Here is a 57,671-nt window from a genome sequence, read left to right on the forward strand (position 1 = left end):
GGGGTTGTGGATCGTGAATCCCACACAGCCGACCGTGACGCCGATGAGCATGATGACGACTCCGGTCCATCCCGCCACCGAGTTGCCGTGACCGGGATCGGCGATCGCTGCGTAGTCGATCGTGGATTTGTCGAGATCTGCGGCTCCGTTGCGGGCGAGGGACTGCGACATGGCGCTCCTTTGTGTGAGTGCGTGACACGCGTGTGGAAACTTTCCTCCATTGTGTCACGCTTCTTCGGCTGACCGGACACCGACCCGGTCACAAGGTCATTTCGAATCCGGGTCGGTGTCCGGGTCGGTCGACGTTTCGTCGTCGGGTGCGTCTTCGACGTCTTCTCCGCGGGACAGTGCGTCCCAGGTCGCGGCGGAATCGAATTCCCCGGAAGCGGATTCGGCGGTGCGGGCGTAGCGGTTGGAGTTCGTCCACCCGTTCGAGGCGACGGCGACCCAGACGATGCCGATGACGCCGATGCCTGCGGCCACTGCGGCGATGATCGCCCAGGAAGTGGCTCCCGGCGCCGAGGCGGCGCTCAGTGCAGTGATCCCGTAGCCGATTCCGGCGATGCCGGCCAGTCCCAGGACGACGAAGCGGCCGATCCGTCCGAGCATTGCGGCGAGCAGTCCCGAGACCGCGATGATCGCCACACACGCGGTGGCCACGGGTGAGGTCTGGGAGCTCGGATCCTCGGTGACCTTCGCCACTCCGCTGGGTCCGAGCGTGTCGCCTCCGGCACCGGCCTGCCAGGCGGAGATTGTCAGCGCCCACAGGGCAGCGGCGATGACGAGGATGATGAGGACTCCGCGTGATTTCGTCATGGCCTCACCTCTGACTTCCCTCCGCCGCATCCAATGCGTCGGCTGCGGCGGCGGCACGCAGCACCGCTGCGGCCTTGTTCTCGGATTCCTGGTACTCGGTCTCGGGCACGGAGTCGGCGACGAGTCCGCCTCCGGCGTAGACGCTCATCGTGCCGTTCCGGAGCACCCCGGTGCGGATGGCGATGGCGAGGTCGAGGTCGCCGGTGAAGGACATATAGCCGACCACTCCCCCGTAGATTCCGCGTCCGACGGGTTCGAGTTCGTCGATGATCTGCAGCGCCCGGGGTTTGGGCGCACCCGACAGCGTGCCGGCGGGGAACGTCGCCCGCAGCACATCGATGGCGGTGGTTCCGGGTTCGAGTTCGCCGCGCACGGTCGAGCTGATGTGCATGATGTGGCTGTAGCGGACGATGTCCATGAACTCGCTGACGTCGATGGTTCCGGCCGCGCAGACCTTCGCCAGGTCGTTGCGGGCGAGGTCGACGAGCATGAGGTGCTCGGCTCTCTCCTTCTCATCGGCCAGCAGTTCGCGGGCCAGTGAGTCATCGGCCTCCGGGGTCGCCCCGCGGGGACGGGACCCGGCGATCGGGTGGGTGACGACGTCGCCGGAGCGGACGGTGACGAGGGCTTCGGGTGAGGAGCCGATGATGCTCACCGGTTCCCCTCCGTCGTCATGGAGGTTGAGCAGGTACATGAAGGGGCTCGGGTTCGCATGCCGCAGCATCCGGTACACGCTCAGCGCATCGGCCTCGCACGGTGTGTCGAAGCGCTGGCCGATGACGACCTGGAAGATCTCACCGTCGACGATCTTCTGCTTCGCCGTCTCCACACCGTCGAGGTACACCTGTGGCTGGGTGCGGGTGGACACCTCGGGGTCGGCCTTCCGGGGGCGCAGGACATCTGCCGGGCTGGGCTGCTGCAGACGCTCGCACATCGCGGCGATGCGGGCGACTCCCGAGGCGTGGGCGTCGTCGATGCCGGTATCGGCGCCGTTGACGTTGAATACGTTGGCCACGAGGGTGACCATTCCCGAATAGTGGTCGAAGACGGCGATGTCGCCGGGGATCATCAGCTGCACGGTCGGCAGGTGGTGTTCGTTGGGCCGCGGCGGCCCTAGCCTCTCGAAGCGACGGACGATGTCCCATCCGAAGTAGCCGACGAAGCTCGAGACCATGGGCGGCAGTTCCGATTCCGCTTCGGCCACGGCGAGGAGGTCGAGGGTGGCGGTGACCGCGTCGAGGACGTCGCCGTCGGTGGGGACGCCGACCGGAGGGGTGCCGGTCCAGTGGAATCCGTCTGCGGTCGAGATGAGGGTGGCCACGGGCGCCGAGCCGATGAAGGAGTACCTGGCCCAGGATCCGGCGACGGCGGATTCGAAGAGGAAGCTGCCCGGTCCGCCGTCGGTGAGTTTGCGGTAGAGGCTCAGCGGGGTCTCCGAGTCCGCGAGCACCTGGGTGTGGACCGGCACCAGGCGATGGTCGGCGCCGAGGGCGCGGAACTCGTCGAGGCTGGGTCGGATCGGCAGGTCGGTGGGGTTCGCCGCTGGGTCAGTCGACACTGATGGTCCTTCCGGTGAAGCAGGTCGGGGTGTTCGTATGGCAGGCGGGTCCGGTCTGGTCGACGAGCATGAGCAGGGCGTCGGCATCACAGTCGAGGCTGAGCGAGCGGACGTGCTGGACATGACCCGAGGTCTCCCCTTTCACCCAGTATTCCTGCCGGGATCGGGACCAGTAGGTGGCCCGCTTCGTCTCCAGTGTGCGGGAGACGGCTTCGACGTCCATCCACGCGAGCATGAGCACCTCTGCGCTCGTGGCCTCTTGGACGATGACAGGGATGAGCCCGTCATCGTTCGTTCGGATGATCTCCCGCCAGTTCTCCGGAGTCGCGTCGATGTCGCTGCTCATCGGACGTCGATTCCCTCCGCGCGCAGGGCGTCCTTGACCTCGGCGATGCTCAGGGTGCCGAAGTGGAAGACGCTGGCAGCCAACAGGGCGTCGGCTCCGGCTTCCACTGCCGGAGCGAAGTGTTCGACCTTTCCGGCGCCGCCTGAGGCGATGAGCGGTACGTCGACGGCGGCGCGGGCGGCGCGGATGAGTTCGAGGTCGAACCCCTCACGTGTGCCATCGGCGTCGATGGAGTTGAGCAGGATCTCGCCGACCCCGCGGTCGGCGGCTTCCCGGATCCAGTCGATGGCGCAGCGGCCGGTGCCTTCGCGGCCGCCGCGAGTGGTGACCTCGAAGCCGGATTCCGTGCTCGCGCCCTGTGCGCGCCGTGCGTCGAGGGAGAGGACGAGGACCTGGTTGCCGAAGTGTCGGGAGATCTCGCTGATGAGTTCCGGGTTCTTCACCGCCGAGGTGTTGACCGAGACCTTGTCGGCTCCGTCGCGCAGCAGCCGGTCGACGTCGGCGACGCTGCGGATCCCTCCGCCGACGGTGAGCGGGATGAAGACCTCTTCGGCGCAGGCGCGGACGACGTCGTGGACGGTCTCCCGGTCACCGCTGCTGGCCGTGACGTCGAGGAAAGTGAGTTCGTCGGCTCCGGACTCGCCGTAGCGGCGGGCGAGCTCGACGGGGTCGCCGGCGTCCCTGAGGTCGGCGAACTTCACTCCCTTGACGACGCGTCCGCCGTCCACGTCCAGACAGGGGATGACTCTGACAGCTACCACGCAGTCCTCCTAGATTCCCAGGCCCCGGTAGCGATCCATTCGGCGGGCCAGCCGCCTGGCCGAAGGTTCGCGCATGAGCGAGATGAGTTCGTATTCGAGTGTCTCACCGACCCTGGCGACGAAGTCGAGCGGTTCGTCGCTGGCGTCGGAATGTTCGGCGATGATTCGGTCGACGACTCCGTTGGCCTGCAGCATGGGAGCGTGCACGCCCTGGCTCTGAGCCATCTCGGCGGCTCTCTCGGTCGTGCGGTGCACGATCGCCGAGGCGCCTTCGGGCGGCAGAGGCGAGAGCCAGCCGTGTTCGGCGCTGAGCACCCGATCGGTCGGGATGAGGGCCAGTGCTCCGCCCCCGGACCCTTCACCGAGGATGAGCGAGACGGACGGAGCGTCGAGGTTGGCGAGGTCGGCGAGGCTGCGGGCGATCTCGCCGGCGATGCCGCCTTCTTCGGCTTCCTTCGACAGAGCGGCGCCGGGGGTGTCGATGACGGTCACGAGCGGCAGGTGCAGCTCCGCGGCCAATCGCATTCCGCGTCTGGCCTCACGCAGGGCCGCCGGGCCCATCGGTTCGCGGGAGTCCTGCCGGAATCGGTCCTGGCCGAGGACGATGCACGGTGCGGAACCGAACTTCGCCAGGGCCAGCAGCAGTCCGGGGTCCTTCTCCCCTTCGCCGGTGCCGTTGAGCGGCAGCACGGTGTTCGCTGCGGTGCGCAGCAGATCACGGACCCCGGGACGTTCGGGGCGACGCGAGCTGGTGATCGCGGCCCAGGCATCGGAGTTCGGGTCGACGCTGTCCGGGGCCGTGTCCGGGTCCGGCACCGAGCTGGGAACCTCCTTGGCGCCCATGAGCACGTCGAGGACGCGGGAGACCGTACCGGCGATGCGTTCGGGTCCGATGACGGCGTCGACGATGCCCATCTTGTGCAGGTTCTCCCCGGTCTGCACGTTCTCCGGAAACTTCTCTCCGTAGATGGCCTCGAATACTCGAGGGCCCAGGAATCCGATGAGGGATCCGGGTTCGGCCACGGTGACGTGCCCCAGCGATCCCCAGGAGGCGAAGACTCCTCCGGTGGTGGGATGGCGCAGGTAGACGAGGTAGGGCAGTCCGGCCTTGCGATGGGCGATGACGGCGTTCGTGATCTTCACCATCGACAGGAAGGCGATGGTGCCCTCCTGCATGCGGGTGCCGCCCGAGGCGGGACCGGCCAGCAGGGGCAGCCCTTCGAGGGTCGCACGTTCGATGGCATCGACGAGGCGTTCGGCCGCGGCCACGCCGATCGACCCGGCGAGGAAGCGGAATTCGCCGGCGATCACGGCCACGCGACGGCCGGCGATGGTGCCTTCGCCGGTGATGATGGATTCGTCGACTCCGGACTTCTGCGCCGCGGCTTCGAGTTCAGCAGCGTAGGCGTCAGAGATCCCGCCGGCGGGCTGGACGGGAGTGGTGTCCCAGGACAGATAGGATCCTTCGTCGAGGACGATGTCGACGAGCTCGAGTGCGTTGAGACGCGTCATGGCGATTCCGTTCAGTTTCCGTCGGCGAGCCACGCCACGATGGATTCCGCGTCTTCGTCGAGCAGCGGCGGGGCATCGTGAGCGGTGCGGGTGGTTTCGACCTCACCGGAGGAATCGGCGTCGAAGAAGCGCAGCGGCGGTCCGGGCAGGTCGATGTCGCCGAGCACGGGGTGGTCGACGGAGACCTTGAGTCCCTGGCTGAGTGCCTGCTCCCACTGGTAGACCTCGGGCAGGGTGCGCACCGTGCCGGACGGGATTCCCGCCTCGGTGAGCCTGTTCAGCAGATCGGCTGCGTCGTAGGCAGAGAAGCGGTCTTCGATGAGTTCGATGACGGCGGCGCGGTTGTCCACGCGCTCGGAGTTGACGGCCATGCCCTCGGTGGCGGGATCGATGTCGAAGGCAGTGCAGAACTTCTGCCACAGGTTCTCGTTGCCCACGGAGATCTGCACGGCGCCGTCGCGGCAGTTGAAGAGTCCGTAGGGCGACAGCGAAGGGTGGTGGTTGCCGCCGGGCTGCGGTTCCTGACCGGCGACCGTGGCCCGGGTGCCCTGGAAGGCGTGGACGCCGACCATTCCCGCGATGAGCGAGGTGCGCACGACCTTGCCCTTGCCGGTGCGTTCGCGTTCGAGCAGGGCCGCCAGCACGCCGTATGAGCCGTAGATTCCGGCCAGCAGGTCAGCGATCGGCACGCCCACGCGCTGCATATCATCGGGTCCCGAGCCGGTCAGCGACATCAGCCCGGCTTCGCCCTGGGCGATCTGGTCATAGCCGGCGCGGGAGGCTTCCGGACCGTCGTGGCCGAATCCGGTGATGGACAGGATGACCAGGCGCGGGTTGATCTCCATGCAGCGGGCGGTGGAGAAGCCGAGTCGGTCGAGGACACCGGAGCGGAAGTTCTCGATGAGAACATCGGCGCGTGCGATGAGTCCGGTCAGGGTGTCCTTGCCCGTGTCGGATTTGAGATCGAGGGCGATGGATTCCTTGTTGCGGTTGCACGAGAAGAAGTAGGTGGCCTGAGGATTGTCCGCAGGCCCGACGAAGGGAGGTCCCCACGACCGCGAATCATCGCCCTTGCCGGGGTTCTCGACCTTGATCACCCGCGCGCCGAGATCGCCGAACATCATTCCCGCATGAGGGCCGGCCAGGGCACGAGAGAGATCGACGACGGTGTATCCGGTCAGGGGGCCTGCCTCGGGTGTCTCGTTCGCCATTCCTAATCCTCCTTGAAGTGGGTGCGTCTCTTGATGAGCATACGCAATCGTGCGACCTCCGCATGGGCGCGGCGACCGTCTGCATGCTGGATCGCCATCACCGCGCAGGTGGTGCCGTCCGTGAGGTCCAACAGGGGCCACGGATCATCGCCCTCGGGTGAGAACGTCACACCGAGGATCTGTCCCCAGTCGAGCCGACGGGTGCGCACCATGTTCTTGACCACCAGACCGTCCTCGGTGGGCCGGGCCTGGATATCGGAGATGCGCAGCAGGGCGGCTCCGAAGAGAATGCCCAGCAGGTTCATCCATATCATGTCGAGCACTGTCCACGGTTCCCAGTCCACGACGAACAGCGCCACGGACAGGACCGCGAACCCAGCGGTCACGGCAACGGCACCGACGATGCTGACGACGCGCACCTGTCGGGGCCGGAACACGGCCAGATCAGATTCGGCAGGCGCCAATGTTCGTCACCAGAATCGCACGCGCCCCGACTCCGTAGAGCCGGTCCATGACGTTGTTGACTTCCTTCGCTTCGACCATGACGCGCACAGCGACCCACCCGGTCTCCTGCAGCGGGGACACGGTCGGGGATTCGAGCCCCGGGGTCAGCGAGATCGCCTCGGGAACCAGGCGCTGTTCGATGTTGTAGTCGACGAGCACATACTGGCGGGCGACCATGACCGATTCGAGGCGGCGTTTGAGCACGCCGATGCGGGATTCGGCTCCGGCGCGCTGGATGAGCACACCTTCTGATTCGAGCAGCGGCTCGCCGAAGGTTTCGAGTCCCGCGGCGCGCAGCGTGGAGCCGGTCTCGACGACATCGGCGATGGCGTCGGCGACTCCGAGCTGGATGGAGACCTCGATCGCCCCGTCGAGCTGCACCGTGGTTGCCGCGATTCCGCGTCGCTGCAGGTCGGCATCCACGAGGTTCGGGAAGCTCGTGGCGATGCGGGCACCGGCCAGCTGCTCGGCCGAGGTGAACGAGCCGGCGGTGCCGGCGTAGAAGAAGCGCGAGGCACCGAATCCGAGTCCGAGCACCTCTTCGGCTTCGGCCTGTGACTCCAGCAGCAGGTCACGGCCGGTGATTCCGGCGTCGAGGATTCCGGAGCCGACGTAGATGGCGATGTCGCGGGGACGCAGGTAGAAGAATTCGACTCCGTTGACCTCGTCCTGATGGACCAGGGTCTTGGTTCCGCGTCGAGTGGAGTATCCGGCCTCGCTGAGCATGTCGGAGGCGGCTTCGGACAGTGCGCCCTTGTTGGGCACGGCTACACGCAGCATGGGGTCCCTTTGGAGTTCGATGGCGTCGGGTCGGTCAGGTTCGTGGGAGGGTCTTACAGGTGGGTGTTGACGTCGTCGAGGGTCAGTCCCTTGGCGATCATCATCACCTGTACGTGGTAGAGCAGCTGCGAGATCTCCTCGGCGAGCTCTTCCTTGGTTTCGTATTCGGCGGCCATCCATACTTCGGCGGCCTCTTCCACGACCTTCTTGCCGATCGCATGGACTCCGGCGTCGAGTTCGGCCACGGTCTTCGAACCGGTGGGGCGATCGAGGGATTTCTGCTGGAGTTCGGCGTAGAGAGTCTCAAAGGTCTTCACTTCTCCAGCCTAATGCATCTGCATCGGCCGCAGCATTCGGGGTCTCATGTTCTAGAACGCGGCGGGCCGGGTCTCACTGGTGCTGCCGGCGGCTGACCTCAGTCCTCGGGGTCGCGGCCGATGTCGGTGGCCGGACGGTGAGGCGCAGAGATCGTCTGGCGTGACCGTTTCGACCAGTCGATGAGTCCGAGGATGACCATGACGAGGAAGAACAGGTACACGGCTCCGGAGAAGACGAGTCCGCCGGAGATCGCCAGCGGGATGCCGACGAGGTCGACGGCGAGCCAGACGAACCAGAATTCGACGATGGCTCGGCCCTGGGCGTACATGGCCACGATCGAACCGATGAAGATATAGGCGTCGGGGCAGGGGTTCCAGGACCATCCGCCCAGGGCGAGGACCCAGCCGAAGACTCCGGTGCCGATGACGAGAGCTGCGAGCAGGATCGCCCGTTCCTTCCAGCTCGCCCAGCGGACGAGGACTTCACCGGCGGCGGCCTTGGACTTCTTCCATTGCGTCCATCCCCAGACCGCGGCGACGATGATGACGACCTGCCGAGAGGCATTGCCGCCGAGGCCGGCGGAGAGGCTTGCGGAGAAGAGGAGGATGGAGCCGAGGATCTGCACCGGCCAGGACAGGATGTTCCGGCGCAGCGCCAGGACGACCGTGGCCAGCGCACAGATGTTGCCGAACAGGTCGGAGTACGGCACAGGCTTTCCCAGCAGTTCGAATGCCGGGGTGTTCAACCAGTCGAACAGGTCCATCGCAGGCTCTCTTCAGGTGTGGGCCGTAAGCATAGTTCGGCCCGGTTCGGTCAGTGGGTGTGTGCGGCGGCGAGGGTGCGCAGTTCGCTGATGGCGGCTGCCGCATCGTCGGCTCCGTAGACGGCGGAGCCGGCGACGAGGACGTCGGCGCCGGCGTCGACGACACGGTCGATCGTCGCCGCGGAGACTCCCCCGTCGACCTGCAGCTTGATCTCGAGTCCGGAAGCAGAGATCGCTTCGCGGGTCCGCGTGATCTTCGGCAGGCACACGTCGAGGAACTTCTGACCGCCGAATCCGGGTTCGACAGTCATGATGAGGATCTGGTCGAATTCGCCGAGGAGGTCGATGAAGGGTTCGATCGGGGTGGCCGGTTTGAGGGCGAGGCTGGCCTTGGCCCCGAGACGGCGCAGTTCCCGGGCGAGACGGACGGGGGCGGCAGCCGCCTCGGCGTGGAAGGTCACCGAGGCGCAGCCGATCTCCGCGTACACGGGAGCGTTGCGGTCGGCGTCGGCGATCATGAGGTGGGCGTCGAGCGGGATCGGTGAGATCGCCTGGATGCGTTCGACGACGGGCGGGCCGAAGGTGAGGTTCGGCACGAAATGGTTGTCCATGACGTCGATATGGGCCATATCGGCGGTGCTGATCTTCGTAAGCTCACCGCGCAGATCGGAGAAGTCCGAGGACAGGATGGAGGGGTTGATGTCGATCGACATGGGTCATTTCGCCTTTCGCAGGAGAGCCAGGAACATTCCGTCGCTGTTGTGGACATGGGGCCAGAGCTGGGCGTATCGCCCGCCTTCCCGGGTCACCGACGCGAACGACTCCGCCTCGGTGCCGGTGATCGCCGACAGCGCGGCCGGGGTGTCGAGGACCTCGATGTCCGCGCTTCCCGACTTGGCTCGCAGGCGCAGAACCTCGTCGACGATGAGCACGGTTTCGGCGTAGTGCGGTGAGCACGTCGAGTAGGCGACCACTCCCCCGGGCGCGCAGGCATCGAGGGCAGCGGCGAGCAGTTCGCGCTGCAGTCCGGTCAGGGAGGTGATGTCTTCGGGCCGTCTGCGGTAGCGGGCTTCGGGGCGGCGGCGCAGGGCACCGAGTCCGGAGCAGGGTACGTCGACGAGGATCTTCGAGTAGGGTCCGCGGGCGTCGCGTCCGTCGCGGACGGCGGCGATGACGTTGGTCAGCGCCTTGGTGGAGTCGCGGACGAGGTCGACACGGTGCTCGCTGGAGTCGAAGGCCTCCAATGTCGTCGATTCGCCGGCGGCTCTGGCTGCGAGGACGGCGGCCTTGCCGCCGGGTCCGGCGCACAGGTCGGCCCAGGTTCCGGTGGGTGCGTCGATATCGGCCAAAGCGAGGGCCACAAGCGCGGAACCTTCGTCCTGGACGCGGGCACGTCCGTCGGCCACAGCTGCCACGTCCCGGGGAACCGCGGTCTCCAGGGTGACGCCGATCGGTGACAGCGGGGTGGGTTCCCCCGGCAGTTCGGTGCGGTCGATGAGTCCGGGCAGGGCGGTCACTCCGACCTTTGCGGGTGCGTTGTCGGCTTCGAGGAGAGCTTCGAGCTCGGCGGCGTCGCGGCCATGTCCCTTGAGCGCCTGGTTCAATGCCCGGACGACCCATTCGGGATGGGAGTGTTCGATCGCCAGTCGGGTGGTCTCGTCGGCCTCGGCGGTGACGCGGTCGAGCCACTCAGTGGGTTCGGCTTCCGAGATACGGCGGAGCACGGCATTGACGAATCCGACGGTCTTCGCCGCCGATCGTTTGACCACGGCCACGGTTTCGGACAGTGCAGCATGGTTGGGCACCCGCATCGACAGCAGCTGGTGGGCGCCGAGCCGCATTGCGGCCAGGGGTTCGGGATCGATCTTGTCGACGGCTCGGGACGAGGCGATTTCGATGACCGCATCGTAGAACTTCTGCCGACGCAGGGTTCCGTAGGTGAGCTCGGTGGTGAAGGCAGCGTCCTGAGCGCCCATATGGGTGCGGGAGAGTTTGGCCGGCAGCAGCAGGTTCGCGTAGGCGTCTTTCGTCGCCACGTCGAGGAGGACTTCCCAGGCGATGCGCCGCGGCAGGTTCTTACCCACTCGTTCGCCCTGCGATGCTCCGCGGTCCTGACGTGGGCGGTCGCGACCCTGACGTCCGTGATCGCTGCGTCCGCGGCCGTGGCCGGCGCGTCGGTCGGTGTCTCGGGGGCCGCCTCGGCGGTCTCTGCCTGCTGACTCAGCCATGGCTCTTATGCTTGCCTCTCGGTATAGGGGTCGAAGGTCACGTCTCCGCGGCCGCGCAGGAAGTCGGCCGTGGCCATCCGGGCCTTGCCGAAGGGCTGGATCTGCTCGACCCGGACCCAGCCGTCACCGCAGCGCAGCACCGGTTGCTGCTGCCAGGTGGTCAATTCGCCGACGGCCCCAGGTGTTGTCACTTCGGATGCGGGTGAGAGTCCGAAGAGCTTCGTCCTCTTTCCGTCGAGTTCCACCCATGGTCCCGGTGCGGGACTGGTTCCGCGGGCCCTGTCGATGACCCGGGCGGCCGGAGCGGACAGGTCGAGGTGGGCGTCGGTGACGGTGATCTTCTCCGCATGGCTGGACTCGCCGGTCTGCGGGGTCGGGGCGGCGGTGCCGGCGGCGAGATCGTCGAAGGCGGCGACGAGTTCGGGTGCCCCGCGGCGTGCATAGTCCTCAAGAGCCTCGGCGACGTCCGCGTGGTCGAGCGGCAGTTCGAGTCGGCGCAGCACGGGGCCGGTGTCCATGCCCTCGTCGATGCGGAACACACTGATCCCACTCGTGGTCTCACCGCCGATGAGTGCGCGTTGGACGGGGGCGGCTCCGCGGTAGGCCGGCAGCAGTGAGAAATGGAGGTTGAACCAGCCGAGTCGGGCGGTGGCCAGTGCGGCGGGTCCGGCGATGGCGCCGAAGGCGACGACGGCGACGGCGTCGACATCGAGTGCCTGCAGCTGTGAGATGACATCGCCGCGCAGACGACCGGCTTCGATGACGGGCAGTCCGAGTTCGAGAGCGCGGGTCTTCACCGGTGACGGGGTGAGGACTCTCTTCCGTCCGACGGGCGCATCAGGTCGGGTGAGCACCGCACGGATGCGGTGGCTAGATTCGGCAAAGGCCTCGAGGGCGGGAACTGCGACATCAGGGGTGCCGGCGAAGACGATATCCACGACTTGGATTCTACTGGTTCGCCGCGCCGTCACAGCGACCGGGGATCGTCGATGCGCACACGCACCTGCCGTTGCTTCTTGGCGGACCGGGAGGCAATGATCTCGGCCGCTCTCGTTCCGACGCGGTCTCCGGCGGAGAACGGGTAGGCGCTGACGCTGCGCTGTCCGTCCTCGGCGTCCTCACGCAGGAGTTCCTCGACCTCGCCGATCTGTTCGAGCACCTCGTCGATGTCGGCGCCTGCTCCCGTGAGTTCGAGGATCCGTCGGTAGGGCGGGAAGCCGAGTGCCTTCCGGTCGCTCAGCTGTCGTGACATGAAGGTCGTGGGGTCGAAGGCGGTCAGGGTCTGCCGGATGAGTTCGTCTTCGTCGCCGAGGTAGACGGCTCCTCCGTCATCGCGGGAACGCACGAGTGAGGCGGCTCGCAGTCGACGTGCCACACTTTCGTCGATCGAGCGCATCCAGGGCCCCGGCCATAGCGAGTCCAAGAGGATCGCCGCGGCGTAACCGCCGAGCACATAGGGTTCGGCTCCGGTGGTGGCGACCACGAGTCGCGGGGTCTCGTCGAGGGCAGTGGAGATGTGGTCGCCTCCGGATTCGACGATCTCGATATCGGGCAGCGCCCGGGCAAGTTCTTCGACGGTGCGGGCCCGGCCGCGCACGATCGATCGCACACGGTTCGACCGGCAGCGCAGGCAGCTGAACGTCTCCGAGTGGAAGCCGCAGGACCGGCAGGCGAAGGGACCGACTTCCGACTGTGTGGTCAGCGTCGCCTGACATTGCGGGCAGCGGGCGACTTCCTGGCAGCGGGCACAGGCGAAGACAGGATAGTAGCCGGAGCGCGGCACCTGCACGAGCACCGGACCGGGCACTCCGCCGTCCCGGGGACGCGGACGCAGCGCCGTTCGCATGATCTGCCAGGCGCGGCTGGGAATGCGCTGCCAGGCGAAGGGGTCCCGGTCCTCATCGGGGACGAAGACGACGGGGGCGGCATGCCGCCTGGCGGGTCCGACCGGTGTGACGTCGGCCAGCCAGCCGATCTCGACGAGGCGCTGCACTTCGGCGCTGCGGTCGGTGGAGACGAAGAGCAGCTCGGTGTCCTCGATCGTCGACCGCAGCAGGCAGACCTCTCGGGCGTGCGGGTACGGGGCGTGCTGATCGAGGTAGTTGAGGTTCGCGTCATCGGTGCAGATGATGAGTCCGAGGTCCGCGACGGGGGCGAAGGCCGCCGCCCGCGTGCCGATCGTGATCCGCGTGTGTCCGAGCAGCCCGCGCAGCCAGGCCTGCCACCGCAGCTCCGGTGACTGGTCGGCACTGAGCACCGAGACCTCCGCGATCCCAGCGTGGGTGAGAGTCGAATGGAGCACGGCGAGTTCACGATGATCGGGCACAAGCCAGAGCACGGACCGGCCGGCTTCGAGACTCGCCCGTGCGGCATCGAGGCCGGCACGGATCCAGCTGAGACCCGGCGTCGGCCCGGGTGTGCACGCCACGGCTCTGCGCCGAGGCGGGCCCGAGACGTTGTCGACCGTGGGTTCCGTCCCCGCTGCGAGAACCCATTCGCCGAGGCGGCCGAGCAGCTGCGGATCATCCGCCGGCCCGTCGTTCGGTCCGGTCGCTGGGTCCGCGGCGTCCGCATCGGCCTGTGCGGCCGACTGACCCGCCTTCTCCGCCTTGAGCACTGCTTTCTCGCCACGGGCATGACGCGGTGGGATGGCCAGGCGCAGCACATCGGCGAGGGTGCCGCCGTAGCGACGGGCGACGGCTTCGCTCAAGGCGAGCAGATCCGCACTCAGCACCTGAATGGGACCGCTGATGCGTTGGATCGTCGCCAGCGGACCGAAGTGGTCCGAGCTCTCGACACGTTCGAGCAGATAGCCGTCGCGCAGCTTTCCGGCGAACTTCACCCGCACCCGCACTCCGGGCAGGGCAGCCTCGGCGAGCTTCTCCGGCACCGCGTAGTCGAAGGTCCGCGCCAGGTGCGGGACGGGATGGTCGATGAGCACTCGGGCGACCGGTTCGATCGGGGCCAGGGGAACCTGGCCCTCGGCCGAGGTACCGGTGTCGATCGGGAGGGGTTCGTCCACGCCGACGGCAGACTAGCTGGAGGACACGGCGCGCAGCAGATCCTCGGCGCGGTCCGTGACCTCCCAGGTGAAATCGGGCAGCTCACGGCCGAAGTGGCCGTAGGTCGAGGTCTGCGAGTAGATCGGGCGCAGCAGGTCGAGTTCCTGGATGATCATCGCAGGGCGGAGGTCGAAGACCTCGCGGATGGCAGCCGAGATGGCCGCCGGGTCCGCCTTCTCCGTACCGAAGGTCTCGACGTAGAGCCCCATCGGATCGACTCGGCCGATCGCATAGGACACCTGCACCTCGGCACGGTCTGCCAGACCGGCGGCGACGACGTTCTTCGCCACCCAGCGCATAGCGTAGGCCGCCGAACGGTCGACCTTCGATGGGTCCTTGCCGGAGAACGCACCGCCACCGTGACGGGAGAACCCGCCGTAGGTGTCGACGATGATCTTCCGTCCGGTCAGACCGGCATCGCCCATCGGCCCGCCCGTCACGAAGGGGCCGGCAGGGTTGATGTGGATGTTCGCGCCCGAGGTGTCGAGACCGGAATCGGCGATCACCGGATCGATGACGAGTTCCTTGATCTCCGTGTGCAGCTGAGACTGGCTGGTCTCCGCCGAGTGCTGGGTGGAGACGACGACGTTCTCGATCGACACTGCCTCATCGCCGTCATAGCCCAGCGTCAGCTGGGTCTTCCCATCGGGGCGCAGGTAGTCGAGCCGACCGGACTTGCGCACCGCGGAGAGCTGCTCGGCCATCCGGGAGGCCAAGTGGATGGGCAGCGGCATGAGCACATCGGTGGAGTTGTCGGCATAGCCGAACATCAGTCCCTGATCTCCGGCGCCGAGGCTGGTGCCGTGGTCGGAGGATTCGACGGCCTCGCGGAAGTCCAGCGGATTCGTCACACCGGAGTGGATGTCCGTGGACTGGCTTCCGATGGACACTGAGACTCCGCAGGAGTGTCCGTCGAAGCCGGTGTCCGAGGAGTCGTAGCCGATGCCCGTGATGAGGCTGCGCACGATTCCGGCGACGTCGGCGTAGGCGGCCGTATTCACCTCACCGGCGACGTGGACGAGGCCGGTGGTGACCATGGTCTCCACGGCCACTTTGGCGTTGGGGTCCTGCCGGAGCAGGTCGTCGAGCACCGCATCGCTGATCTGGTCGCAGATCTTGTCGGGATGTCCCTCGGTGACGGACTCGGATGAGAAGAAACGCAGATTTGTGTGTGTCACGTTGTCGATTCTACGTGGGTGATTTGGTCGGAGACGGCCGCGATGACCTTTTGTGAAACATGGTCCTTCGACCCGTGGAATTCCTCACCGACGACGATCTCGCCGCGGTCGGCGGAGATGATCTGGACCATGGTCTTATCGTGGCCGAAGGCGCGGTCGTCGGAGACGTCGTTGAATACGAGAAGGTCGACGCCCTTGCGCTGGAACTTGGCTCGAGCGTAGTCGAGGGCTGCGGTGGCGGCGTCCCCGGTCTCGGCGGCGAATCCGACGATGATCTGATGGCGGAGGCTGGACTGACGGCTGCGCTCGTCGACGAGTCCGCGGAGGATGTCCGGGTTCTGCACGAGACGCAGAGTCAGACCGTCGTCTCCGGACTTCTTCATCTTCGAGTCCGTCGTCTCGGCCGGCCGGTAGTCGGCGACGGCAGCGGCCATGATGATGGCATCAGCCCACACCTGGGCCGAATGCATCGCCGACTGCAGCTCAAGAGTGGATTCGACCGGAGTGATCGTGATGCCCGCAGGCAGTCCCGTCAGCAGACCGGTGTCGATGTTCGCGGCGACGAGTTCGACTGATGCGCCCGCGGCATGGGCGGCCTTGGCCAGCGCGATGCCCTGTTTGCCTGAGGAGCGGTTGCCGAGGAAGCGCACGGGGTCGAGTGCTTCCCGCGTGCCGCCGGCGCTGATCACGATGCGACGACCGGACAGAGCACCGCTGGGGTAAGTGGACGCATCTGCCGAGTCGCCGGCGGTGCCGTCCTTGACCGAGAGCGCGAAGTCGACGATCGCTTCGGGTTCGGGCAGTCGTCCGGGACCGGAATCGGGGCCGGTGAGGCGTCCGACAGCAGGGTCGAGGACATGGACGCCGCGGGAGCGCAGGGTCGCGATGTTGGCGACTGTGGCGGGGTTGAGCCACATCTCCGTGTGCATGGCCGGGGCCACGACCACCTCGGCGGTGGTGGTGAGCACGGAGGCGGTGAGCAGATCATCGGCTCGTCCGGCGGCGATCTTCGCGATCAGATCGGCGGTCGCCGGGGCGATGATGACGAGTTCGGCTTCCTGTCCGATGCGCACGTGATTGACGGTGTCGATCTCGTCGAAGACATCGGTGGTCACGGTCTGGCCGGACAGTGCCTCGAGAGTGGGGGCACCGATGAATTTCAGTGCGTTGGCCGTCGGAACGACCTTGACGCTGTGGTCGAGTTCCCGGAGTCGCCGGATGATGTGTGCCGCTTTGTAGGCGGCGATCCCACCGGCGACGCCGAGTACGATTCTCACTGGTCGCTGAAGTCGATCGCGCCGTCGTTGCTCACAGGAGCGGTGGCTTCGGCCTCGGGTGCGGCCTGGATGAAGTCGGCTTCGGAGACCTCGCGGGCGACGATCTTCGACTCGTTGACCTCACGCAGAGCGATCGACAGAGGCTTCTCGTTGGTGCCCGGCGTGACGAGCGGACCGACGTTCTCGAGCAGTCCCTCCTGCAGCTGGGCGTAGTACGAGTTGATCTGACGGGCGCGCTTTGCCGCGATCGAGACCAGTTCGTACTTCGAACCGGTGACGTTGAGCAGATCGTCGATCGGAGGGTTGGTGATGCCTTCAGGCTGTGCGGGCAAGGAGATTCCCATCTAATCGGAAGTGGATATACCCATCAATGATAGGAGTTCTTCGGCCGCAGTGCGAACGTGGTCGTTCACAATGGTCACGTCGAACTCCGATTCGGCGGCCAATTCGCGTTTCGCGGTGGCCAGTCGTCGTTCCTGCTCCTCCTCCGTTTCGGTGCCTCGACCGGTCAGTCGGGAGACGAGTTCGTCCCAGCTGGGCGGGGCGAGGAAGACGAAGCGGGCATCGGGCATCTTCTCTTTGACTTGGCGGGCTCCCTGCAGATCGATCTCCAGCAGCGCGGGAATCCCCTGGTCGAGCTTCTCCTCCACCGGGGCCGAAGGCGTGCCGTAGCGGTGGCGTCCGTGGACGACGGCGTATTCGAGCAGGCGATCCTCGGCGATGAGGGTGTCGAAGGCGTCGTCGGTGAGGAAGTGATAATGGACACCATCGATCTCACCGGGGCGTCTGGGTCGGGTCGTGGCCGACACGGAGAACCAGACCTCGGGGTGGTTCTGCCGAATATAGGTGCTGATGGTGCCTTTTCCGACGGCGGTCGGACCCGCGAGGACGGTGAGTCGATTATTCACAGATCTGAGGTTGTCACACTCAGGAATATTTCTCCAACAGGGCGGACTTCTGGTGGACGCCCAGACCTTTGATCCGACGGGAGGTGGCGATGCCGACCTCTTCCATGGCGGCTTCGGCGCGCCGGTCGCCGACTCCGGGCAGAGCTCTGAGCAGATCGAGCACACGCATCTTCGCCAGTGCTTCGTCGTCTGCTGCCTTCTTGAGCACGGCCGCGAGATCGGTATCGCCGGTCTTCAGCGCCGACTTCACTTCGGCTCGTGCCTGACGTGCCTTGAACGCTTTGTCCAACGCAGCGGAACGCTGTTGCGGGGTCAACGGTTCGAGTGCCACTTTGTCTCCTCTGTCACCATGAACGGGCAGGTAGGGAAGTTGTCTCAGTCTAAGACAAAATCCCTGCCGAGAGGCGATATGAGCAGAAATTTGTGTCGTGGCGAGCCGGAATCCGCCCGTCGACGGAACACCGAAACCGGTGTTCGGACCGCCCCCGCGATCCGAACACCGCTGTTCAGTCGGTGACCGTCAGCGCACGATTGAGCGCGGCGGCGGTTTCGGCCAGACCGTCGGGTCCGGCACCGAGCACCGCCCGGGAGGCGGTGGCGAGCACCTGTCCCGATTCCAGCGCCCGGCCGCCGAAGACCGCCCGCAGCTCGGTCAGGCCCGCACCCTGTGCACCGACGCCCGGAGCGAGGATCGGTCCCCCGCAGTCACTGGGATCGAAACCCAGATCGCGCGCTGCGGTGCCGATGGTCGCGCCGACGACGAGTCCGAAGGGACCGAGCTCGTCGGGTGTCCCCAGTGCCTGAGCATTGCGCTGCCGGACTCGGGACACGATCGATCCGGCCACCGATTCGCGGTCTCTCACGGCATGCTGGACTTCTGCCCCTTCCGGATTCGAGGTCAGTGCCAGGACGAACACGCCCTTGCCGTGAGCGGCAGCGAGTTCGAAGGCCGGCTCCAGAGCGCCGAATCCGAGGTAGGGCGAGACCGTGATCGAGTCCGCGGCCAGCGCCGAGGCGGGGTCGAGGTAGGCCTTCGCGTAGGCACCCATGGTCGACCCGATGTCACCGCGTTTGATGTCGAGGACGGTGAGCAGTCCGGCGTCCCTGGCCGCGGCCAGTGTCTCTTCGAGAGCAGCGACTCCGGCGGAGCCGTACTGTTCGAAGAACGCGGACTGCGGTTTGACGGCGGCCACCGAGCCCTTGAGCTCGGAGACCGTGCGGAGGGCGAACTCCCGTACGCCTGCGGCGCTGGCGGGCAGCCCCCAGGAGGCGAGAAGATGCTCGTGCGGGTCGATGCCCACACACAGCGGCCCGTGCTCGTCCATGGCGGCTGCCAGTCGGGCGCCGAACATCAGGCGTTCCAATCCTGCAGGCTGCGCACGTCGAACTTCGAGTCGCGGATGACCTCGAGGGAGGTCACGGCGGCGGCGAATTCGGCCAGCGTCGTGATCAGCGGCACGGAGTTCGCGGTCGCCGCGGCTCGGATCTCATAGCCGTCGGCGCGTTCCTGCCGACCCGACGGCACGTTGATGACCATGTCGATGGTGCCCGCGGTGAGGTAGTCGATGACCGTGCGGTCTTCGGCATCGGCCTCGAAGTGCTTGTGCACCTGTGTGGTCTTGATTCCGTAGCGGGAGAGCACGGCCGCGGTGCCGGTGGTCGCGACGACGTCGAAGCCCATATCGACGAGCTCCTTGACCGGCAGCACCATGGCGCGCTTGTCCCGATCGGCCACCGACACGAACACGGTGCCCGAGGTCGGCAGCTTCACAGATGCCCCGAGCAGTCCCTTCGCGAAGGCGGTCGGGAAGTTGTGGTCGATGCCCATGACCTCACCGGTCGAGCGCATCTCGGGGCCAAGGATCGAGTCGATGATCTTGCCTTCGACGGTGGTGAACCGTCGGAACGGCAGGACTGCCTCCTTGACGGCGATCGGATGGTCGAGCGGCAGGGTCGAGCCGTCGCCGGCCGCTGCCAGCAGATCTCCGCGCAGATCCTCGATCTTGCGGCCCACGGCGATGAGAGCCGCGGCCTTGGCCAGCTGGGTTGACGTCGCCTTCGAGACGAAGGGCACGGTCCGCGAGGCACGGGGGTTGGCTTCGATGACGTGGAGGACATCCGCGGCGATGGCGAACTGGATGTTGAGCAGTCCGCGTACGCCCACACCTTCGGCGATGGCCTTCGTGCCCTGGCGGACGCGCTCGAGCACGTCCTCACCCAGAGTCAGCGAGGGCAGTACGCAGGCGGAGTCACCGGAGTGGATTCCGGCCTCCTCGATGTGCTCCATGATTCCGCCGATGTAGACCTCGTTGCCGTCGTAGAGGGCGTCGACGTCGATCTCGATGGCGTCTTCGAGGAACCGGTCGACGAGGACCGGACGGTCGGTCGAGATCTCCGTGGCGCTGGCCATATAGTCGAGCAGCTGGGTGCGATCGTAGACGATCTGCATTCCGCGTCCGCCGAGGACATAGGAGGGCCGCACGAGCACCGGGTAGCCGATGTTCTCCGCGATCGCTGCGGCTTCCGCTGCGGTCACTGCGGTGCCGTGCTTGGGGGCAGTGAGACCGGCCCTCTCCAGCACGGCTCCGAACTCTCCGCGGTCCTCGGCCAGATCGATGGCTTCGGGCTGGGTGCCGAGCACCGGCACACCCGCGGCCTTGAGCTTGTCGGCCAGGCCCAGCGGGGTCTGTCCACCGAGAGTGCACACGACGCCGAGGACCTCGCCGGCGGCGAGTTCGGCGTGGTAGACCTCCATGACGTCTTCGAACGTCAGGGGTTCGAAGTACAGGCGATCGGCGGTGTCGTAGTCCGTCGACACGGTCTCCGGGTTGCAGTTGACCATGATCGTCTCGTAGTCGGCCGACCCGATCGCCATGGTCGCGTGCACGCACGAGTAGTCGAACTCGATGCCCTGGCCGATGCGGTTCGGTCCCGAGCCGAGGATGATCACTGCCGGGCGTTCGCGCGGCATGACCTCGGTCTCGGAGTCGTAGCTCGAGTAGTGGTAGGGAGTCTTCGCTTCGAATTCTCCGGCGCAGGTGTCGACCGTCTTGAACACCGGGCGCACGCGCAGTGCATGGCGGATGCCGGTGACGACGCTCGTGTCGAGGCTGCGCAGTCCCGCGATCTGCTCGTCGGAGAAACCGTGGTTCTTCGCGACCCGCAGGACCTGCTCGTCCAGTTCGTCGGCGTCGCGGACATAGGCGGCCACCTCGTTGATGAGCTGGATCTGGTCGAGGTACCAGGGATCGATCTCGCAGGCGTCGAAGACCTCTTCGGCGCTCAGGCCGGCGGCGAGTCCGCGCTGGACCGAGTGGATGCGGTCGGCAGTGGCGTGCGAGATCGCTTCGAGGACGGATTCGCGGACGTCGTCGTCGGAGACGTCGGGCAGGTCGGTCCAGCTGAACGCGGAGTCCTTCTGCTCGAGTGAACGCATCGCCTTCTGCAGCGCGGTGGTGAAATTGCGGCCCAGGGCCATGACCTCACCGACGGATTTCATCGTCGTCGTCAGGGTCGGATCCGCGGCCGGGAACTTCTCGAAGGTGAAGCGCGGGATCTTCACGACCACATAGTCCAGGGTCGGTTCGAAGCTGGCCGGAGTGACCTTCGTGATGTCGTTGGGGATCTCGTCGAGCGAGTAGCCGACGGCGAGCTTCGCGGCCATCTTCGCGATCGGGAAGCCGGTGGCCTTCGATGCCAGCGCCGAAGACCGGGAGACGCGTGGGTTCATCTCGATGGTGATGATGCGTCCGGTCCTGGGGTCGACGGCGAACTGGATGTTGCAGCCGCCGGTGTCCACGCCGACGGCCCGGATGATGGCGATGCCGATATCGCGCATCGACTGGTATTCCCGGTCGGTCAGCGTCAGGGCCGGGGCCACTGTGATCGAGTCACCGGTGTGCACGCCGACGGGGTCGACGTTTTCGATCGAGCACACGACGACGACGTTGTCCTTGTTGTCGCGCATGAGCTCGAGCTCGTATTCCTTCCACCCGAGGATCGATTCCTCGAGCAGCACCTCGTGGGTGATGGAATCGGACAGGCCGGCGCCGGCGATGCGGCGCAGATCGGCTTCGTCATAGGCCATACCCGAGCCGAGGCCGCCCATGGTGAACGAGGGGCGGACGACGACCGGGTAGTTGAGCTCCTCGGCGGCGGCAAGGGCTTCGTCGAGGGTGTGGCAGATGGCGGATCTGGCCACTTCGGCGCCGCAGGCCTCGGCGATGTCTTTGAACTTCTGGCGGTCCTCGCCGCGCTGGATGGCGTCGACGTCGGCACCGATGAGTTCGACGCCGTACTTCTCGAGCACTCCGGCGTCGTGGAGGGCGATGGCCGCGTTGAGTGCGGTCTGTCCGCCCAGGGTGGGCAGGAGCGCGTCGGGGCGTTCCTTCTCGATGATCGTCTCGATGACGTCCGGATCGATCGGTTCGACGTAGGTGGCGTCGGCGATGTCCGGGTCGGTCATGATCGTCGCCGGGTTCGAATTGATGAGGATGACGCGCAGGCCCTCGGAGCGCAGCACGCGGCAGGCCTGGGTGCCGGAGTAGTCGAATTCGCAGGCCTGGCCGATGACGATGGGGCCGGAGCCGATGACAAGGACGGATTTGAGGTCGTGTCTCAATGGCATTGGGGGTTCTCTCCTTAGGCCTGGGCAGCCGAATCGGCCTGGGAAGCGGACATGAGGTCGACGAAGCGATCGAACAGGTAGCTCGAATCGTGCGGGCCGGCCGCAGCCTCGGGGTGGAATTGGACGGAGAAGGCGGGAATGTCGAGGCAGGCGAGTCCCTCGACGACGTCGTCGTTGAGGCACACATGGGAGACGGTCACCCGGCCGTAGTCGGCCTTGTGCGGGGCGGTGGTCTCGCCTGTCAGCGGAGCGTCGACGGCGAAGCCGTGGTTCTGCGAGGTGATCTCGACCTTCTCCGTGGTCCGGTCCATCACGGGCACGTTGATCCCGCGGTGGCCGAAGGGCAGCTTATAGGTGCCGAAGCCCAGGGCCCGACCGAGCAGCTGGTTGCCGAAGCAGATGCCGAAGAACGGGATTCGGGCGTCGAGCACGGCGCGCAGCAGTTCGACCTGGTCGTCTGCGGTGGCGGGGTCGCCGGGGCCGTTCGAGAAGAAGACTCCGTCGACGCCCAGGGCCCGGATCTCGTCGAAGCTGATCGTCGACGGCAGCAGGTGCACGTCGATTCCGCGTTCGCTCAGTCGTTCGGGGGTCATCGATTTGATGCCGAGGTCGACGGCGGCGACGCTGAAGCGCTTCTCCCCGCGGGCGGGGATGAGTCGGGGTTCGGTGATCGAGACCTCGTCGACGAGGTTGGCTCCGGCCATCTGCGGAGACGCCTGGACACGGGCGAGGAGTTCGGATTCGGGCGCCTCGGCGGCGGGTCCGGAGAAGATGCCCACGCGCATGGCTCCCTTGTCGCGCAGGTGGCGGGTCAGGGCTCGGGTGTCGACGTCGGAGATGCCGACGATCCCGGACTCGGTCAGCCAGTCGGCCAGGTCGCCTTCGGAGCGCCAGTTCGATGAGATCCGGGAGGCATCGCGGACGACGTAGCCGGCGGCCCAGATCTGGGCGGATTCGTCATCGGTGCGGTTGACTCCGGTGTTGCCGATGTGCGGAGCGGCCTGGATGATGATCTGTCGGTGGTAGGACGGGTCTGTCAGCGTCTCCTGGTAGCCGGACATGGCGGTGACGAACACGGCTTCACCGGTGGTTTCGCCGATGTGTCCGTAGGCGGATCCGTGGAAGGTCCGGCCGTCTTCGAGGACGAGGACGGCGGGGGTGGTGGAAAAGCTCATTGTGCCTCTTCGATCATTTCGCGGATGCGGTCGACGGTGGGGGTGGTGGATGCGGCGTAGCGGGCGCGGAAGCCCGTGTCGACGAGGGTGTCGCCCAGGTGCCAGGTGATGCGGATGATGCCTCCGCGTTCGACGAATTTCCCGATCATCCCGTTCGTGGTGTCCACGGAGACGATGTCGCGGCGCGGGATGAGGAAGTCCTCGCGTCCGGCAAGGTCCATGATCACTCCCCCGTCGGTGACGACGAGTTCCCCGGTGGTGCGGATGCCCAGGCCGTGGACGGCGACGCGTTCGAGCGGATGGCCGGCCTTCGTCGTCGACACATAGGAGCCTTCGACCGGCTCGCCCACGGCCTTGATGCCCATATGGGGCTTCGGCGGGGTGATGACCTCTGACTGGGCCCGTTTGCGTCGGCTCCATCCCCAGGCGATCGCGACGATCACGAGGAGGATGACTGCCGCGACGATGAGTGTGCCTATTGTTGTGTCCATGTTGCTCCTGCCGGGTGGGGTGTGGTGAGTGCCCCTGCGGCCAAGACCCGGTGGCCGTAGAAGAAGGTGTCGGTGACCTGCGCGGTGACTTCGACGCCGGCGAAGGGGTTGTTGCGTCCCTTTGTGGCGTGGTCGGCGGGTTCGATGCGGTGCGGTGCTGCCGGATCGACGAGGACGATGTTCGCACTCGCTCCGAGCTCGAGGCTGCCGTGCCCGGAGGCTCCGGTGATCCGGGCCGGAGCCGAGGACATCACGCGCGCCACATCGCCGAAGTCGAAGTCGTGGTCGGCCATGGCGGCGACGACGATCGACAGGGCGGATTCCATGCCGACCATGCCCATGGCCGCTGCGGTCCATTCGCTGCACTTGTGTTCGGCGGTGTGCGGGGCGTGGTCGGTGCCGACGACGTCGATCGTGCCGTCTGCCAGTGCAGCTCGGAGTGCCTGCACGTCGCGGTCGGTGCGCAGCGGCGGGTTGACCTTGTAGACGGGGTCGAACGTGCGCACGAGTTCGTCGGTGAGCATGAGATGGTGCGGTGTGACCTCGGCGGTGACGGCGATCCCCCGTGCCTTGGCCCAGCGGATGAGGTCGACGCTGCCGGCCGTGGAGACGTGGCAGATGTGGAGTCGGGACCCGACGTGTTCGGCCAGGAGCACATCGCGGGCGATGATCGACTCCTCGGCGACGGCTGGCCAGCCGGGCAGTCCGAGTTCGGCCGAGACCGTTCCCTCGTTCATCTGTGCGCCTTCGGTCAGGCGTGGTTCCTGTGCGTGCTGGGCGATGATCCCGTCGAAGGTCTTGACGTATTCGAGGGCGCGGCGCATGAGCAGCGGATCGGAGACGCAGATTCCGTCATCGGAGAACATCCGCACGCGAGCTCCGGAGCGCGCCATGGCTCCCAGCTCGGCGAGCTGCTTTCCCTCGAGTCCGGTGGTCACGGCGCCGACGGGTACGACTTCGGTGAATCCGGCGGCGCGGCCGAGGCGGTGAACCTGTTCGACGACGCCGGCGGTGTCGGCCACGGGCGCGGTGTTCGCCATGGCGTGAACGCAGGTGAACCCTCCCGAGGCGGCTGAGCGTGATCCGGTGAGCACGGTCTCGGCGTCTTCCTTGCCGGGTTCGCGCAGGTGGGTGTGCATGTCGACGAGTCCCGGCAGGGCCACGAGTCCTGCGGCGTCGACTGTTTCATAGTCGCTTGTGCTCAGCAGTTCGGGGTCGACGATGCGACCGTCCTGGATCGCGATATCGGCGACTCCGCGTCCGAGCACATCGGCACCGCGGATGAGGTAATCAGTCATTGGTCTCCTCCTGACCGGTCAGCAGACGGTAGAGGACCGCCATGCGCACGCTCACTCCGTTCTCGACTTGGTCGAGGACGAGGGCGCGGGGTGAGTCCGCTGCGGCAGCGGAGATTTCGAAGCCGCGGTTCATGGGCCCTGGGTGCATGATGAAGCTCGTCTCCGGCAGTTTGGCCAGACGAGCCGCGCTCAGTCCCCACAGGCGGGCGTATTCGCGTTCGTTGGGGAAGAAGGATTCGTGCATCCGCTCGTGTTGGACGCGCAGCATCATCACGGCTGCAAAGTCCTCGGCGCTCAGCGCCGAATCGAAGTCGTAGTGGATGGTCACCGGCCAGTTCGACACTCCCCAGGGCAGCAGGGTGGGTGGTGCGATGAGGTGGACGTCCGCGCCGAGGCGGGCGAGCAGGTGGACGTTCGACCGAGCCACTCGGGAGTGCAGGATGTCTCCGACGATGGCAACCTTCGCTCCGTCGAGTCCCTGACCGCGGGGTCCCCCTTGCACCGGCCCCGAGGCGGGGACTCCGGCGAGTGCCCGACGCAGGGTGAAAGCGTCGAGGAGCGCCTGGGTGGGGTGTTCGTGGGTGCCGTCGCCGGCGTTGACGACGGGGACGTCGATCCACCCGGTATGGGCGAGGCGGTGGGCGGTGCCCGCTCCGGAATGGCGGACGACGATGGCATCGGCGCCCATCGCCGAGATCGTCTGGATCGTGTCCTGGAGGCTCTCACCCTTCGACACGGAGGAGCCCTTGGCGGAGAAGTTGAGCACATCGGCCGAGAGCCGTTTGGCTGCGGCCTCGAAGGACAGTCGGGTGCGTGTGGAGTCCTCGAAGAACAGGTTGACCACTGTGCGTCCCCGCAGCACGGGGAGCTTCTTGACCTCGCGTTCGGAGACGAGAGTCATCTCCTCGGCGATATCGAGGATGCCGATGGCGTCGTCTCGGCTCAGCGATGCGGTGTCGAGCAGATGTTTCATTCGCGGCCTCCCGAGATGCTCACGGAGTCGTCTCCGTCGATTTCGGTCAGGGAGACGTTGACGCGTTCGCTGCTAGAGGTCGGAAGGTTCTTGCCGACATGGTCGGCACGGATCGGAAGGTCCCGGTGGCCGCGGTCGACGAGGACGGCGAGGCGGACCTTGGCGGGCCGACCGACATCGGCAAGGGCGTCGAGGGCGGCGCGGATGGTGCGTCCGGAGAAGAGCACATCGTCGACGAGGACGACGGTCTTCGCATCGATTCCCGCACTCGGGATGGTGGTGGGTTCGGGCGCCCGGTAGGAGCCGCCGCGCAGATCGTCACGGTACATGGTGATGTCGAGGCTGCCGGCGAGTTCGCCTGCGGTCTCGGGCCGGCCGGAGATGGAGGCGATCGCCTCGGCGAGTCGGTGGGCGAGCGGGACTCCGCGGCGCGGAATGCCCAGGAGGACGAGGTCGTCGCTGCCCTTGTTGGATTCGATGATCTCGTGCGCGATGCGGGTGATCGCCCGCGAGATATCGGGGGCGTCCAGCACTGTTCGCTGTGTCATATTTCCCCTTCTCCGCCTCTCTGGACGGTGGTTAAAGGAGTGGTTCGATTCGATTGTAAACCCGGTGGGGTGCCCACCGGCGGGCGGGTCCGGAGTGCGGACCCGCCGCCTCAGATGAGTGTCGGTTTGACGTCGAGGATGCGGGAGAGCAACCCCGAGACGAAGCCGGGAGAGTCATCTGTGGAGAACTGTCTGGCCAGGGACACTGCTTCGTCGATGGCCACTTTGTCGGGTACCTCGTCGTTGTACAGCATCTCCCAGGTCCCGATCTCCAGCAGCGACCGGTCGACGGCCGGCATCCGATCCAGGGTCCAGCCTTCTGAGTAGGTGGAGATGATCTCGTCGATCTCCGCCTGCTTCTCGGTGATGCCCTTGACGATCTCGACCGCGTATTCCTTCATCGGGTAGTCGGGATCGTTCGACCGCATGGTGACGAGTTCGTCCATGGCCAGTCGACGCTGCCCGGCTTCGAAGAGCAGCTCGAGAGCCCGGCGACGGGCTCGGGTACGTGCGGACGCCACTTACTTGACGCGACCGAGGTAGTCGCCGCTGCGGGTGTCGACCTTGACCTTCACGCCTTCTTCGAGGAACAGGGGCACCTGGATCTCGTAGCCGGTCTCGAGGGTCGCGGGCTTCGAACCACCGGTCGAACGGTCGCCCTGGAGTCCGGGTTCCGTGTGGGTGATGGTCAGTTCCACCGAGGGCGGCAGCTCGACAGAGAGCGGGGTGCCTTCGTGGAAGGAGATCTGCAGATCCTGGTTCTCGAGCATGTAGTTCGCGGCGTCGCCGACGAGGTCTGCGGAGATGTTGACCTGGTCGTAGTCCTTGGCATCCATGAACACGTAGTCGGTGCCGTCATGGTAGAGGTACTGCATATCGCGGCGGTCGACATTCGCGGTCTCGACCTTGGTGCCGGCGTTGAAGGTCTTGTCGATGATCTTGCCGGAGATGACATTCTTCAGCTTGGTGCGGACGAAGGCCGGTCCTTTTCCGGGCTTGACGTGCTGGAATTCGAGCACCTGCCACAGCTGGTTGTCGAGGTTGAGCACAAGGCCGTTCTTCAGGTCGTTCGTTGTCGCCACTAATTCGTCCTTCTTCGGTTCAGTCCTGATCACCGAATGGTGATCGCAGTCGGCACGACGCGTCGGAGGACCCCGAGGTGCGGGGTCGACGAACGCGCCACTGGGCAAGTCTAGCAAGCCCAGCGGGACGCTTCCATCCGGGCGGGGTCAGTCGAGGCCGAGGCCGATGCCGAGGGGAACCGTCGGCGAATCCTCGCCGATCTCCTGGTAGGCGGTGAAGAGGATGGAGGCATCGGGGATCTCGACGGTGCTCGGTTCGCCGATATCACTGAGCAGCACCATCCGCAGCATCGCCCCGCGGGCCTTCTTGTCCCTCTTCATCGTGTCCAGCAGCTGCGGCCACACATCGGAACGGTAGCCCACCGGCAGTCCGAGTTTGCCGAGCAGTTCACGATGGAGGTCGACGACTTCATAGGGCAGGCTCTTGATCATCGACGCCACCTCGGCGGCGAAGACCATGCCCACCGATACGGCGGCACCGTGACGCCACTGGTAGCGCTCCTTGTGCTCGATCGCATGGCCGAGGGTGTGGCCGTAGTTGAGTATCTCCCGGCGTCCGGACTCCTTGAAGTCTCCGGAGACGACATCGGCCTTGACCCGGATGGAACGTTCGATGAGTTCGCGCAGCACAGGGCCGTGCACATCGGCGATCTCGTCCTTCGAGTGGTTCGATACGAGATCGAGGATCGCGGGGTCGGCGATGAATCCGGTCTTGACCACCTCGGCGAGGCCGGTGAACAGTTCGTTCTCCGGCAGGGTTCCGAGCGTGTCGAGGTCGACGAGGACACCGGCGGGTGCGTGGAAGGAGCCGACGAGGTTCTTGCCTTCGGCCGTGTTGATCCCGGTCTTGCCGCCGACGGAGGCGTCGACCATGCCGAGCACGGTGGTGGGGATGTGGATGACCTTGATTCCGCGCAGCCAGGTGGCGGCGACGAATCCGCCGAGGTCGCTCACCGCTCCCCCGCCGACGGTGATGATCGCGTCGGTGCGGGTGAAGTCGGATTGGCCGAGGACCTGCCAGCAGAATGCGGCGACCTGGACGTGTTTGGCCTCTTCGGCGTCGGGGATCTCCGCGGCCACGGCCTCGAGACCGGCTGCGGCAAGGTCGTCGCGAACGGTCTCACCGGTGGTGCGCAGTGCGCGGGGGTGGATGACGAGGACCTTCTCGACGCGGTTTCCGAGCAGCTCTGGCAGTTCGCCGAGCAGTCCCTGGCCGACGAGGACGGGGTAGGTCCCGCCGGCGTCCACATTGATGCGTGTGAGGCTCATTCGTCCGTCTTCCTGATCGTTCATCGTCTTCTCTCAAGGCTCGGCCGCCCGGTGAGTGCTCGGAGTCGAGGCACCTGCTCCGTGGGCCGGATCCAGCCTAGCCCTCACAGGCTCCCGGCGGCGAAACGGGTGACCGATGTGGTCGCAGACGTCTCACCGCCAGGGCCGTGCTCAGCGCTGCTGACCGGATCCGTCGTCGTCGGGATCGGCGTATTTCGCGTACTCCTCGGCTCGCTGCAGACCGGTGAGGACGTCAACGACTCGGTTGACCACCGTCGACGGCGGTGAGTTCGAGGCCTGGACCCGGAAGGTCGCGACCTGCTCGTACAGGGGTTCGCGTTCGTTGACCAGGGCCAGCCAGTTCTCCACCGGGCTGCCGGCACCGCGCAGCAGCGGTCGGTGCGGGGCGGTCAGCCGCTGGGACACTGTGTCGACGTCGATATCGATGTGCACGACCTTGATCGCCGGATGTCGCAGCTGGGCCCGGGTGCCGGGGTTGAGGATCGCTCCTCCGCCCAGGGACACGATGCCCGGACGATCGAGCAGACGACGCAGTGCTCTGCGCACGACCTCGCGTTCGATGCGTCGGAAGTGGTCTTCGCCGCGTTCGACGAAGATCTCCGAGATGACCCCGTACTTGTCGACGATATTCGCGTCCGTGTCCGTCAGCGGCAGGCCGAGCCGGTCGGCGAGCAGCCGACCGATCGTCGATTTCCCTGCCGCCGGCGGACCGGAGAGCACGATGCGCGAGAGCGCGGCGGGGACCGGTTCCAGGGGCGGAACCGGTTTGGGCAGCGGGGTGTGGTTCATTGTCCGATGCGGAGGTTCTCCGGAATGGCCGCGACATAGGCGTCCAGGTTCCGCTTCGTCTCGGCAACGGAGTCTCCGCCGAACTTCTCGACGACGGCTTCGGCGAGCACCAGTGCCACCATGGCTTCGGCGACGACTCCCGAGGCGGGAACTGCGCACACGTCGGAACGCTGATGGTTCGCCTTCGCGGCCTCACCGGTTTCGACGTCGACCGTCGCCAGGGCACGCGGCACCGTGGCGATCGGCTTCATCCCCGCCCGCACCCGCAGCGGACCGCCCGTGGACATTCCGCCTTCCGTGCCACCGGCACGATTGCTCGTGCGACGGAATCCGTCGGGTCCGACTTGCAGTTCGTCATGGGCCTGCGAGCCGGGACGCTTCGTGGTGAGGAAACCGTCTCCGACTTCGACGCCCTTGATCGCCTGGATGCCCATGAGGGCACCGGCCAGACGGGAGTCGAGACGACGGTCCCAATGCACGTGGGAGCCCAGCCCCGGAGGCAGGTCGTAGGCGAGGACTTCGACGACTCCACCGAGGGTGTCCCCGGCCTTCTTCGCCGCGTCGATCTCGGTGACCATCGCCGCCGAGAGGTCGGCGTCGAAGCAGCGGACAGGATCTGCGTCGAGGGCTTCGACATCGGCCGCGGTCGGCAGCGCAGGCAGCGCATCGGCAGCGTGTTCGGCGCCGCCGATGGCCACGGTGTGGGAGACGAGGGTGATGCCCAATTCGCCGAGGAACTTCGCGGCCACCGTGCCCAGTGCCACGCGCATCGCGGTTTCACGCGCCGAGGCGCGCTCCAACACGGGGCGGGCTTCGTCGAAGCCGTACTTCTGCATGCCGACGATATCGGCATGGCCCGGACGCGGCCGAGTCAGCGGGGCGTTGCGCGCCAGTCCTTCGAGTTCGGACGCGTCGACGGGATCCGGGCTCATCACGGATTCCCACTTCGGCCATTCGGTGTTGCCGACCTCGATCGCCACCGGTGAGCCCAAGGTCTGCCCGTGGCGGACACCGCCGAGGAGACGCACCTCGTCGGCTTCGAACTTCATCCGTGCGCCGCGGCCATAGCCGAGTCGGCGGCGAGCCAGGCTCGCACGAATATCGTCCCTGGTGATCGGTACATGGGCGGGAAGCCCCTCAATGATCCCAGTCAGCGCTTCGCCGTGGGATTCGCCTGCAGTCAGCCATCTCAACATTCCACCGATTCTACAAAAGTATTGGGGCGAACAGGCACCCGAGCCACATGCCGGAAAGCATGGCCGGTCCGAAGGCGATGGTCACCCCGCGCACCCGCCCGGCTCGGATCGCTCCGATGAGCGCCCAGGCCCCGCTGATGAGCATCATGGCGACAAGCACGAGCGCAGGTGCCCACGGATCGAAGAGACCGGGCACGGCGAAGACGATGAACGCGAGCTTGACGTCCCCGAGCCCCATCGTCCGCGCCCGCAGCGCTCGACCCACCAGGTGCACTGCCGTGAAGAAGACGAGGCCGATGAGTCCTGCGAAGAATGACGCGAACCACATCGGCAGTTCTCCGAGCACGGAGCCCGTGATCAGGAGTCCCAGGGCGACCAGAGACAGGGGAATGACCATCCGATCAGGCAGTCTGCGGACGCTCAGGTCTGCGGTGACGAGGAATGGCGTGGCGCCGGAGACGAGTCCCAGCAGCAGGGCGGAGACGATGCGATCGGCGGAGTTCGGCTGGCCCGGGGCGAACGTCGTTCCGCCCAGCGGCGCATAGGCGCTCCACCCGGTCTCCAGTGGTGCGAGCACGAAGAGGGTGAATACGACGGCGACTGCCGCGGCGATGATGGGGCCGAGCAGCATCGGTCCCATGCCGCGAGCCCATCTGGATGACTGCCACCGTTGCAGGTGCGCGGAGTCGTTGAGCCAGGCCCGTGGGGTCACGGCGAGGATGAGACCGCAGGCCAGAGCGGCCAGAACCGTGACTCCGATGGTCATCCCGTGCAGCACTCCGGTGTCCATCGCGATCGCCGGTTCAGTCCTGCGCCCGGACCGGCGGGACCTCGAGTGCTGCGTACATGGCCGCCGTGACCCGCGCGGTCAGGTCGTCTGCCGCCGGCACTGCCTGCGACGTCGGCAGGGTCTCCGTCGTCGTCGGGCCGTCGGCCCTGGCTGCGGCGAGGAACATCTCGAACTGGGCGACGGCCTGTTCGACGAGCATGGCGGTTCCGGCGACGGGGCGCAGACCGTGCGCGGCAGCCGCGGCGAGGAAGGTCGAATCGGCGGCGTAGGCGACGTCGAGGGCGATCGCACCGGGGGCGAAGGAGTCATCCCAGATCGGGTCGGGGGCCGCCTCGGCGGGCAGGGTCGAGACGACGATCTCCGATGGACCGATCCAGGTCAGGTCGCCCACCGAGGCGGTCAGACCGATCCGCTCGGCCAGGTCGAGGACACGGCGGGCACGGTCCGGGCTGCGGACGCGGAAGTCCACGTGTGCGATCCCGAGATCGCGGCAGGCCACGAGCGCCGAGGCGGCCGTGGCTCCGGCGCCGAGGATCGTCGCGCGACCGGCTCCCGCACCATCGGCCGCGGCCGGTCCTGATTCCCTGTGCGGGGCGATGGCACGCACGATGCCCTCGACGTCGGTGTTCGCCACCTGCACTTCTCCGCGGTGGCGCACAAGGGTGTTGCCGGCGGCCGTCAGTGCCGCCGTCTCGTCGAGGTTCCACCCGCGTTCGGCGGCGAGTGTGACGAGTCGGTCCTTCAACGGCATCGTCAGCGAGAAACCGGTGTGATCGATGTGGGAGTCGAGGAATCCCTCGAGCTCCTCCGAGCCGATTTCGTACCGGGAGTACTCGCTGGATGCCAGGTTCAGCGCTGCGAAGGCGGCGCGGTGGAGCAGCGGGGATTTCGAGTGTGCGATCGGCGAACCGAGCACTGCGGCAAGGATCCTCACCGGCTATCCGTCGTCCTTGCTGTGCTCGCGCAGCCACTTGCGGTAGATCTCGACGTTCTTCTTGTGGTCCTCGTAGTTGTCGGCGAACTTGGTCTCCCCCGTGTCCGGGTTCGTCGCGACGAAGAACTGCCAGTCACCGTCGGCGGGTTCGAGCGCCGCCTCGACGGCGCCCTTGCTCGGCGAGTTGATGGGCCCGGGAGGCAGACCCTTCTTCTTGTACGTGTTGTACGGCGAGTCGGACTGGCGTTCCTTCTTCGTCGTCGTCAGGTCGGAGCGGGCACCGTGGATATAGGCCACGGTCGCATCCGATTGGAGCAGTCCCCCGGTCTGTGATTTGTCGGAGATGCGGTTGAGGAAGGACCTTGCCACCTTCGAGCGCACCTCGGGGTCTCCCGGGGATTCCTTCTCCACGAGGCTGGCCAGCGTGAGGATGCGGTTGGCGTCCTTGCTCTCGATTCCCAGTTCGTCGAGTTCGGTCTCGGTCTTGTCGACCATCTCCTGAACGATGTCCTCGGCGGTCTTCTGCTTGTTGAGGTCGTAGGTCGCCGGGTACAGATAGCCTTCGAGGCTCGGCGCGTCGATCTCGAGTCCGTAGTCCTTCGGGGTCTTATCGTCGATGGCTTTGTCGACCTCGTCGGCGTTCATCCCCGATTCGATCATGATCGCCTTGATCTCTTCGACCTGTTTGCCTTCGGCGACTGTGATCTTCGGCGGGGCGATGGGGTTGATGAGCGCTTCGACCGCGGCCTTCGAGCTCATCTTCTCCCGCATCGTCCAGGTCCCGGCCTGGATGGTCGCCTCACGGCGTTCGATCTCGTCGAGGAAGGGCTCGGAGTTCATGATCACTCCGGCCTCGACGAGCTGGTTGGCCACGGTGCGCGCCGAGGATCCGGGAGCTATCTCGATCGATACCTCGTTCGTGCCTTGCCCCTCGTAGTCGCCTTTCGGTCCGAACAGGTCGTCGAAGACTCCACCGGCCGCACGCACGCCGAAGAAGCCCCCGACGCCGAAGACGAGGATGCAGATGATCACGATCGTCGTCGTCCGTCGGCGGCGCATCATTCTGCGCCGTTTCTTCGCGCGGATCTCTGCGCGGGACAGTCCTTCGTCGGTCGAGAACTCTTCGGTGATCGGGCTCATACGTCGTTCTCCTCGTCGGGCATCTCACGGCCGGCGGGGACACCGGTGTTGTGTTCGTATTCGAGGGCGTTCTGGAGGATGATCACGGCGGCTTGGGCATCGACGATCTCGCGTCGCTGGCGTGACGATTTCCCGGCTGCGGCGAGAGCCTGGTGGGCCTCGACGGTGGTGAAGCGTTCGTCGACGAGACGGACGGGTGTGCCTGTGGCCGCGGCGATCCGGCGGGCGAATTCCAACGCCGAGGTGGCTGCGGCCCGGGCGGCGCCGTCGAGGGACTTCGGGTCCCCCACCAGGAGTTCGATGGGTTCGTATTCGTCGACGATATCGCGCAGCTGCCGCAGCGCCGCCGGTTCGTCTGCTCGACGAACGACGGTGAGCGGGGTGGCCAGAATCCCGTCGGGGTCGCTGGAGGCGACACCGATCCGCACGGAACCGATGTCGAGACCCAGCCGGCGACCTCGGCGGAAACTCACTGGATGGCTGCCTTGACCGCCGCAATGGCTGACGGGATCGCCGCGGGGTTGCTGCCCCCGCCCTGGGCGAGGTCGGGCTTGCCGCCGCCTCCGCCGCCGAGTTCGCCGCAGGCCAGCGCCACGAGCTTTCCTGCCTGCAGACCGGCGGCACGGGCCGCCTCGGTGGTGGCGATGACAACGACGGGCTTTCCGCTGCTGACTCCGATGCCGAAGATCACCGCCTGACGGTCGGCGACCCGGTTGCGCAGATCGGTGACCAGTGTGCGGATGTCTCCGGCATTGGCGATGTCGCCGAGTTCGGCCTGCACGAACAGCGTCTGGCCCACGGTCTGCGCCTCATCGAGGAACTTGCCCGAAGAGGCCAGCAGCTGCTGGGCGTTGAGGCGAGCGATCTCCTTCTCGGCGTCCTTGAGCCGGCTCATCAGGTCGGACACGCGTGAGGTGACGTCGGTGCCGGGGACCTTGAGCATCTCCGAGAGTGAGGACACGATGGTCCGCTCGGCGGCCAGGGACCGGAAGGCGTCCATGCCGACAGCGGCTTCGATGCGCCGGACTCCGGAGCCGACGGAGGCTTCGGAGAGCACGGAGATCGGGCCGACCTCCGCGGAGGCACCGACGTGGGTGCCGCCGCAGAGTTCGCGGGAGAAGGGTCCGCCGATGTCGACGACGCGCACGACGTTCGGGTACTTCTCGCCGAAGAGCGCCATGGCACCGGACTTCTTCGCGTCGTCGAAGGACATGTATTCGGTGCCGACTTCGTAGTTCGAGCGCACCGCGAGGTTCGCGACCTCTTCGATCTCGGCCCGCATCTGGGTGCTCGGGGCTTCGGGGAACGAATAGTCGAAGCGCATGTATCCGGGCTGGTTGAGCGAACCGGCCTGCACGGCGTGGCTGCCGAGGATCTCGCGCAGCGCAGCGTGGACGAGGTGGGTGGCGGTGTGGGCCTGTGCGCCCTGGAACCGGTGGTCGTGGTCGACGGCGGCGAGCACCTCGTCACCGACGCGCAGCTCTCCGTCGATCACCTCGACCCGGTGGGCAGGCAGTCCCTTGACCGGATTCTGGACGTCGCTGACCCGGGCGGTGAAGCCATGGCCGGAGATGAGGCCGACGTCGGCGCGCTGACCGCCGGATTCGGCGTAGAACGGGGTCAGGTCGAGGACGACGTCGCCGCTCTGACCGGCGGTGAGCACCTCGGCGGCGACCCCATCGACGACGATTCCTCGCACGCGGGAGTCGGACTCGAGTCGGTCATAGCCGACGAATTCGCTGGCACCTTCGTCGAGCAGCGCCGAATAGGCGGACAGGTCGGTGTGGCCGCCGCCCTTCTTCGCCTTGGCATCGGCCTTGGCGCGGGTGCGCTGTTCACTCATCAGCTCACGGAACCCGGCCTCGTCGACGCTCAGTCCGGCTTCGGACGCCATCTCGAGAGTGAGGTCGATGGGGAATCCGTGGGTGTCGTGGAGAGCGAAGGCGATGTCCCCGCTGATAGTCTTGTCCGCGCCGTCGAGTGACTTCGCGGCATTGGCGAACAGCTGAGTGCCGGATTCGAGGGTGCGCAGGAACGCCTTCTCCTCGGCGTAGGCGACCCGGGAGATGCGGTCGAAGTCCGTTTCGAGTTCCGGGTAGGACAGCTTCATGGCCTGCATGGAGACGGGCAGCAGCTCGGGCAGGACTTCTTCCTTGACTCCGAGCAGACGCATGGCACGCACGGCACGGCGGAGCAGGCGGCGGAGGATGTAGCCGCGGCCTTCGTTGCCGGGGCGGACCCCGTCGCCGATGATGATCAGGGCCGAACGGACATGGTCGGCGACGACGCGCAGCTGCACATCGGCGTGCTCGTCCTCGCCGTAGGTCCGGCCGGCCAGACGGCTGGCGGCCTCGATGACGGGGAAGACCTCGTCGATCTCGTACATGTTCTCCACGCCCTGGAGCAGGAAGGCGACACGTTCGAGTCCCATGCCGGTATCGATGTTCTTCGCCGGCAGCTCGCCGGCCACGTCGAAGTCGACCTTCGAGCGAACCTCGGAGAGTTCGAACTCCATGAACACGAGGTTCCAGATCTCGATGTAGCGGTCTTCGTCGGCCACGGGTCCGCCGTCGACGCCGTAGGCGGGGCCGCGGTCGAAGTAGATCTCCGAGCAGTAGCCGCCGGGGCCGGGCTGGCCGGTGTGCCAGTAGTTGTCCTCGTTGTCACGCAGCTGGATGCGCTCACGGGGAACGGAGGTCTCCTCGAGCCACATGTCGATGGTCTCGAGATCGTCCTCGTGCACTGTCGCCCACAGCAGCTCCGGGTCGAAGCCGAGGCCACCCTCGGCGACGGGGGTCGTCAGCAGTCCCCAGGCGAACTTGATGGCATCGCGCTTGAAGTAGTCGCCGAAGGAGAAGTTGCCGTTCATCTGGAAGAAGGTGCCGTGGCGGGTCGTCTTGCCGACCTCTTCGATGTCTCCGGTGCGCACGCATTTCTGGACGCTGGTGGCGCGGTTGAACGGGGCCGGCTCCCGGCCGGTGAGGTAGGGAATGAACTGGACCATTCCCGCGATGTTGAACAGGATGGACGGATCGGAGCTGATCACCGACGCCGAGGGGACCACGGTGTGCCCGTTCGCTTCGAAGTAGTCCAACCAGCGTTGTTTGATCTCTGCCGTCTTCAATCCAAGGCCTTTCAGATATTGCCTGTGCGCCGCCGGGCGGATGAGCCCGGCGCGACACTTACTCGTGCGTACCCGCACTTAACAGGGACCAGTTTAATGGCTCCGCCGCAATATGCGATGTGGCGCGGCGTGCCGGGTGGGTCAGAGTCGACCGCTCCCCGAGTCCGCCGCTCCCACTCCGTTCGGCGGACCACTTCCGCCCCCGCGACGTGCGTCCTGCGGAGTTTCTAACCGAACAGCCCACTTTCAGGTGAATAGCCCCTGTTTGAAACAGTGCTATTCGCCTTTGAGTGGGCCGAAGCCGAACCCGCTGACGCCCGCGCCGAACCTGCGGGTGCACGCGCCGTACAGTGGACGCCCGTGCCGTGAATGCGCGACTGCCCGGAACCGTGCGGTCCCGGGCAGTCGCGGTGGCGCGATGCGCTGTGTTCAGCAGATCAGCGCGAGTAGAACTCGACGACGAGCTGAACGTCACAGGTGATCGGCACCTCTTCGCGCTTCGGGGTGCGCAGCAGAGTTGCCTGCAGGCCCTCGAGGTTCACGTTGAGGTATCCCGGCGTTGCGGGCAGAACGTCCTTGTGACCACCGGCGGCGGCGACCTGGAACGGATCCATAGAAGCCGAACGCTCGTGCACCTGGATGGTCTGTCCTTCCTTCACGCGGAAGGAGGGACGGTCCACGCGCTGTCCGTCGACCGTGATGTGACGGTGGACGACGAACTGACGGGCCTGGGCCATGGTGCGGGCGAATCCCGAACGCAGGACGAGGGCGTCGAGACGCGATTCGAGGAGCTCGACCATTGTCTCACCGGTCAGACCGGGCAGACGGTTGGCTTCCTTGTAGGTCTTGAGCATCTGGGCCTCACGGATGCCGTACTGCGCGCGCAGACGCTGCTTCTCCTTGAGGCGGACCGAGTAGTCGCTGTCGTTGCGACGACGGGCGCGACCGTGCTCACCTGGAGGGTACGGGCGACGCTCGAAGTACTTCTCGGCCTTGGGTGTCAGAGCAATGCCGAGGGCGCGCGAGAGGCGCGTCATACGGCGATTACGTGCTGGTGCTGGCACTGTATTACCTTTCATCAATGTGTTCTGCCGCGGTGGGCCTCTGCGGTTCTCGCCCCGAACGCGACTGTTGTTTCCCCGGATGGGAAAGAGGGATTGAGCGTCGAGATCCGCTCGCACCGACCGCCTTTAGGGTGCAGGCACAACAGCTGTCCATCTTAGCGGGTGCACACCGCCCGTCGCAAAGCCGATCGGCGGCCTCGCCGCTGTGATCTTGCCGACTGAGGCGAACCGTCCGCCCTTGCCGGCCGACCGATCCGCAGGCACCGCTGTCACTGCCGGCAGCCCGCTGTCACTTCCGACAGTCGTCTTCGTGGCTGTCGATCGCGGCATCGGCCACGGCCGCTCCTGACCCGCTGTAGATGTTGATCACCGCGTGGACCCCGGCACGGGCGAAGTGCTCGGCCTGATCGGGACGTTGGACGACCGCGGCGATGGTCCCGGGGAAGCCGGCGATGCGCAGCTGTTCGAGAGCGAAGGTGTTCGAGTCGTGCAGCGCCATGGCGAGGACGACGGTGTGGGCGCTGCCCCCGACGACGAGGCGGTGCCAGAATTCGTGGTCGGTGGCGTCGCCTTCGAGCACTGTGAACTCGTCGGCGTGCAGGGCTTCGATGACTGTGTGGTCGTTGTCGATGCCGATGACGCTCCGGTCGCCGCGTTCGACGAAGCGCTCGTAGGCTCCGCGACCGATGCGGCCCATGCCGAGGACGACGACCTCCGCATCTCCGGTGTCGAGCGGCCGATCGTTCGCCCGCAGCCGGCTCTCGTTCTCGTCCGGCAGAATCGCGTCGAGCTTCGCGACGATCTGGAGGCTGTAGGCGTTCGCCAGGGAGGAGCCGATCATCCCCAACGCCACGGCGAGGGCGGTGATGGTCAGCCAGTTGCCCTCGAACAGTCCGTTGTCGACTCCGACGGTGACGACGATGAGTGCGAATTCGGAGAAGTTGCTCAGGGCCAGGCTGGTGCGCACGCTGGTGCGGTTGCGCAGGCCGAAGAGGCGACCCATGAGGTAGAAGCTCGCGAAGTTGAACGGCAGCAGCACGACGCACAGGGCCAGCGCCATGAGCAGATCCGACCAGGTGGGGACCGCTTGGAGCCCGATGACGACGAAGAACCCGACGAGGAAGAGCTCTTTGACGCTGAACAGCGACTTCGACATCTCCACGGCTCGCGGGTGGGTGGAGAAGAGAAGTCCGAGCACCAGGGCTCCGAGGTCGCCGTGGATGCCGACTGATTCGAAGGCGACATAGCCGGGCCCCAAGGCCATGACGACGCCGAAGAGGACGAGCAGCTCACCGCGTCCGACGCGGTCGAGAAGCCGTCGCAGCACCCAGACCACGGGAACGATCAGGACGAGCGCGAACGCCCAGGGACTCGGCGGCTCTTCGCCTGCGATCGTGATGAAGGCGACCGCAGCGAGGTCCTGGAGGACGAGGATCGCAATCGCGATCTGCCCGTAGTAGGACCCGTCGTCGGAACGGTCTTCGAGCACTTTGACCACGAGCACCGTGGAGGAGAACGAGAGGGCGAAGCCGAGCAGCGCCAAGGTGCCCAGTCCCCCGCCGACGCTGACGATGCCGATGGCTGCGGCAGCTCCGATCGTCCCGGCACCGAGGAGGACCACCGTGATCATGTGCAGCGCAGCGGTGCCATGGGCTTCGGGTTGGAGCAGGGAGCGCAGATCGAATTTCAGTCCGATCGTGAACAGCAGCAGGACGACTCCGATGTCCGAAACCTGCTGCAGTCCCGCGAAGGCGGTGAAGCCGAAGACGTGCAGGAGGAATCCGGCCGCGAGGAATCCGACGAGCGGCGGAATGCGCAGCTCATGGGCGATGAGTCCCAGCGCCAGCGCGGCGGCGATCGTGATGACGATGTCTGCCATGCCGTCCTCCTCGATCAGCGCCGCCGGCGACGTCTCTGCCCGTCACCGCGTCTGCTCCAAAGCTATCAGGGTCGCAGCAGCCGCCTGAGGTTCTCGAGCCTCTCAGCCATGCTGCGTTCCATTCCGTTGCCCGTCGGAGAGTAGTAGCGCTTGCCTCGCAGCGACTCCGGCAGGTACTCCTGATCGGCGACCCCGTGCGGATAGTCGTGCGAGTATTTGTAACCCTCACCGTGGCCGAGCTCTTTCGCCCCCGGATAGTGGGCGTCGCGCAGATGCATCGGCACTTCTCCGGCGAGTCCGTTCTTCACATCGGCGATCGCGGCGTCCAGGGCGCGGTAGCTCGCGTTCGACTTCGGGGCCAGCGCGAGGTAGGTGACCGCCTCGGCGAGGGGGATCCGTCCTTCGGGCATGCCGATGTTGGCAACCGCGGTCGAGGCGGCCACGGCGATCGGCAGCGCCTGCGGGTCGGCCATGCCGATGTCCTCGGCCGCAGAGATGACGACGCGACGGGCGATGAAGCGCGGGTCCTCACCGGCGACGATCATCCGCGCGAGATAATGCAGGGCCGCGTCGACATCGGATCCGCGGATGGATTTGATGAACGCGGAGACCACGTCGTAGTGCTGGTCGCCGTTCTTGTCGTAGCGCAGAACGGTTTCGCTGCTCGCTTCGGCGCAGGCCGATTCGGTGATCGCGATCGGTTCGTCGCCCGCCTCCTCCGACTGCGCGGCGGCGATTCCGGCGGCAGCTTCGAGGACGGTCAGTGATCGGCGGGCGTCGGCCCCGGCGATGCGGACGATGAAGTTCCGGGCCTCCTCGGTGAGGGTGAACTGTCCGGCCAAGCCGCGATCGGATTCGACGGCACGGTCGAGCAGATTGCCGACCGCCTCGTCGTCGAGCGGACGCAGCGTGAGCATGAGCGACCGCGACAGCAGGGGTGAGATGACGGAGAACGACGGGTTCTCCGTGGTGGCGGCCACGAGCACGACGAGCCGGTTCTCCACCGCTGGCAGCAGGGCATCCTGCTGGGCCTTCGAGAACCGGTGGATCTCGTCGAGGAAGAGAACGGTGGTCCGTCCGTACATCTCCCGTTCGCGGCGGGCGCTCTCGATCACCTGGCGCACGTCCTTGACGCCCGCGGTGATGGCGGAGAGCTCGACGAAGGTACGGCCCGGGGCATGGGAGATGACATGGGCCAGCGTGGTCTTTCCGACTCCGGGCGGACCCCACAGGATCACCGAGGATGCTCCCGCCCGGTCTCCCCCGCTGGCTTCGACGAGTTGGTTGAGCGGGGATCCGGGGAAGGTCAGGTGCTCCTGACCGACGACTTCGTCCAGGGTCCGGGGACGCATCCGCACCGCAAGCGGGTCCAGGGCCCTGCCCGAGGAGGTCCCGGAGGAACCGGCGAAGCCCGGACCCGGTGTTTCCTGGTCCGGGCCGTCGGAGAACAGATTGGGTTCGTGGCTCATCAGGCCTCGGAGTCGTCGTCTTCCGGTTCGTAGTCAACTCCGGCCTCGGCGCGCTGGGCGTCGGTGATCGGGGCCGGTGCCTGGGTCAGCGGATCGAATCCGCCGCCGGACTTCGGGAAGGCGATGACCTCACGGATCGAGTCGACGCCGGCCAGCAGGGACACGATGCGATCCCAGCCGAAGGCGATGCCGCCGTGCGGGGGTGCTCCGAACTTGAAGGCTTCGAGGAGGAAGCCGAACTTCTCCTCGGCCTCTTCGGCGGAGATGCCCATGATCTCGAACACCCGTTCCTGGACGTCCTTGCGGTGGATGCGGATCGAGCCGCCGCCGATCTCGTTGCCGTTGCACACGATGTCGTAGGCATAGGCCAGAGCGGCACCCGGGTCTTCTTCGAGGGTGTCGAGGAATTCGGGCTTCGGAGCGGTGAAGGCGTGGTGGACGGCTGTCCACTGTCCGCCGCCGACGGCGACGTCTCCGGCGGCTTGCGCTTCGGCGGCCGATTCGAACAGAGGCGCGTCGACGACCCACACGAAGGCCCAGTCTCCGTCCTTGATGAGACCCGTGCGTTCGGCGATCTCATTGCGGGCGGCACCGAGGAGGGCACGCATACTGCGATCACCTGCAGCGAAGAAGATCGCGTCGCCCGGCTGCGCACCGGCCGCCTCGGCGAGTCCCGCCTTCTCCTCATCGGAGATGTTCTTGGCCACCGGACCGGACAGGGTTCCGTCTTCGCCGATGAGCACATAGGCCAGGCCCTTCGCCCCGCGCTGCTTGGCCCAGTCCTGCCAGCCGTCGAGCTGACGACGCGGCAGCGAGCCGCCGCCGGGGTAGACGACGGAGCCGACATAGGGCGACTGGAAGACGCGGAACGGGGTGTCCTTGAAGAACTCGGTGAGGTTGTGCAGCTCGAGGCCGAAGCGCAGGTCCGGTTTGTCCGAACCGTACTTCTCCATCGCCTCGTGGTAGGTGATGTGCGGGATCGGCGTGGTGATCTCGTAGCCGATGAGCTTCCACAGTGCGGTGAGGATCTCTTCGGCCAGTGCGATGATGTCCTCCTGCTCGACGAAGGAGGCTTCGATGTCGAGCTGGGTGAATTCGGGCTGGCGGTCGGCGCGGAAGTCCTCGTCGCGGTAGCAGCGGGCGATCTGGTAGTAGCGTTCCATGCCGGCGACCTGAAGCAGCTGCTTGAACAGCTGCGGCGACTGCGGCAGGGCGTACCAGGAGCCGGGCTTGAGGCGGGCCGGGACGAGGAAGTCGCGGGCACCTTCCGGAGTCGACTTCGTCAGGGTCGGAGTCTCGACCTCGACGAAGCTGTGGGCGTCGAGGACCGACCGTGCGGCCTTGTTGACATCGGAGCGCAGACGGATCGTCTTTGCCGGGCCCGAACGGCGCAGGTCGAGGTAGCGGTAGCGCAGACGGGTCTCCTCGCCCACGGCGCCGGAGTCCTCGGCGTGGTCGGAGACCTGGAACGGCAGGGCCGCTGCTTCGGAGAGCACCTCGACGGCGGTGTCGATGATCTCGATCTCACCGGTGGGCAGGTTCGGGTTCGTATTGCCCTCGGGGCGCACCGAGACGGTGCCGGTGGCCTTGACGACGGTTTCGTTGCGCAGCTGGTGGGCATCGTCCTCACGGACGACGACCTGCACGATTCCCGAAGCGTCGCGCAGATCGATGAAGGCCACACCTCCGTGATCGCGACGACGATCGACCCACCCGGTGAGGGTGACGGTTTCTCCTGCGTTCGCGGCTCGCAGGCTTCCGGCTTCGTGGCTTCGCAGCACCTAGGGCTCCTTTGTGATGTTGTGGTCTAGCGCCTGAACAATGATAGTCGCCCCGCGCTCAGCTCCGGTACACGCGGGGCCAGAGGTCGTCTTCCCCGGGCGTCCACGTGTCCGGGTCGGCCGTGGTCTGCTCTCCCGAGCGGATGTCCTTGACCTCGTGGCCGGACTCACCGTCGGTGAACCAGACGAACGGGATGTCGCGGCGTTCCGCGTAGCGGATCTGCTTGCCGAACTTCGCAGCGTTCGGCGAAACTTCGCACGGGATGTCCCGGGACCTCAGCGTCGCGGCCACGGCGTCGGCGTCAGCCCGTCGGGCCTCCTCGGTGACGGCGATGACGACGGCCGAGGGGGTACCGCGGGTGGCACGGATCTCCGAGGTCTCGCCGAGGATGAACGCCATGAGGCGGGAGACGCCGATGGACATGCCCACCCCGGGATAGTTCTTCTTGCCCACGGTGACCAGCGAGTCGTAGCGACCGCCGGAGGATACGGAACCGAGTTCTTCGTGGCCGATCAGCTGGGTCTCGTAGACCGCGCCCGTGTAGTAGTCGAGTCCGCGGGCGATCTTGAGCTGGGCGACGACGACTCCGGGCGCGCGTTCGGCTGCGGCTCGCAGCAGAGTCGTCAGCGATTCGAGCCCGGCCTCGAGCAGGGGGTGGTCGACGCCGAGGGCGCGCACCTCGTCGGCGAAGTCCGGGGAGTCGGATTCGATGGCGGCCAGCTCCAGGCACAGGCGCTGCTGCTCCTCATCGGCATCGGCTTCGGCGGCCAGCAGCTTCGCCACTTCGGCGGGGCCGATCTTGTCGTATTTGTCGAGGCAGCGCAGCACGGCTTGGATGTTCGTCAACCCGATTCCGCGGGCGAAGCCCTCGAGCAGCCTGCGGTCGTTGACGACGATCTTGATTCCGGGCACGCCGAGCGGGGCGAGCCGGGAGAATGCATCGGCCACGGCCAGAGGGATCTCGACCTCGAAGTGTCCGGGCAGCTCCCCATCGGCGATGACGTCGATATCGGCCTGGATGAACTCACGGTAGCGACCGGCCTGCGGCCGTTCGCCCCGCCAGACGGGCTGGACGCGAGCAGCCTTGAACGGGAAGCTCAGTTCGTTCGCATTGTCGGCGATATAGCGGGCCAGGGGCACCGTGAGGTCGAAGTGGAGTCCCAGCGGGTTGCGTTCAGTGCCCTCGGAGTGGAGGCGGGAGACGGCGAAGATCTCCTTGTCGATCTCGCCGTCCTTGGCCAACTGGCTGATCGGTTCGACGGCGCGGTGGTTGAGTGCGGAGAACCCGTGCAGGGCGAAGGTGTGTTCGAGGGTGTCGATGATGGTCTTCTCGATCACGCGTTCGGCCGGGAGTCGTTCCGGGAATCCGGACAGACGGGCTGACTTCGCCATGGTGCTCCTTGCTTTCGGTGCGGTTGCGGTGCCGTGCGGCGCCGCTGAATCGTGTCGTGTCTGTATCGGGTGGGGTCTGAATAGTGTGGTGTCGTCCGGGACTGCGCGAACGCCTCGGGCAGGAAGACCCGAGACTTCGGTCGCTCAGTCCTCAGAAGAACGGATTCGTCGCGAGTTCTGTGCTCACGCGAGACCCAGGGCCGTGTCCAGGATAGATCGGCACGTCCGGCAGTGTCGCGAATGCCCGCAGGGATTCGGACATCGCCTGGGGGTCTCCCCCGGGCAGGTCGACGCGGCCGATGGCTCCGGCGAAGACGACGTCACCGGTGAAGATGACTTCCTCGTCCCCGTCCTTCACTCGCAGCAGCATGGAACCTTCCGTATGCCCGGGTGCGGAGACTGCCGTGATGGTGAGTCCCGCGATCTCGAAGCTCTGCCCGTCATTGATGTCAATGGCTGCCGGAGCGTTCCAGTCTGCGACGAGCGGCGCCAGCATTGCCGCGAACTGCGGGTTGAGCGTCGTGGCCGGTGAATCCAGGCGGTAACGGTCGGCGGCACCGAGGTGGACGGGCACGTTCCAGCGGGCGAGCACGTTGGTCAGGCCCAGAATATGGTCGGGGTGGCCGTGGGTGAGGAAGATCGCCTGAGGTTCGAGTCCCTCTTCGCTGAGCAGCTTCTCGAGGCCCGGGGCGCAGTCGTATCCGGAGTCGATGAGAATGCAGTCGCTGGAGCCGTTTGCGCGCACGGCATAGCAGTTGACGTCGAGGAATTCGGCGTTGGTCGAGAATACATCCATGTGCAAAGTCTATCTACACGCCCGCCGATGGTTATGCTGGGATAACGTCTATCCCACAATCGAGTGATCGGCGGGTGGAATGACCTGCCGGTTCGACCGATGGAAACAAGGTGAGAACCATGTCGACCCCGACACCGAAGCCGACCCCCCGTCCGTCGTCGCTGCCGCGTCCGCAGGCGGCACAGGTGGTCAATGCCAGCCATATCGACCACGACGCCGAGGTCGCTCGCGCGGTGACTCATGGTCGTGCCGATTCGGACGGCAATGTGTTCGTCACCACTCCGGAGGGCGAACGTGCCGTCGGTCAGTACCCGGACGCCACTCCCGAGGAGGCTCTCGAGTACTTCGCGAAGAAGTACGTCGAACTCGCCGAGAGCGCGGTCCTGTTGCGCAATCGTCTCTCCGCCGGCGCTCCCGGCCGTGAGGTCGTGTCTGCGGCGAAGACGCTGCAGGAATCACTGCCGGAAGCCAACGTCGTCGGTGATCTCAAGGGGCTGAGCGCCACTCTCGACACCCTCATCTCCGATGCCGAGGCCACAGAGTCCCGTCAGGCGGCCCGGGCGCAGGCCGCGAAACTCGCCGCTGCCGAGGATCGTGAGGCTCTCGTCGTCGAGGCCGAGACCCTGGCCAAGCAGGATCCGTCGAAGATCCAGTGGAAGCAGTCGGGCGCGCGTCTGCGTGAGCTCTTCGCCCAGTGGAAGGACATGCAGCGCAGCGGACCCCGTCTGCCGCGTGCCGTCGATCAGGAGCTCTGGGGCAGGTTCTCGCAGGCTCGGAACACCTTCGAACACAAGCGCAAAGAGTTCTTCGCCGAGCTCGACAAAGTCAATGCCGAGGGCAAGCGGATCAAGGAGAAGATCGTCGCCGAGGCGGAGTCGCTGTCGGCCTCGACCGATTTCCGCACCGTGTCGCAGAAGTACAAGGACCTGATGAGCCAGTGGAAGCGCGCCCCGCGTGCTTCGCGCAAGGACGATGATGCGCTGTGGGCACGGTTCCGTGCAGCACAGGACGTGTTCTTCTCCGCCCGTGATGCGGAGAATGCCGCTCTGGACGAGGAGTTCAAGGGAAACCTCGTCGTCAAGGAAGAGCTGCTGAAGAAGGCTCAGGCGCTGCTGCCGATCACCGACCCGATGGCAGCCAAGCGCGAGCTGCGCACCATCCAGGACCAGTGGGAGGAAGCCGGCAAGGTCCCTCGCGCCGATGTCTCGCGGATGGAGAACGGTCTGCGCGATGTCGAACGCGCGCTCGCCGATGCCGAGGAAGCCGCGTGGCAGCGCAGCAACCCGGAGACGAAGGCCCGCACCTCGGGTGCGCTGAGTCAGCTCGACGAGTCGATCGTCGACCTCGAGAAGAAGCTCGAGGCTGCGAAGGCCGGGGGCGATGAGAAGTCCGTCGCCGAGGCGCAGGAAGCTCTCGACGCTCGCCGCGCCTGGCGGGATCAGCTCGCCCAGACAGCCGCAGAACTCGACTGAGGCCGCAGTGCTCGGCTGAGGCCGCAGCGCTCGTCCACAGCTTCTGACGTTCGAGTCAGCACCTGTCCACAGGCGCTCTCCGAAGTCTTGTCAACGCCTCCACATCCGACGATAGTTCGGGTATGGAGGCGTTGTTTCATCTGCGGGACTTCGGGTACGAGCAGCTCACCGAGCTCACCCTCGACGGTCTGCTCATCCGACTGACCGAATCGACCTGGGTGCGCAAGGGTGCAATCCTCTCCCCCGCTGAGCGGATGGCCGCCCTGCATTCGCTCATCCCGCCCGGACTCGCGCTCTCCCACGACAGCGCTTGGTGGGTGCACCGCGGACTCGGCCGGGCTCCCACTCCGCTGAGCTTCATCACGCTGCCCAGGCGCCGGTGGATCGCCGATGACGGTTTCGACGTCCACGAGACGAATCTGGCGCAAGATGATTGGTGCCTCATCGACGGGCTGCCGATCACCACGGAGGAACGCACGCTCTACGATCTGCTCTTCCCGCACTTCCGGAACTGGACCGCGGAGTCGCCGCGGGCGCTCAAGGGCATCATTGCGGAGATTCCCAGCGGTCTTCGCCACCGTCTCCGGGACTACCTCACCGAGGTGGCCCGTCGACCGTTCGTCGCCCAGATGCGCGCGGCGCTGGACAGAGAGGATCAGCCGCCGGAGATGCGGTAGACGTCGAAGACGCCTTCGACCTTGCGCACAGCCGAGAGCACAGTGTCGAGATGGCTGGCGTCACTCATCTCGAAGACGAACTTCGATTGCGCCACGCGGGCCCGGGAGGTGCCGACCGACGCCGACAGGATGTTCACATGGGTCTCGGTGAGCACCTTGGTGATATCGGAGAGCAGACCGGCACGGTCGAGGGCCTCGACCTGGATCTGGACGAGGTAGATTCCGCTCGTCTTCTCGCCCCACGAGACCTCGACCATGCGTTCGGGTTCACGTTTGAGTGAGGTGACGTTCGGGCAGTCGACGCGATGCACGGAGACTCCCGAACCGCGGGTGACGAAACCGAGGATCTCGTCTCCGGGCACCGGGGTGCAGCAGCGAGCCAGTTTGACGAGCACATCGTCGACGCCTTTGACGATGACGCCTTCGGACGAGGAATGGTGCCCTGAGGACTGTCCCGTGCGGTTGCGAGGCTCCGGTGGCAGCACGACCGACTCGTCGTCCTCCCCGACTTCCTTGGCCAGCAGATCAACGACGTGCTGAGCCGAGGATATGCCGTTGCCGATCGCGGCATAGAGGGCGCTGACATCGGGCAGACGCATCTCCGTGGCGACGACCTGGAGTGCTTCCTGGCTCATCAGCGAAGCGGCGGAGATCGTATGGCGGCGCATCGCCCGGGCGAGCTGTTCGCGACCGTTCTCGATCGCCTCTTCGCGGCGCTCCTTCGAGAACCACTGCCGGATCTTGCTGCGGGCACGTGGACTCTTGACGAAGCCGAGCCAGTCGCGGCTGGGGCCGGCGTTCTCGTCCTTCGAGGTGAAGACCTCGACGGAGTCCCCGTTCTTCAGCTCCGTGTCCAAAGCGACGAGGCGACCGTTGACGCGGGCACCCATCGTCTTGTGCCCGACCTCGGTGTGCACAGCGTAGGCGAAGTCGATGGGGGTGGCTCCCGACGGCAGGCTCATCACCTCGCCCTTGGGCGTGAAGACGTAGACTTCCTTCGAGTTCACCTCGTAGCGGAGGCTGTCGAGGAATTCGTCGGGGTCGGAGACCTCTCGCTGCCAGTCCAGCAGCTGTCGCAGCCAGGCGGCGTCGTCGACCTCACCGGCGTCGGAGACCTTCACCGAACGCGCGGTGTTCGAGGTCACGGCCTTCGACGACTTGTTGAGATCCTTGTACTTCCAGTGAGCGGCGACGCCGAATTCTGCACGGCGATCCATCTCGTGGGTCCGGATCTGGATCTCGACAGGCTTGCCGGCCGGCCCGATCACCGTGGTGTGCAGGCTCTGGTACATGTTGTACTTCGGCATCGCGATATAGTCCTTGAACCGTCCGGGAACAGGGTTCCAGCGGGCGTGGACGATGCCGAGGGTGGCGTAGCATTCGCGTACGGATTCGACGAGGACGCGGACTCCGACGAGATCGTAGATGTCGGCGAACTCGTGTCCGCGCACGACCATCTTCTGATAGATCGAATAGTAGTGCTTGGGGCGCCCCGTGATGGAGGCGTCTATTCCGGATTCCTTGAGTTCGCCCTGGAGCTCCTCGGAGACCGTGGCCAGATACTTCTCACGCTCGGGAGCCCGATCCGCGACGAGTCGGACCACTTCGTCGTAGACCTTGGGATGGAGGACCTGGAAGGACAGGTCTTCGAGCTCCCATTTGATCGTGTTCATGCCCAGCCGGTGTGCCAGCGGAGCGAAGATGTCGAGGGTCTCGCGAGCCTTCTTCGTGCTTGACGAGGCGGGCACGAAGCGCCAGGTGCGCGCATTGTGCAGGCGGTCTGCGAGCTTGATGACGAGGACGCGGATGTCCTTGGCCATCGCCACGATCATCTTGCGCACGGTCTCGGACTGCGCGGCCTGCCCGTACGTGAGCTTGTCGAGCTTCGTCACCCCGTCGACCATGGCCGCGACTTCGGAGCCGAATTCCTCGGTGAGTTCGTCGAGCGAGTACGAAGTGTCTTCGACGGTGTCGTGCAGCAGAGCGGCGGCGAGCGTGACCGGCAGCATGCCGATCTCCGCAAGGATCGTCGCCACCGCGATGGGGTGGGTGATATAGGCATCACCGGACTTGCGAGTCTGCCCTCGGTGGGCCTCCTCGGCGACCTTGTAGGCCCGGACGACGAGGTCGATGTCCGCCTTCGGATGGTTCGACTGCAGGGCCCGGATCATCGGGCCGAGCACTCGCGGGTAGCCAGGGTTGTTCTGTGCCCTGGCCGCCCACCAGGCTAAGCGGGAGATGCCTCGCGGACGGCGCGAATCAGCGGACGAAGCCACAACATCTCCTCTCTCGGGAATCAGACTTCGGCGTGTGTCACCGGTGGGACGTCTGCTCCCCCATCCTTCAAGCGTAGTTCACGCACGGCCTCCTCCTGTGCCTTGACCGCCGGTTCATTTGCACGGAGGAGGGCGTAGAGGGGGCTCGCGACGAACAGCGTCGAAGCGGCTGCCACTATAGTACCGATGAACAGGGACAGTGAGATGTCGACCAGTGTTCCCGCGCCGAGCAGGAACACACCGATGAAGAGGATCGAGGCGATCGGGAGCACCGACACCACTGAGGTGTTGATCGAGCGCACGGTCGTCTGATTCACACCGAGGTTGACGAGTTCGGAGAACTTGAGATTCCGCTTCTCCTCGAATCTCGTCGTGTTCTCTCGGATCTTGTCGAAGACCACCACCGTGTCATAAAGCGAGAAGCTGAGCACGGTGAGGAAGCCGATGATGGCCTCCGGGGTGACTTCGAAGCCGGTGGCCGAGTAGATGCCCATCGTCACGATCATCACGACGAAGAGGCCGACGATCGCCGCGAGCGACATCTTCCACGTGCGGAAGTACAGGGCCATGACGACGAGGGCGATGGCCACGAAGATGACGAGTGCGCGGATCATCTTCGACGTCACGTCCTGACCCCATTCGGGTCCGACGAACGTCGAGGTGACGTCTTCGACCTTCACGTCGTAGCCGGAGACGAGAGCGTCTCGGACTTCCTGCATCTGCGGGTCGGTGAGCTGGTTCGTCTCGATCTGGACGGCCGTGTCGCTGGTCGGCGTCAGGCGCGGCTCAGAACCGGAGACGACATCGTTGATGATGCCTTCCCCCTTGGCGGCCGAGGTGTCGCTGACATGGTCGACCTGGAACTGCGAACCGCCCTTGAAGGCGATGCCGAAGTTGAAGCCGAAGATGAGCGGGACGAGCAGGGACAGGAGGACGAGGACTCCGGAGATGGCCAGCCACAGCTTCGCCTTGCCGACGAAGGGGATCGATGATTCGCCGCTGTGCAGGCGGTTGCCCCAGGCAAAGAACCGTTTCACTTGTCAGCCTCCTTGCCGTCGTCAGCCGTCGAGTCTGTGACGGCATCGTCTTCCTCGGCCCGTCGGGCCGCGGCCTTCCGCTCGGCGATGGTCATTCCGCCCGTCGCAGCAGCGGACTTCGCCGCTTTCGTGCTCTTCGACTTCGTGGCCTTCGACTTCGTGGTCGTGGACCTGCCGGTCGCGGCCTTGTCCGTCTCGGACGTCGTCGTGGTCTCCCCCGACTCGGACGCAGCTGCTGCAGCAGTCGTATCGGAGCTGTCGTCTGTGCTCATCCCGGCCTTGCGCATCCGTGCCTTCTCGCGCCGCTTGGCTTCGGGAGTCTTGTCCTTGTCGTCGATGGACAGGTTGAGCGCTCCGCGGTAGGCGGCGGGTTTGACTCCGAGCAGACGCGGATCCATTCCGGACATCGGGTGGCCCTCGCCGAAGAACTTCGTGCGGGCCAGGAACTGCAGCATCGGGTGGGTGAACAGGAAGACGATGAGCACGTCGATGATCACGGTCAGGCCCAGGGTGAAGGCGAAGCCTCGCACCGAGCCGACGGCCAGGATGTAGAGAATGACCGCGGCGAGCATGTTCACTGCCTTCGAGGCGTAGATCGTGCGCTTGGCACGGTCCCAGCCGACCTCGACCGCGGAGAGCAGATTGCGACCGCTGCGCAGTTCGTCTCGGACACGTTCGAAGTAGACGATGAACGAGTCCGCCGCCATGCCGATTCCGATGATGATACCGGCGACACCGGCCAGGGACAGTCGGTAGCCGTATCTCCACGATGCCAAAAGCAGCAGCAGGTAGGTGAGCACACCGGCGACGACGAGGCTCGAGACGGTGACGAGGCCGAGCACCCGGTACTGCAGCAGCGAATAGACGACGACGAGGAGGAGTCCGACCAGGCCGGTGAGCAGACCGATCTTGAGGTAGTTCGAACCCAGGGTCGGTGAGATCTGGTCCTCGCTCTGGACCTGGAAGCTCAGCGGCAGCGAGCCGTTCTTGAGCTGGTTGGCCAGAGTCTGTGCCTCGTCGAGGGAGAAGTCGCCGGTGATCTGGGCGTTGCCGTCGTTGATCACCGCGTTCGAAGACGGAGCCGACAGCACGAGACCGTCGAGTTCGATCGCGAACTGGTTGTAGGGCTGCTGTTTGCCGGTGATGTCCGAGGTGATCTGCTTGAAGATCTCACGACCGGTGGAGTCGAAGGAGAGGTTGACGGCAGGGTTGTTGGTCTGCACGCCATTTGCTCCTGCGGCATAGCCGGCACTGGCATCGGCGAGGTGATCGCCGGAGAGTTCGACAGGCCCGAGGATGTACTTCGCCTGTCCGTCTTCGGAGCACGAGACGACCGGTTCGTCCGAGGGCTGCTGTTGGCCGCCCGTCCGGTTCTTCTTGTTCGTGCAGTCGAGCTCGGTGTACTCCTTGATGATCTTGTCGGACTGCCATTCGGAGGCGTCCTTCTCCGGATCGAAGAGGGGCCGCGGCGTCGAGTCGGTGACCTTCGTGCTGTCGCTCGATCCGCTGCCTTCTCCGGACTTCTCCGCGTCCTTGCTCTCCGACTCCGAAGATTTCGTCTCCTCGGAGGACTCGGCCGTCTTCTTCGTCTCGCCGCCGGCATTGACGACATCGCCGCCGCCGGACGGGGCCTGGTCCTCGCTCTGTCCATCGCCCTGCGAGTCGGCGCCGGTGAGGTCCTCGAGGCGTTTGCGCTCTTCGTCGCTCAGTCCGTCATCGCCACCCGATTCCTCGCCGCTCTTTTCCTGCTCCTTCTGGATCTGTTCCTGTGAACGCGGGTCACCGACCAGCGCCACACGACGGAAGACCAGCTGAGCAGACGAGCGGACGAGGTTTCGGGTCTCCTCGTCGGGGTTGCCCGGCAGATTCACGACGATGTTGCGGTCGCCCTGCGTCGTGATCTCGGCTTCGGAGACACCGGTCGAGTCGACGCGCTGGCGGATGATCGCCACGGCCTGATCGAGCTGCTCCTTGCTGATGTCCGTGCCCTTGGACACCTGCGGTTCCAGAATGATCGACGTTCCACCCTCGAGGTCGAGCGCGAGCTTCGGAGTCGTCGTGGCATTCGACCAGATGACACCGCCGGCGATGATTGCGGCCAGCACCAGAGTGATGATGGTCAGCCACAGGAAGCGCAAACCAGGGCGTGGTTTTTCTTCGATATCGGACACGTTTCAGCTTTCAGTCGGGAGAAGAGTGCGAGAACGGATCAGTTCTTCTTGTCGGAATCCGAATCAGTCGGGTCCGTGGACTCCGCAGCGGCGGAGTCGACATCGGTCTCAGCGGCGGCCTCGGTGTCGACGTCCTCGGACTCGGCGACTGCCTCGGCGTCGACGTCCTCGGTCTTCGCAGCGGACTCATCGGCGATGACGTCATCGGATGCGTCGTCCGGGGTGTCTTTCTCGGCGCGTTTGCGTTCGTTCATGGCGTCGAGCTCGGCGTCGGTGATGGCCGGCTTCTCGTCTGCGTCGACATCGGCATCAGCGGCGGGGGCGGCGGCGTCGGGAGCGTCGACGGGCGCTGCGGCCTGGTTGTTCTCGATCTGACCGATGGCCTGGCGGTGGACGCGCAGAACCGTGCCGGGACCCGACTCGATGGTCACCTGGTTGTTCTCTTCGTCGATGGAGAGCACGGTGCCGAAGACACCGAAGGTCGTCATCACGGTCGCGCCGGGCACGAGGCCCGATTTGATCTGCTCCGCACGCGCCTTCTGCTTACGCCGAGAATTGAACAGGAAAAAGATCAGCAGCGCGGCAAGCGCAAGAGGGATCAGCAAATCCACAGATATCAGCCTTTCATATGAATGAATCAGTGAACCAGCTTAGTTCGTCCTCACCTCTCATAGCGAACTCAAAGGCACGGTCAGAACTCATAGTTTGCTGGGATCTGCATTTTCAGGTGCTTCCAGGCCGCCGTGGTGGCCACACGTCCACGTGGGGTGCGACTGATCAGGCCCTCTCGGACGAGGTAGGGCTCGGACACGGTTTCGACTGTATCCGCTTCTTCGCCGACGGAGACGGCGAGGGTTCCCAATCCCACCGGGCCTCCGCCGAAGCGCTTGCACAGAACCTGCAGAACCGACCGGTCGAGGCGATCGAGACCGAGCTCGTCGACCTCGTAGACGCGCAGTGCATTGGTGGCGGCTTCCTCGTCGATGATTCCGCTCCCCCGCACCTGGGCCCAGTCGCGGACGCGGCGCAGCAGGCGATTCGCGATTCGCGGGGTTCCGCGGGAACGTGTGGAGATCTCTTCGAGCCCGGCGAGTTCGGCATCGATGCCGAGCATCCTGGCCGAACGCTTGAGAACCGTGAGCAGATCGGCGCTCGAATAGAAGTCGAGCAGGGCGGTGAAGCCGAAACGGTCACGCAGCGGCGCGGGCAGCAGACCGGATCGGGTGGTCGCCCCGACGAGGGTGAATTGCGGGAGGTCGAGCGGGATGGCGGTGGCTCCTGGTCCTTTGCCGACGATGACGTCGACTCGGAAGTCCTCCATAGCCACGTACAGCATCTCCTCGGCGGCCCGGGCCATGCGGTGGATCTCGTCGATGAAGAGGACTTCGCCTTCTTCAAGGGAGGACAGGATGGCTGCGAGGTCACCGGCGTGCTGGACGGCCGGGCCGGACGTCACTCGCAGGCTCGAGTTCATCTCGTGGGCGATGATCATCGCCAGCGTGGTCTTGCCGAGCCCGGGAGGACCGGAGAGCAGCACATGGTCGGGTGCCTTCTGTCTGGCCTTCGCCGCGTCGAGGACGAGGGAGAGCTGCTCACGCACCTGCGGCTGGCCGATGAAGTCGGCCAGGCCCTTCGGACGCAGCGCCGCCTCGGCATCGCGTTCGGCCGTCTCGGCACGACCGGAGACGAGTCTCTCCTGTTCGGCTCCGGTCAGGTCTTGATCACCGAAGTCCACCTCATAGGAGTCGGGGTCGAACGAGCCTGTCATCTCTTCGCACCCAGAACCTTCAGAGCGGCTTTGAGGACCACGGAGGTGCCGGCATCAGCACCGGTCTCCTTGACGACGTCGGCGACGACGTCCTCAGCCTGCGCTTCCTTCCACCCGAGACCCACAAGAGCGTCGACGACCTGCTGGTTGCCGCCCCCGAAGGACAGAGTGGGTCCGGGAGAGGCAGCGGTGAGCTTCGGCAGTTTGTTCTCCAGCTCGAGGATGATGCGCGAGGCGCCCTTCTTCCCGATTCCGGGGACACGGGTGAGCGCGTTGGCATCCTGATTCGTGATCGCGGCGGCAAGTTCGTCAGGTCCCATCACCGAGAGGATCGCCATCGCCAGACGCGGACCGATTCCGGAGATCGACAGCAGCACTTCGAAGGTGTGGTTCTCGTCCTCGGTGCCGAAGCCGTAGAGCGTCATCGAGTCTTCGCGCACCACGAGGCTGGTAACCAGTTCGATCTCGGCGCCGTGCCGAGTCCCGGCCAGAGTGTCGGGGGTGACGTGGACCTTCCGGCCGACACCGTGGGTGAGAACGACGAGGTGGTCAGCTGCGATCCGATGCACCGTACCGCTGAGGAAACTGATCACGGACAGCCTTTCTTAGGGGAACACGTGTACGAATCCAGGTTAGCAGGCACCCGCTCCCCCATGCTCACTTGGCGCGCCGCATGGCCTCGGCCCACTGCTGCTGGGCCTTCGTCAGTCCGCTGCCCTGCCTCCCGCCGGCCTTGCGCTCGGTCAGATCCTTATTTGCCCCCGGCGTCGATTGGGCCGACAGCGCACCACGCCAGGAATGGCAGATCGCGATCGCCAGGGCGTCGGCGGCGTCGGCGGGCTTCGGCGGTGCGTCGAGACCGAGGATCCGCGTCACCATCGAGGTGACCTGCTTCTTGTCCGCACGGCCCGAACCGGTGATCGCAGCTTTGACCTCTGATGGGGTGTGCATGGCCACTGGCAGGCCGCGTCGGGCCGCCAGTCCCATGGTCAGTCCCGATGCCTGGGCGGTGCCCATGATCGTGGACACATCGTTGCGGGCGAAGACGCGCTCGATGGCCACGACATCGGGACGGTACGTGTCCAACCAGCTGTCGAACGCCTCGGCGATGGCACCGAGACGGAGGTCGACGGAATCGGCCGAAGGAGTCCGCAAGACGTCGACGGCGACCATCTTCGCCTTCCGGGCGGGCAGGGTGTCGATGACACCGAGCCCGCACCGGGTCAGGCCGGGATCAACACCGAGGATGCGCATCAGGCATCGAGTTCGGCGAGGACCTCATCGCTGACATCGGCGTTCGAGTAGACGTTCTGCACCTCGTCGCTGTCTTCGAGCGCATCGATGAGGGAGAAGACCTTGCTCGCGGTCTCTGCGTCGAGGCTGACCTCGAGTTCGGGCACGAAGGAGGCCTCGGCCGAGTCGTAGTCGATGCCGGCGTCGACGAGGGCCGTACGCACGGCCACGAGGTCGGTGGCCTCGCAGATGATCTCGAACTTCTCGCCGACTTCCTTGACCTCTTCGGCTCCGGCGTCCATGGTCGCCAGCAGAATGGCCTCTTCGTCGGTCTCCTCGGCGCCCACGGTGATGACGCCCTTGCGGTTGAAGTTGTACGTCACCGAACCGGGATCGGCCATCGAACCGCCGTTGCGGGTCACGGCCACGCGCACCTCGGAGGCGGCGCGGTTGCGGTTGTCGGTGAGACATTCGATGAGCAGAGCCACACCGCCGGCGGCGTAGCCTTCGTACATGATCGTCTCGTAGTTGACTCCGGAGCCGTCGAGACCGCCGCCGCGCTTGACCGCACGGGTGATGTTGTCCGCGGGGACCGAGTTCTTCTTCGCCTTCTGGATCGCATCGAACAGCGTCGGGTTGCCGTCGGGGTCGGGTCCACCGTTGCGTGCGGCCACCTCGATGTTCTTGATCAGCTTGGCAAAGAGCTTGCCGCGCTTGGCATCGATGGCAGCCTTCTTGTGTTTAGTCGTTGCCCATTTGGAATGACCTGACACTGGTGTTCCTTCCTGTAGTTACAGCCTCTCAAGTCTATACGCTGACCGCGCCGACTCGTGCAGACTTCCCATTCGCGATTCCGTGCGGACTCCCACCGGACCGCACTGCGGACCTGTTACGGAGCGCGATCGTGCGCTCAGTCGATGACCAGCGGCACGTCGGGAACGGACCCGGCGGTGGCCAGGTCGATGAGGCCGAGGAGGTTCTTCGGATAGATCGTCTCCGTCGTGGCCAGGAGCTCCTCCCGGGTCCACCAGCGGAATTCGAGCAGGCTGCGCTTCTCGATGTCCGTCCAGACCGCATCTTCGAGCTCGATGTCCTCGCTGGTGCGGAACGCGAAGTAGGTTTCGACCTGGCGCAGCGACTTCTCCGTGAATTCGAAGACCTCGTCGCGCGTGGCCAAGGGACCGATGAGTTCGTGAGGTTCGCATTCGATCCCGGTCTCCTCGGCGAGTTCCCGGGCCGCCGTCTGCGCGGCCGACTCGCCGAGTTCGGAACCGCCTCCGCAGGTCATCCACCATTGGTGGCTGGGGGTCAGCAGATCCTGGGCACGGATCAGGAGAACCTCGTCGCGCTCATTGAGTAATACGACCCGTGAGGCTTTACGAGGTTTCATGTTTCTCCAGTGGTCGGCGGCGAAGGGAGGCAAGTGTTTGCAGAATAATGACGCTGGGGGATTTCGGCAAGAGCGCGACAGCGGCCCAGAGAACGATATCGGCTCTGCGCGGTCCCGGCCAACTCGGCGCTCATGACGCGGAGTCGGCCGCTGCGGCCACAGCGGGATCAGCTGCCTCAGGACGATGTCGGCCATCCTGTGACTGTTCCCGATCTTCGCCGCCCAGACGGCGATCCCACCAGTCGAGGATGGCTTCGAAGCGCTGCCTGCGGTGGCGGGGCTGCCCGGCCCGGGAGAGCTCGTGGTTCTCCCCGGGGAAGATGAGCATCTCGGTGTCGACCCCGGCTCTCTGGAGGGCCGCATAGTACTGCTGTGCCTGCTCCAGCGGGCAGCGCAGATCGAGTTCCGAGTGCATCACCAAGGTCGGTGTGCCGACCTGTGGAGCGTGGGCCAGAGGTGATTGGGCCGCGATCGCCTCACTGCTGCGGCTCGTGTACTCCTCGGTGAAGAAGCGGCCGATGTCGGAGGTCCCGACGAAGCTGTCGGGGTCGAGGTAGCCGCGTTCGACGATGGCGGCGCGGAAGCG

55 protein-coding genes (2 of these 55 running past the window's edge) are annotated in these 57,671 nt (G+C 65.9%); 2 read left to right on the forward strand and 53 right to left on the reverse strand.

Annotated features, from left to right (window positions below; genetic code table 11):
• The 43 genes from KTJ89_RS03695 to KTJ89_RS03905 all read right to left on the reverse strand — a co-directional run.
• Positions 1-171 carry the 5' portion of an HGxxPAAW family protein gene (locus KTJ89_RS03695; RefSeq protein WP_139467314.1) on the reverse strand. Its footprint begins 99 nt before the window's first position, so the window shows 171 of its 270 coding nt (coding positions 1-171); it begins with the start codon at positions 169-171; its stop codon lies beyond the left edge, outside the window.
• A 96-nt stretch (positions 172-267) separates the two neighbouring features.
• Positions 268-816 (reverse strand): Trp biosynthesis-associated membrane protein, encoded by a 549-nt coding sequence (locus KTJ89_RS03700; protein ID WP_139467315.1) that lies wholly within the window; start codon positions 814-816, stop codon positions 268-270.
• A gap of 4 nt (positions 817-820) precedes the next feature.
• Entirely contained in the window at positions 821-2,461 is a 1,641-nt protein-coding gene (gene trpE / locus KTJ89_RS03705; protein WP_374990247.1) for an anthranilate synthase component I, read from the reverse strand.
• Positions 2,364-2,720 carry a phosphoribosyl-AMP cyclohydrolase gene (hisI, locus tag KTJ89_RS03710; RefSeq protein ID WP_139467317.1) on the reverse strand — a complete coding sequence of 119 codons (357 nt, stop codon included), beginning with the start codon at positions 2,718-2,720 and terminating at the stop codon, positions 2,364-2,366. Before hisI ends, trpE begins: the two co-directional genes overlap by 98 nt.
• The gene (gene hisF, locus KTJ89_RS03715) at positions 2,717-3,481 is read right to left on the reverse strand and encodes an imidazole glycerol phosphate synthase subunit HisF (RefSeq protein WP_139467318.1); all 765 of its coding nucleotides are present in this window, start codon (positions 3,479-3,481) and stop codon (positions 2,717-2,719) included. The genes hisI and hisF overlap by 4 nt, the downstream gene beginning before the upstream one ends.
• A gap of 9 nt (positions 3,482-3,490) precedes the next feature.
• Positions 3,491-4,993: a carboxyl transferase domain-containing protein gene (locus KTJ89_RS03720; RefSeq protein ID WP_139467319.1), complete on the reverse strand. Its 1,503-nt coding sequence runs from the start codon at positions 4,991-4,993 to the stop codon at positions 3,491-3,493.
• Positions 4,994-5,004: 11 nt separating this feature from the next.
• Positions 5,005-6,204, reverse strand: coding sequence for a CaiB/BaiF CoA transferase family protein (locus KTJ89_RS03725; protein ID WP_172169680.1), 1,200 nt, complete (start codon positions 6,202-6,204; stop codon positions 5,005-5,007).
• Between the two features lie 2 nt (positions 6,205-6,206).
• Positions 6,207-6,641 carry a PH domain-containing protein gene (locus KTJ89_RS03730; protein ID WP_229663936.1) on the reverse strand — a complete coding sequence of 145 codons (435 nt, stop codon included), beginning with the start codon at positions 6,639-6,641 and terminating at the stop codon, positions 6,207-6,209.
• 7 nt (positions 6,642-6,648) lie between these two features.
• The gene (hisG, locus tag KTJ89_RS03735) at positions 6,649-7,488 is read right to left on the reverse strand and encodes an ATP phosphoribosyltransferase (RefSeq protein WP_172169683.1); all 840 of its coding nucleotides are present in this window, start codon (positions 7,486-7,488) and stop codon (positions 6,649-6,651) included.
• Between the two features lie 53 nt (positions 7,489-7,541).
• Complete coding sequence (locus KTJ89_RS03740) at positions 7,542-7,805, reverse strand: phosphoribosyl-ATP diphosphatase (RefSeq protein ID WP_101544371.1); 264 nt, start codon at positions 7,803-7,805, stop codon at positions 7,542-7,544.
• 98 nt (positions 7,806-7,903) lie between these two features.
• Complete coding sequence (locus KTJ89_RS03745; protein ID WP_259356800.1) at positions 7,904-8,569, reverse strand: nicotinamide mononucleotide transporter family protein; 666 nt, start codon at positions 8,567-8,569, stop codon at positions 7,904-7,906.
• 50 nt (positions 8,570-8,619) lie between these two features.
• Positions 8,620-9,282: a ribulose-phosphate 3-epimerase gene (rpe, locus tag KTJ89_RS03750; protein ID WP_139467323.1), complete on the reverse strand. Its 663-nt coding sequence runs from the start codon at positions 9,280-9,282 to the stop codon at positions 8,620-8,622.
• A gap of 3 nt (positions 9,283-9,285) precedes the next feature.
• Positions 9,286-10,797: an RsmB/NOP family class I SAM-dependent RNA methyltransferase gene (locus tag KTJ89_RS03755; protein WP_259356801.1), complete on the reverse strand. Its 1,512-nt coding sequence runs from the start codon at positions 10,795-10,797 to the stop codon at positions 9,286-9,288.
• A 5-nt stretch (positions 10,798-10,802) separates the two neighbouring features.
• On the reverse strand, positions 10,803-11,735 hold the full coding sequence (locus KTJ89_RS03760; protein ID WP_139908105.1) for a methionyl-tRNA formyltransferase: 933 nt from the start codon (positions 11,733-11,735) through the stop codon (positions 10,803-10,805).
• Between the two features lie 29 nt (positions 11,736-11,764).
• The gene (locus KTJ89_RS03765; protein WP_259356802.1) at positions 11,765-13,819 is read right to left on the reverse strand and encodes a primosomal protein N' family DNA-binding protein; all 2,055 of its coding nucleotides are present in this window, start codon (positions 13,817-13,819) and stop codon (positions 11,765-11,767) included.
• Positions 13,820-13,831: 12 nt separating this feature from the next.
• A complete protein-coding gene (gene metK / locus KTJ89_RS03770; protein ID WP_139467327.1) occupies positions 13,832-15,037 on the reverse strand; it encodes a methionine adenosyltransferase in 1,206 nt (401 codons plus the stop codon).
• The gene (gene coaBC, locus KTJ89_RS03775) at positions 15,034-16,314 is read right to left on the reverse strand and encodes a bifunctional phosphopantothenoylcysteine decarboxylase/phosphopantothenate--cysteine ligase CoaBC (RefSeq protein WP_259356803.1); all 1,281 of its coding nucleotides are present in this window, start codon (positions 16,312-16,314) and stop codon (positions 15,034-15,036) included. The genes metK and coaBC overlap by 4 nt, the downstream gene beginning before the upstream one ends.
• Positions 16,311-16,658, reverse strand: a complete 348-nt coding sequence (gene rpoZ / locus KTJ89_RS03780) for a DNA-directed RNA polymerase subunit omega (RefSeq protein WP_025777823.1) — start codon at positions 16,656-16,658, stop codon at positions 16,311-16,313. The genes coaBC and rpoZ overlap by 4 nt, the downstream gene beginning before the upstream one ends.
• A complete protein-coding gene (gene gmk / locus KTJ89_RS03785) occupies positions 16,659-17,222 on the reverse strand; it encodes a guanylate kinase (protein ID WP_139467329.1) in 564 nt (187 codons plus the stop codon).
• Between the two features lie 19 nt (positions 17,223-17,241).
• Positions 17,242-17,553: an integration host factor, actinobacterial type gene (gene mihF, locus KTJ89_RS03790; RefSeq protein ID WP_025777825.1), complete on the reverse strand. Its 312-nt coding sequence runs from the start codon at positions 17,551-17,553 to the stop codon at positions 17,242-17,244.
• Positions 17,554-17,728: 175 nt separating this feature from the next.
• A complete protein-coding gene (gene pyrF / locus KTJ89_RS03795) occupies positions 17,729-18,574 on the reverse strand; it encodes an orotidine-5'-phosphate decarboxylase (RefSeq protein ID WP_139467443.1) in 846 nt (281 codons plus the stop codon).
• Positions 18,574-21,849 carry a carbamoyl-phosphate synthase large subunit gene (carB, locus tag KTJ89_RS03800; RefSeq protein ID WP_259356804.1) on the reverse strand — a complete coding sequence of 1,092 codons (3,276 nt, stop codon included), beginning with the start codon at positions 21,847-21,849 and terminating at the stop codon, positions 18,574-18,576. Before carB ends, pyrF begins: the two co-directional genes overlap by 1 nt.
• A gap of 14 nt (positions 21,850-21,863) precedes the next feature.
• Positions 21,864-23,024 carry a glutamine-hydrolyzing carbamoyl-phosphate synthase small subunit gene (carA, locus tag KTJ89_RS03805; RefSeq protein WP_139467331.1) on the reverse strand — a complete coding sequence of 387 codons (1,161 nt, stop codon included), beginning with the start codon at positions 23,022-23,024 and terminating at the stop codon, positions 21,864-21,866.
• Entirely contained in the window at positions 23,021-23,515 is a 495-nt protein-coding gene (locus KTJ89_RS03810; RefSeq protein ID WP_259356805.1) for a PH-like domain-containing protein, read from the reverse strand. Before KTJ89_RS03810 ends, carA begins: the two co-directional genes overlap by 4 nt.
• Complete coding sequence (locus KTJ89_RS03815) at positions 23,500-24,813, reverse strand: dihydroorotase (protein WP_139467333.1); 1,314 nt, start codon at positions 24,811-24,813, stop codon at positions 23,500-23,502. The genes KTJ89_RS03810 and KTJ89_RS03815 overlap by 16 nt, the downstream gene beginning before the upstream one ends.
• On the reverse strand, positions 24,806-25,786 hold the full coding sequence (locus KTJ89_RS03820; protein ID WP_139467334.1) for an aspartate carbamoyltransferase catalytic subunit: 981 nt from the start codon (positions 25,784-25,786) through the stop codon (positions 24,806-24,808). The genes KTJ89_RS03815 and KTJ89_RS03820 overlap by 8 nt, the downstream gene beginning before the upstream one ends.
• Entirely contained in the window at positions 25,783-26,334 is a 552-nt protein-coding gene (gene pyrR, locus KTJ89_RS03825; protein WP_139467335.1) for a bifunctional pyr operon transcriptional regulator/uracil phosphoribosyltransferase PyrR, read from the reverse strand. The genes KTJ89_RS03820 and pyrR overlap by 4 nt, the downstream gene beginning before the upstream one ends.
• A 110-nt stretch (positions 26,335-26,444) precedes the next feature.
• Positions 26,445-26,855: a transcription antitermination factor NusB gene (nusB, locus tag KTJ89_RS03830; RefSeq protein WP_139467336.1), complete on the reverse strand. Its 411-nt coding sequence runs from the start codon at positions 26,853-26,855 to the stop codon at positions 26,445-26,447.
• Positions 26,856-27,416, reverse strand: coding sequence for an elongation factor P (gene efp / locus KTJ89_RS03835; RefSeq protein WP_101544394.1), 561 nt, complete (start codon positions 27,414-27,416; stop codon positions 26,856-26,858).
• Positions 27,417-27,563: 147 nt separating this feature from the next.
• A complete protein-coding gene (gene aroB, locus KTJ89_RS03840) occupies positions 27,564-28,685 on the reverse strand; it encodes a 3-dehydroquinate synthase (protein WP_259356806.1) in 1,122 nt (373 codons plus the stop codon).
• Positions 28,686-28,856: 171 nt separating this feature from the next.
• Positions 28,857-29,495 carry a shikimate kinase gene (locus KTJ89_RS03845; RefSeq protein WP_139467338.1) on the reverse strand — a complete coding sequence of 213 codons (639 nt, stop codon included), beginning with the start codon at positions 29,493-29,495 and terminating at the stop codon, positions 28,857-28,859.
• Positions 29,492-30,691: a chorismate synthase gene (gene aroC / locus KTJ89_RS03850; RefSeq protein WP_259356807.1), complete on the reverse strand. Its 1,200-nt coding sequence runs from the start codon at positions 30,689-30,691 to the stop codon at positions 29,492-29,494. Before aroC ends, KTJ89_RS03845 begins: the two co-directional genes overlap by 4 nt.
• A 10-nt stretch (positions 30,692-30,701) precedes the next feature.
• Positions 30,702-31,481 carry a prepilin peptidase gene (locus KTJ89_RS03855; protein WP_259356808.1) on the reverse strand — a complete coding sequence of 260 codons (780 nt, stop codon included), beginning with the start codon at positions 31,479-31,481 and terminating at the stop codon, positions 30,702-30,704.
• A gap of 13 nt (positions 31,482-31,494) precedes the next feature.
• Positions 31,495-32,415 (reverse strand): shikimate dehydrogenase family protein, encoded by a 921-nt coding sequence (locus tag KTJ89_RS03860; RefSeq protein ID WP_259356809.1) that lies wholly within the window; start codon positions 32,413-32,415, stop codon positions 31,495-31,497.
• Positions 32,416-32,418: 3 nt separating this feature from the next.
• Positions 32,419-33,555 (reverse strand): endolytic transglycosylase MltG, encoded by a 1,137-nt coding sequence (gene mltG, locus KTJ89_RS03865; RefSeq protein ID WP_139467342.1) that lies wholly within the window; start codon positions 33,553-33,555, stop codon positions 32,419-32,421.
• Positions 33,552-34,028 carry a Holliday junction resolvase RuvX gene (gene ruvX, locus KTJ89_RS03870; protein ID WP_101544406.1) on the reverse strand — a complete coding sequence of 159 codons (477 nt, stop codon included), beginning with the start codon at positions 34,026-34,028 and terminating at the stop codon, positions 33,552-33,554. The genes mltG and ruvX overlap by 4 nt, the downstream gene beginning before the upstream one ends.
• Positions 34,025-36,679, reverse strand: a complete 2,655-nt coding sequence (gene alaS / locus KTJ89_RS03875; protein WP_259356810.1) for an alanine--tRNA ligase — start codon at positions 36,677-36,679, stop codon at positions 34,025-34,027. Before alaS ends, ruvX begins: the two co-directional genes overlap by 4 nt.
• Positions 36,680-37,116: 437 nt before the next feature.
• Positions 37,117-37,758: a 30S ribosomal protein S4 gene (rpsD, locus tag KTJ89_RS03880; protein ID WP_373270422.1), complete on the reverse strand. Its 642-nt coding sequence runs from the start codon at positions 37,756-37,758 to the stop codon at positions 37,117-37,119.
• 274 nt (positions 37,759-38,032) lie between these two features.
• Positions 38,033-39,622 (reverse strand): cation:proton antiporter domain-containing protein, encoded by a 1,590-nt coding sequence (locus KTJ89_RS03885; RefSeq protein ID WP_259356811.1) that lies wholly within the window; start codon positions 39,620-39,622, stop codon positions 38,033-38,035.
• Positions 39,623-39,687: 65 nt separating this feature from the next.
• Positions 39,688-41,091, reverse strand: a complete 1,404-nt coding sequence (locus tag KTJ89_RS03890) for a replication-associated recombination protein A (RefSeq protein ID WP_259356812.1) — start codon at positions 41,089-41,091, stop codon at positions 39,688-39,690.
• Entirely contained in the window at positions 41,091-42,872 is a 1,782-nt protein-coding gene (gene aspS, locus KTJ89_RS03895; protein ID WP_259356813.1) for an aspartate--tRNA ligase, read from the reverse strand. Before aspS ends, KTJ89_RS03890 begins: the two co-directional genes overlap by 1 nt.
• Positions 42,873-42,930: 58 nt before the next feature.
• A complete protein-coding gene (hisS, locus tag KTJ89_RS03900) occupies positions 42,931-44,265 on the reverse strand; it encodes a histidine--tRNA ligase (protein ID WP_259356814.1) in 1,335 nt (444 codons plus the stop codon).
• Positions 44,266-44,416: 151 nt separating this feature from the next.
• Positions 44,417-45,061: an MBL fold metallo-hydrolase gene (locus KTJ89_RS03905; RefSeq protein ID WP_259356815.1), complete on the reverse strand. Its 645-nt coding sequence runs from the start codon at positions 45,059-45,061 to the stop codon at positions 44,417-44,419.
• A gap of 119 nt (positions 45,062-45,180) precedes the next feature.
• Between KTJ89_RS03905 and KTJ89_RS03910 the strand changes: the two genes are divergently transcribed.
• Positions 45,181-46,533, forward strand: a complete 1,353-nt coding sequence (locus KTJ89_RS03910) for a DUF349 domain-containing protein (RefSeq protein WP_259356816.1) — start codon at positions 45,181-45,183, stop codon at positions 46,531-46,533.
• Between the two features lie 122 nt (positions 46,534-46,655).
• Positions 46,656-47,210: a hypothetical protein gene (locus KTJ89_RS03915; RefSeq protein ID WP_259356817.1), complete on the forward strand. Its 555-nt coding sequence runs from the start codon at positions 46,656-46,658 to the stop codon at positions 47,208-47,210.
• On the opposite strand, the gene KTJ89_RS03920 is transcribed toward KTJ89_RS03915, so the two are convergent.
• From KTJ89_RS03920 to KTJ89_RS03965, 10 genes are all read right to left on the reverse strand, one after another.
• The gene (locus KTJ89_RS03920) at positions 47,189-49,486 is read right to left on the reverse strand and encodes a RelA/SpoT family protein (RefSeq protein ID WP_310650270.1); all 2,298 of its coding nucleotides are present in this window, start codon (positions 49,484-49,486) and stop codon (positions 47,189-47,191) included. The two genes, KTJ89_RS03915 and KTJ89_RS03920, sit on opposite strands and share 22 nt — an antisense overlap.
• A 20-nt stretch (positions 49,487-49,506) precedes the next feature.
• A complete protein-coding gene (gene secF, locus KTJ89_RS03925) occupies positions 49,507-50,523 on the reverse strand; it encodes a protein translocase subunit SecF (protein ID WP_139908127.1) in 1,017 nt (338 codons plus the stop codon).
• Complete coding sequence (secD, locus tag KTJ89_RS03930; protein WP_259356818.1) at positions 50,520-52,694, reverse strand: protein translocase subunit SecD; 2,175 nt, start codon at positions 52,692-52,694, stop codon at positions 50,520-50,522. Before secD ends, secF begins: the two co-directional genes overlap by 4 nt.
• A gap of 38 nt (positions 52,695-52,732) precedes the next feature.
• A complete protein-coding gene (gene yajC / locus KTJ89_RS03935; RefSeq protein ID WP_259356819.1) occupies positions 52,733-53,305 on the reverse strand; it encodes a preprotein translocase subunit YajC in 573 nt (190 codons plus the stop codon).
• Between the two features lie 80 nt (positions 53,306-53,385).
• Entirely contained in the window at positions 53,386-54,462 is a 1,077-nt protein-coding gene (gene ruvB / locus KTJ89_RS03940) for a Holliday junction branch migration DNA helicase RuvB (protein ID WP_139467353.1), read from the reverse strand.
• Positions 54,459-55,055 carry a Holliday junction branch migration protein RuvA gene (gene ruvA / locus KTJ89_RS03945; RefSeq protein WP_181270553.1) on the reverse strand — a complete coding sequence of 199 codons (597 nt, stop codon included), beginning with the start codon at positions 55,053-55,055 and terminating at the stop codon, positions 54,459-54,461. Before ruvA ends, ruvB begins: the two co-directional genes overlap by 4 nt.
• Before the next feature lie 64 nt (positions 55,056-55,119).
• Positions 55,120-55,716, reverse strand: a complete 597-nt coding sequence (gene ruvC, locus KTJ89_RS03950) for a crossover junction endodeoxyribonuclease RuvC (protein ID WP_139908129.1) — start codon at positions 55,714-55,716, stop codon at positions 55,120-55,122.
• A complete protein-coding gene (locus tag KTJ89_RS03955) occupies positions 55,716-56,468 on the reverse strand; it encodes a YebC/PmpR family DNA-binding transcriptional regulator (protein WP_139467356.1) in 753 nt (250 codons plus the stop codon). The genes ruvC and KTJ89_RS03955 overlap by 1 nt, the downstream gene beginning before the upstream one ends.
• 137 nt (positions 56,469-56,605) lie before the next feature.
• On the reverse strand, positions 56,606-57,085 hold the full coding sequence (locus KTJ89_RS03960) for an NUDIX hydrolase (RefSeq protein WP_062242804.1): 480 nt from the start codon (positions 57,083-57,085) through the stop codon (positions 56,606-56,608).
• A 130-nt stretch (positions 57,086-57,215) separates the two neighbouring features.
• Positions 57,216-57,671: the end of an alpha/beta hydrolase family protein gene (locus KTJ89_RS03965; RefSeq protein WP_259356820.1), read on the reverse strand. Its footprint extends 1,587 nt past the window's final position; the window shows 456 of its 2,043 coding nt (coding positions 1,588-2,043); its start codon lies beyond the right edge, outside the window — the gene reads right to left on this strand; its stop codon occupies positions 57,216-57,218.

This window comes from Brevibacterium sediminis, assembly GCF_024895295.1.
GTDB lineage: Bacteria > Actinomycetota > Actinomycetes > Actinomycetales > Brevibacteriaceae > Brevibacterium > Brevibacterium sediminis.

Coding starts and splice junctions, on each gene's coding strand:
- KTJ89_RS03885 (WP_259356811.1), bottom strand. CDS start 39,622: ATGGCAGACATCGTCATCACGATCGCCGCCGCGCTGGCGCTGGGACTC.
- KTJ89_RS03960 (WP_062242804.1), bottom strand. CDS start 57,085: ATGAAACCTCGTAAAGCCTCACGGGTCGTATTACTCAATGAGCGCGAC.
- KTJ89_RS03745 (WP_259356800.1), bottom strand. CDS start 8,569: ATGGACCTGTTCGACTGGTTGAACACCCCGGCATTCGAACTGCTGGGA.
- KTJ89_RS03755 (WP_259356801.1), bottom strand. CDS start 10,797: ATGGCTGAGTCAGCAGGCAGAGACCGCCGAGGCGGCCCCCGAGACACC.
- trpE (WP_374990247.1), bottom strand. CDS start 2,461: ATGCCGACGCCCTGCTCATGCTCGTCGACCAGACCGGACCCGCCTGCC.
- KTJ89_RS03905 (WP_259356815.1), bottom strand. CDS start 45,061: ATGGATGTATTCTCGACCAACGCCGAATTCCTCGACGTCAACTGCTAT.
- KTJ89_RS03700 (WP_139467315.1), bottom strand. CDS start 816: ATGACGAAATCACGCGGAGTCCTCATCATCCTCGTCATCGCCGCTGCC.
- ruvC (WP_139908129.1), bottom strand. CDS start 55,716: ATGCGCATCCTCGGTGTTGATCCCGGCCTGACCCGGTGCGGGCTCGGT.
- KTJ89_RS03855 (WP_259356808.1), bottom strand. CDS start 31,481: ATGGACACCGGAGTGCTGCACGGGATGACCATCGGAGTCACGGTTCTG.
- carB (WP_259356804.1), bottom strand. CDS start 21,849: ATGCCATTGAGACACGACCTCAAATCCGTCCTTGTCATCGGCTCCGGC.
- aroC (WP_259356807.1), bottom strand. CDS start 30,691: ATGTTGAGATGGCTGACTGCAGGCGAATCCCACGGCGAAGCGCTGACT.
- KTJ89_RS03725 (WP_172169680.1), bottom strand. CDS start 6,204: ATGGCGAACGAGACACCCGAGGCAGGCCCCCTGACCGGATACACCGTC.
- hisS (WP_259356814.1), bottom strand. CDS start 44,265: ATGGCGAAGTCAGCCCGTCTGTCCGGATTCCCGGAACGACTCCCGGCC.
- carA (WP_139467331.1), bottom strand. CDS start 23,024: ATGAGCTTTTCCACCACCCCCGCCGTCCTCGTCCTCGAAGACGGCCGG.
- KTJ89_RS03845 (WP_139467338.1), bottom strand. CDS start 29,495: ATGAACCACACCCCGCTGCCCAAACCGGTTCCGCCCCTGGAACCGGTC.
- rpe (WP_139467323.1), bottom strand. CDS start 9,282: ATGTCGATCGACATCAACCCCTCCATCCTGTCCTCGGACTTCTCCGAT.
- rpsD (WP_373270422.1), bottom strand. CDS start 37,758: ATGAAAGGTAATACAGTGCCAGCACCAGCACGTAATCGCCGTATGACG.
- KTJ89_RS03810 (WP_259356805.1), bottom strand. CDS start 23,515: ATGGACACAACAATAGGCACACTCATCGTCGCGGCAGTCATCCTCCTC.
- hisG (WP_172169683.1), bottom strand. CDS start 7,488: ATGCTGCGTGTAGCCGTGCCCAACAAGGGCGCACTGTCCGAAGCCGCC.
- rpoZ (WP_025777823.1), bottom strand. CDS start 16,658: ATGGGAATCTCCTTGCCCGCACAGCCTGAAGGCATCACCAACCCTCCG.
- KTJ89_RS03815 (WP_139467333.1), bottom strand. CDS start 24,813: ATGACTGATTACCTCATCCGCGGTGCCGATGTGCTCGGACGCGGAGTC.
- aroB (WP_259356806.1), bottom strand. CDS start 28,685: ATGAGCCTCACACGCATCAATGTGGACGCCGGCGGGACCTACCCCGTC.
- KTJ89_RS03890 (WP_259356812.1), bottom strand. CDS start 41,091: ATGAGCCACGAACCCAATCTGTTCTCCGACGGCCCGGACCAGGAAACA.
- mltG (WP_139467342.1), bottom strand. CDS start 33,555: ATGAGCCCGATCACCGAAGAGTTCTCGACCGACGAAGGACTGTCCCGC.
- ruvB (WP_139467353.1), bottom strand. CDS start 54,462: ATGACAGGCTCGTTCGACCCCGACTCCTATGAGGTGGACTTCGGTGAT.
- KTJ89_RS03915 (WP_259356817.1), top strand. CDS start 46,656: ATGGAGGCGTTGTTTCATCTGCGGGACTTCGGGTACGAGCAGCTCACC.
- KTJ89_RS03910 (WP_259356816.1), top strand. CDS start 45,181: ATGTCGACCCCGACACCGAAGCCGACCCCCCGTCCGTCGTCGCTGCCG.
- pyrR (WP_139467335.1), bottom strand. CDS start 26,334: ATGACACAGCGAACAGTGCTGGACGCCCCCGATATCTCGCGGGCGATC.
- pyrF (WP_139467443.1), bottom strand. CDS start 18,574: ATGTTCGGCGCCCGACTGGCAGCCGCCATGGACGAGCACGGGCCGCTG.
- hisI (WP_139467317.1), bottom strand. CDS start 2,720: ATGAGCAGCGACATCGACGCGACTCCGGAGAACTGGCGGGAGATCATC.
- KTJ89_RS03720 (WP_139467319.1), bottom strand. CDS start 4,993: ATGACGCGTCTCAACGCACTCGAGCTCGTCGACATCGTCCTCGACGAA.
- KTJ89_RS03820 (WP_139467334.1), bottom strand. CDS start 25,786: ATGAAACATCTGCTCGACACCGCATCGCTGAGCCGAGACGACGCCATC.